At 59.8% G+C, this 57671-nt stretch carries 53 protein-coding genes (2 of these 53 only partly in view); 22 read left to right on the top strand and 31 right to left on the bottom strand.

Translation table 11 applies throughout. The features are described 5' to 3' along the window. The 9 genes from K6U75_00705 to cyoE form a co-directional block, all read right to left on the bottom strand. Positions 1–686, bottom strand: the 5' portion of a protein-coding gene (locus tag K6U75_00705; GenBank protein MCL6473560.1) for a hypothetical protein. 511 nt of this gene lie to the left of the window's left edge; 686 of the gene's 1197 nt are visible here — the first part of the coding sequence; its start codon is at positions 684–686; its stop codon lies beyond the left edge, outside the window. Then, positions 683–1255, bottom strand: a complete 573-nt coding sequence (locus tag K6U75_00710) for a cytochrome c (protein ID MCL6473561.1) — start codon at positions 1253–1255, stop codon at positions 683–685. The genes K6U75_00705 and K6U75_00710 overlap by 4 nt, the downstream gene beginning before the upstream one ends. Before the next feature lie 66 nt (positions 1256–1321). After that, positions 1322–1855 (bottom strand): DUF3341 domain-containing protein, encoded by a 534-nt coding sequence (locus K6U75_00715; GenBank protein MCL6473562.1) that lies wholly within the window; start codon positions 1853–1855, stop codon positions 1322–1324. Next, the gene (gene nrfD, locus K6U75_00720) at positions 1852–3267 is read right to left on the bottom strand and encodes a polysulfide reductase NrfD (GenBank protein MCL6473563.1); all 1416 of its coding nucleotides are present in this window, start codon (positions 3265–3267) and stop codon (positions 1852–1854) included. The genes K6U75_00715 and nrfD overlap by 4 nt, the downstream gene beginning before the upstream one ends. Positions 3268–3270: 3 nt before the next feature. Further along, a complete protein-coding gene (locus K6U75_00725; protein MCL6473564.1) occupies positions 3271–6351 on the bottom strand; it encodes a TAT-variant-translocated molybdopterin oxidoreductase in 3081 nt (1026 codons plus the stop codon). 19 nt (positions 6352–6370) lie between these two features. Next, a complete protein-coding gene (locus K6U75_00730; GenBank protein ID MCL6473565.1) occupies positions 6371–7027 on the bottom strand; it encodes a cytochrome c family protein in 657 nt (218 codons plus the stop codon). 207 nt (positions 7028–7234) lie between these two features. Continuing rightward, the gene (locus K6U75_00735; protein MCL6473566.1) at positions 7235–7669 is read right to left on the bottom strand and encodes a DUF420 domain-containing protein; all 435 of its coding nucleotides are present in this window, start codon (positions 7667–7669) and stop codon (positions 7235–7237) included. Beyond that, positions 7666–8307, bottom strand: coding sequence for an SCO family protein (locus tag K6U75_00740; protein ID MCL6473567.1), 642 nt, complete (start codon positions 8305–8307; stop codon positions 7666–7668). The genes K6U75_00735 and K6U75_00740 overlap by 4 nt, the downstream gene beginning before the upstream one ends. Before the next feature lie 13 nt (positions 8308–8320). Further along, positions 8321–9229 (bottom strand): heme o synthase, encoded by a 909-nt coding sequence (cyoE, locus tag K6U75_00745; GenBank protein ID MCL6473568.1) that lies wholly within the window; start codon positions 9227–9229, stop codon positions 8321–8323. Positions 9230–9486: 257 nt separating this feature from the next. Between cyoE and K6U75_00750 the strand changes: the two genes are divergently transcribed. Beyond that, positions 9487–9726 carry a BON domain-containing protein gene (locus K6U75_00750; GenBank protein ID MCL6473569.1) on the top strand — a complete coding sequence of 80 codons (240 nt, stop codon included), beginning with the start codon at positions 9487–9489 and terminating at the stop codon, positions 9724–9726. A gap of 42 nt (positions 9727–9768) precedes the next feature. Here K6U75_00750 and K6U75_00755 read toward each other — a convergent pair whose 3' ends face one another. Further along, positions 9769–10479 (bottom strand): carbohydrate-binding family 9-like protein, encoded by a 711-nt coding sequence (locus K6U75_00755; protein ID MCL6473570.1) that lies wholly within the window; start codon positions 10477–10479, stop codon positions 9769–9771. Between the two features lie 155 nt (positions 10480–10634). On the opposite strand from K6U75_00755, the gene K6U75_00760 reads away from it, so the two are divergent. After that, positions 10635–10856, top strand: coding sequence for a heavy-metal-associated domain-containing protein (locus K6U75_00760; GenBank protein ID MCL6473571.1), 222 nt, complete (start codon positions 10635–10637; stop codon positions 10854–10856). 91 nt (positions 10857–10947) lie between these two features. Here the strand turns inward: K6U75_00760 and K6U75_00765 are convergent, their stop codons facing one another. Genes K6U75_00765 through K6U75_00780 form a run of 4 tightly spaced genes read right to left on the bottom strand, consistent with a single transcriptional unit; the run spans position 10948 to position 18599 of the window. Beyond that, positions 10948–12603: a right-handed parallel beta-helix repeat-containing protein gene (locus tag K6U75_00765; protein MCL6473572.1), complete on the bottom strand. Its 1656-nt coding sequence runs from the start codon at positions 12601–12603 to the stop codon at positions 10948–10950. 27 nt (positions 12604–12630) lie between these two features. Then, a complete protein-coding gene (locus K6U75_00770) occupies positions 12631–13659 on the bottom strand; it encodes a hypothetical protein (protein MCL6473573.1) in 1029 nt (342 codons plus the stop codon). Positions 13660–13683: 24 nt separating this feature from the next. Next, the gene (locus K6U75_00775) at positions 13684–16230 is read right to left on the bottom strand and encodes a discoidin domain-containing protein (protein MCL6473574.1); all 2547 of its coding nucleotides are present in this window, start codon (positions 16228–16230) and stop codon (positions 13684–13686) included. A 2-nt stretch (positions 16231–16232) separates the two neighbouring features. After that, positions 16233–18599 (bottom strand): DUF4838 domain-containing protein, encoded by a 2367-nt coding sequence (locus tag K6U75_00780; GenBank protein ID MCL6473575.1) that lies wholly within the window; start codon positions 18597–18599, stop codon positions 16233–16235. A 320-nt stretch (positions 18600–18919) separates the two neighbouring features. Between K6U75_00780 and K6U75_00785 the strand changes: the two genes are divergently transcribed. Then, the gene (locus tag K6U75_00785) at positions 18920–19744 is read left to right on the top strand and encodes a DUF1559 domain-containing protein (protein MCL6473576.1); all 825 of its coding nucleotides are present in this window, start codon (positions 18920–18922) and stop codon (positions 19742–19744) included. Between the two features lie 79 nt (positions 19745–19823). After that, positions 19824–20078 carry a hypothetical protein gene (locus tag K6U75_00790; protein ID MCL6473577.1) on the top strand — a complete coding sequence of 85 codons (255 nt, stop codon included), beginning with the start codon at positions 19824–19826 and terminating at the stop codon, positions 20076–20078. Positions 20079–20146: 68 nt separating this feature from the next. On the opposite strand, the gene K6U75_00795 is transcribed toward K6U75_00790, so the two are convergent. Further along, complete coding sequence (locus K6U75_00795; protein ID MCL6473578.1) at positions 20147–20659, bottom strand: hypothetical protein; 513 nt, start codon at positions 20657–20659, stop codon at positions 20147–20149. 176 nt (positions 20660–20835) lie between these two features. Between K6U75_00795 and K6U75_00800 the strand changes: the two genes are divergently transcribed. The 3 genes from K6U75_00800 to K6U75_00810 all read left to right on the top strand — a co-directional run bounded on the left by K6U75_00800 (position 20836) and on the right by K6U75_00810 (position 24125). Further along, positions 20836–21735, top strand: a complete 900-nt coding sequence (locus K6U75_00800; protein ID MCL6473579.1) for a DUF2334 domain-containing protein — start codon at positions 20836–20838, stop codon at positions 21733–21735. Positions 21736–21747: 12 nt separating this feature from the next. Further along, positions 21748–22938 carry a DegT/DnrJ/EryC1/StrS family aminotransferase gene (locus K6U75_00805; protein ID MCL6473580.1) on the top strand — a complete coding sequence of 397 codons (1191 nt, stop codon included), beginning with the start codon at positions 21748–21750 and terminating at the stop codon, positions 22936–22938. A gap of 257 nt (positions 22939–23195) precedes the next feature. Then, a complete protein-coding gene (locus K6U75_00810) occupies positions 23196–24125 on the top strand; it encodes a bifunctional enoyl-CoA hydratase/phosphate acetyltransferase (protein MCL6473581.1) in 930 nt (309 codons plus the stop codon). Between the two features lie 39 nt (positions 24126–24164). Here the strand turns inward: K6U75_00810 and K6U75_00815 are convergent, their stop codons facing one another. Then, positions 24165–26408, bottom strand: a complete 2244-nt coding sequence (locus K6U75_00815) for an ABC transporter ATP-binding protein/permease (GenBank protein MCL6473582.1) — start codon at positions 26406–26408, stop codon at positions 24165–24167. 153 nt (positions 26409–26561) lie between these two features. Here K6U75_00815 and K6U75_00820 point away from each other — a divergent pair, with 153 nt between their 5' ends. From K6U75_00820 to nfi, 3 genes are read left to right on the top strand one after another with little or no spacing between them, the layout of a single operon-like run. Beyond that, on the top strand, positions 26562–29102 hold the full coding sequence (locus K6U75_00820) for a hypothetical protein (GenBank protein ID MCL6473583.1): 2541 nt from the start codon (positions 26562–26564) through the stop codon (positions 29100–29102). Further along, the gene (locus tag K6U75_00825) at positions 29060–30469 is read left to right on the top strand and encodes an O-antigen ligase family protein (protein ID MCL6473584.1); all 1410 of its coding nucleotides are present in this window, start codon (positions 29060–29062) and stop codon (positions 30467–30469) included. Before K6U75_00820 ends, K6U75_00825 begins: the two co-directional genes overlap by 43 nt. A gap of 18 nt (positions 30470–30487) precedes the next feature. Next, the gene (nfi, locus tag K6U75_00830) at positions 30488–31153 is read left to right on the top strand and encodes a deoxyribonuclease V (protein ID MCL6473585.1); all 666 of its coding nucleotides are present in this window, start codon (positions 30488–30490) and stop codon (positions 31151–31153) included. Here the strand turns inward: nfi and K6U75_00835 are convergent. Further along, the gene (locus K6U75_00835; protein ID MCL6473586.1) at positions 31125–33086 is read right to left on the bottom strand and encodes a hypothetical protein; all 1962 of its coding nucleotides are present in this window, start codon (positions 33084–33086) and stop codon (positions 31125–31127) included. The two genes, nfi and K6U75_00835, sit on opposite strands and share 29 nt — an antisense overlap. A gap of 250 nt (positions 33087–33336) precedes the next feature. Here K6U75_00835 and K6U75_00840 point away from each other — a divergent pair, with 250 nt between their 5' ends. Further along, positions 33337–33666 carry a hypothetical protein gene (locus K6U75_00840; GenBank protein MCL6473587.1) on the top strand — a complete coding sequence of 110 codons (330 nt, stop codon included), beginning with the start codon at positions 33337–33339 and terminating at the stop codon, positions 33664–33666. A 290-nt stretch (positions 33667–33956) separates the two neighbouring features. Here the strand turns inward: K6U75_00840 and htpX are convergent, their stop codons facing one another. From htpX to panB, 9 genes are all read right to left on the bottom strand, one after another. Continuing rightward, the gene (htpX, locus tag K6U75_00845) at positions 33957–34826 is read right to left on the bottom strand and encodes a zinc metalloprotease HtpX (protein MCL6473588.1); all 870 of its coding nucleotides are present in this window, start codon (positions 34824–34826) and stop codon (positions 33957–33959) included. 107 nt (positions 34827–34933) lie between these two features. Next, on the bottom strand, positions 34934–36799 hold the full coding sequence (locus tag K6U75_00850; protein ID MCL6473589.1) for a hypothetical protein: 1866 nt from the start codon (positions 36797–36799) through the stop codon (positions 34934–34936). Further along, positions 36756–37661, bottom strand: a complete 906-nt coding sequence (locus K6U75_00855) for an alpha/beta hydrolase (protein ID MCL6473590.1) — start codon at positions 37659–37661, stop codon at positions 36756–36758. Before K6U75_00855 ends, K6U75_00850 begins: the two co-directional genes overlap by 44 nt. A 3-nt stretch (positions 37662–37664) precedes the next feature. Further along, the gene (locus tag K6U75_00860) at positions 37665–38177 is read right to left on the bottom strand and encodes a periplasmic heavy metal sensor (GenBank protein MCL6473591.1); all 513 of its coding nucleotides are present in this window, start codon (positions 38175–38177) and stop codon (positions 37665–37667) included. 17 nt (positions 38178–38194) lie between these two features. After that, positions 38195–38551 (bottom strand): hypothetical protein, encoded by a 357-nt coding sequence (locus tag K6U75_00865; protein ID MCL6473592.1) that lies wholly within the window; start codon positions 38549–38551, stop codon positions 38195–38197. Continuing rightward, entirely contained in the window at positions 38544–39251 is a 708-nt protein-coding gene (locus K6U75_00870) for a sigma-70 family RNA polymerase sigma factor (protein ID MCL6473593.1), read from the bottom strand. Before K6U75_00870 ends, K6U75_00865 begins: the two co-directional genes overlap by 8 nt. A gap of 68 nt (positions 39252–39319) precedes the next feature. After that, positions 39320–39871: a manganese efflux pump MntP family protein gene (locus K6U75_00875; protein ID MCL6473594.1), complete on the bottom strand. Its 552-nt coding sequence runs from the start codon at positions 39869–39871 to the stop codon at positions 39320–39322. A 27-nt stretch (positions 39872–39898) separates the two neighbouring features. Next, positions 39899–40750, bottom strand: coding sequence for a pantoate--beta-alanine ligase (gene panC, locus K6U75_00880; GenBank protein ID MCL6473595.1), 852 nt, complete (start codon positions 40748–40750; stop codon positions 39899–39901). Next, a complete protein-coding gene (gene panB, locus K6U75_00885) occupies positions 40750–41556 on the bottom strand; it encodes a 3-methyl-2-oxobutanoate hydroxymethyltransferase (GenBank protein MCL6473596.1) in 807 nt (268 codons plus the stop codon). The genes panC and panB overlap by 1 nt, the downstream gene beginning before the upstream one ends. Positions 41557–41727: 171 nt before the next feature. On the opposite strand from panB, the gene K6U75_00890 reads away from it, so the two are divergent. Genes K6U75_00890 through K6U75_00925 form a run of 8 tightly spaced genes read left to right on the top strand, consistent with a single transcriptional unit; the run spans position 41728 to position 51284 of the window. Next, a complete protein-coding gene (locus K6U75_00890) occupies positions 41728–42561 on the top strand; it encodes a hypothetical protein (GenBank protein MCL6473597.1) in 834 nt (277 codons plus the stop codon). Between the two features lie 28 nt (positions 42562–42589). After that, on the top strand, positions 42590–45367 hold the full coding sequence (locus K6U75_00895) for a PAS domain S-box protein (protein MCL6473598.1): 2778 nt from the start codon (positions 42590–42592) through the stop codon (positions 45365–45367). An 8-nt stretch (positions 45368–45375) separates the two neighbouring features. Next, positions 45376–46080: a CPBP family intramembrane metalloprotease gene (locus K6U75_00900; protein ID MCL6473599.1), complete on the top strand. Its 705-nt coding sequence runs from the start codon at positions 45376–45378 to the stop codon at positions 46078–46080. A gap of 28 nt (positions 46081–46108) precedes the next feature. After that, complete coding sequence (locus K6U75_00905) at positions 46109–47041, top strand: prohibitin family protein (protein ID MCL6473600.1); 933 nt, start codon at positions 46109–46111, stop codon at positions 47039–47041. 2 nt (positions 47042–47043) lie between these two features. After that, the gene (locus K6U75_00910; protein MCL6473601.1) at positions 47044–48081 is read left to right on the top strand and encodes a prohibitin family protein; all 1038 of its coding nucleotides are present in this window, start codon (positions 47044–47046) and stop codon (positions 48079–48081) included. A gap of 13 nt (positions 48082–48094) precedes the next feature. Beyond that, a complete protein-coding gene (locus tag K6U75_00915; GenBank protein ID MCL6473602.1) occupies positions 48095–49600 on the top strand; it encodes a hypothetical protein in 1506 nt (501 codons plus the stop codon). A gap of 2 nt (positions 49601–49602) precedes the next feature. Then, positions 49603–50442 (top strand): NAD(P)-binding domain-containing protein, encoded by an 840-nt coding sequence (locus K6U75_00920; GenBank protein MCL6473603.1) that lies wholly within the window; start codon positions 49603–49605, stop codon positions 50440–50442. Continuing rightward, positions 50439–51284, top strand: a complete 846-nt coding sequence (locus K6U75_00925; GenBank protein ID MCL6473604.1) for a sugar phosphate isomerase/epimerase — start codon at positions 50439–50441, stop codon at positions 51282–51284. The genes K6U75_00920 and K6U75_00925 overlap by 4 nt, the downstream gene beginning before the upstream one ends. 65 nt (positions 51285–51349) lie before the next feature. Here the strand turns inward: K6U75_00925 and cimA are convergent, their stop codons facing one another. After that, a complete protein-coding gene (gene cimA / locus K6U75_00930) occupies positions 51350–52927 on the bottom strand; it encodes a citramalate synthase (protein ID MCL6473605.1) in 1578 nt (525 codons plus the stop codon). Positions 52928–53006: 79 nt separating this feature from the next. Here cimA and K6U75_00935 point away from each other — a divergent pair, with 79 nt between their 5' ends. The 3 genes from K6U75_00935 to K6U75_00945 are packed head-to-tail and all read left to right on the top strand — an operon-like array spanning position 53007 to position 54976. Next, a complete protein-coding gene (locus K6U75_00935) occupies positions 53007–54077 on the top strand; it encodes a hypothetical protein (GenBank protein ID MCL6473606.1) in 1071 nt (356 codons plus the stop codon). Then, a complete protein-coding gene (locus tag K6U75_00940; GenBank protein ID MCL6473607.1) occupies positions 54074–54712 on the top strand; it encodes an AEC family transporter in 639 nt (212 codons plus the stop codon). The genes K6U75_00935 and K6U75_00940 overlap by 4 nt, the downstream gene beginning before the upstream one ends. A 9-nt stretch (positions 54713–54721) precedes the next feature. Further along, positions 54722–54976 (top strand): hypothetical protein, encoded by a 255-nt coding sequence (locus K6U75_00945; protein ID MCL6473608.1) that lies wholly within the window; start codon positions 54722–54724, stop codon positions 54974–54976. Positions 54977–54980: 4 nt separating this feature from the next. Here the strand turns inward: K6U75_00945 and K6U75_00950 are convergent, their stop codons facing one another. From K6U75_00950 to K6U75_00965, 4 genes are all read right to left on the bottom strand, one after another. After that, on the bottom strand, positions 54981–55319 hold the full coding sequence (locus tag K6U75_00950) for a P-II family nitrogen regulator (protein MCL6473609.1): 339 nt from the start codon (positions 55317–55319) through the stop codon (positions 54981–54983). 11 nt (positions 55320–55330) lie between these two features. After that, the gene (gene leuB, locus K6U75_00955; GenBank protein ID MCL6473610.1) at positions 55331–56401 is read right to left on the bottom strand and encodes a 3-isopropylmalate dehydrogenase; all 1071 of its coding nucleotides are present in this window, start codon (positions 56399–56401) and stop codon (positions 55331–55333) included. A gap of 354 nt (positions 56402–56755) precedes the next feature. Then, on the bottom strand, positions 56756–57382 hold the full coding sequence (locus tag K6U75_00960) for an NYN domain-containing protein (protein ID MCL6473611.1): 627 nt from the start codon (positions 57380–57382) through the stop codon (positions 56756–56758). Positions 57383–57405: 23 nt separating this feature from the next. Beyond that, a protein-coding gene (locus K6U75_00965; protein ID MCL6473612.1) for a hypothetical protein crosses the window boundary here: on the bottom strand, positions 57406–57671 show its 3' portion. Its footprint extends 178 nt past the window's final position; 266 of the gene's 444 nt are visible here — the last part of the coding sequence; its start codon lies off the right edge, out of view — the gene reads right to left on this strand; the stop codon is at positions 57406–57408.

Raw genomic sequence — 57671 nt, forward strand, 5'->3', positions numbered from 1 at the left:
CGCGCCGCCAGCAGAAGCACCGTCGTACTAAACGCCAGCGCGCTCAGCCCCTGCCCCACGATGAACCATGCCCCATAGATGCTGGAGTACCACTTCGGCTCCAGCGACATCACCCAGTCTATCATGGCGAAGCTGACGGTTAGCACGAAAAGCACCAGACCGGGCGCGCTGAGATTCATGCGCTTCTGCGCAAGCGCTGGGTCTTCTGTCTCGTCCTGCTTGAGGGACAGTTGCCTGAGTATCCGCGCCAGCAGGATCCATACCGCGAAGTAGACCGCCGTCCGCGCCAGAAAGAACGGTACATTGAGGTAGCCCGATTTGTGCTGGATATATTTATCCGATTGCACCACTTCCGGGTTCGCCCAGGGATAGAGGTCAGGGATGCCCGCCACTATCGGTATGAACAGCAGTAGCATCAGCGGGAGAGCCGCCGTACCTGCCTCGAAGAAGCGCAGCACCGGTAGCCCCCACGAACCTCGCACCGTGTGGTGTAGCAAAGTCAAACCGAAAAGCCCCAGCGTCAGGCACATCCATACCATATACGCGAAGAAATAGGACTGGAAGAACTGCGTTCTACCAGCCAGGGCAAAGCCAGCTGCGCTTGCGAGCAAGGCGATGATGCCCACCATCAGTGCCCTTTGGCGCAATGCAGTGAACCGTGCGATGGTCTCCTGAACAGGGTTCATGGTGACTTCTCCATCCCGTGAGTGCTTTGTTCTTCTTCCTGAAGCCGACGCAGGTCTTCCGGAGTCAGTTCGTTTAGCCGCGTATACTGGCTCTGCTGCAGAACGCGGATGTATGCCGCAATAGCCCAACGGTCTTCCGGGGCGATGCGCGAAGCATAACTGTACATCACCCCATAACCGTTAGTGATCACGTCGTAGAAGTAACCCACCGGCATCCCCCGCAGGCGGTCGGTGTGGTATGAGGCGGGTTGTCGGCGTAGGGCAAGTCCCCGTTGTGCGATCATGCCCTGTCCATCGCCCGACTTGCCGTGGCACGGTGCGCAGAAGACGTTGTACTGCTGCTGCCCACGCTTGAGAAGTTCGGGTGTGACGGGCATCGGCATTTGCGAGACGGGCCGATTGTTCTGCTTGCCGGTGTAGAATACCTCATCCTGCCGCAGGTTGCCCACCGCGACCGTGTTCGCCACCGGTGTACGGTCGGTCTTGCCATCCGGGAAAAAGCGGTTTTCCGATTGTGCCTTCAGCTTGGGCTGGTGCCACATGTCGGTGTGACAGCCTGCCAGCGTCATCAACAGGAAAGCACCAGCGGTTACCGCCGCCATTTGCCGCAGTCTGCAGATAGCCCTGCTCATTGCTTACTCTTCCACCTCCGAAACCATGCGCGCTCCAGTGGCTTCCAGAAAATGGCGCGTGTTTGCGCGGTCAAACAGCGGGTCCGAAGCCTCGATACACAGGAAGAATCTGTCCTGAGAGGCTCGCTCGAAGCGCGGCGCATTGAACACTGGGTGATACGGTTGCGGCAGGCCGTTAAACGCCAGCATCCCAATAAAGGCTCCAAACGCCGCAAACAGCACGGTCGTTTCGAAGGTCACCGGGATAAAGGCGGGCCAGCTCAGGAAGGGTCTTCCCCCCACGTTCAGCGGATAGTCTACTACCGAAATATAGTATTGTAGCGCAAAACCCGCTATCGCGCCGATGAGGCCTGCGAAGAAGGTCGTCCAGGGCACTTTGTGGTCCTCAAAGCCGATGGCTTCGGATAGACCGTGTACCGGGAAGGGCGAGTAGGCGTCCATGCGGGTGTAGCCCGCTTCTCTTGCCCGCTTCGCCGCACGTAGCAGTTCTTCGGGTGTCTCATATTCCGCGATAATGCCGTGCAGGGGAACGCTCATGACCTCACCTCCGTGGTGGCAACGGGTGTCGCCGGAGCACCTGCGGGTGCTTGCCGATGCCTGTCGGTCTGATGCAACAGGTCGCGCATCTCAAAGATAGAAATCATCGGCACGAAACGCACGAACAGGAACATCATGAAGGTAAAGAAGCCGATGGTTCCTGCGAACAGCGCCACATCCCAGATGGTGGGATAGTACATGCCCCACGAGGATGGCAGGAAGTCGCGGTGCAGGCTGGTGACCACGATGACGAACCGCTCCAGCCACATGCCCACGTTGACTATCAGCGAGATGACGAACAGCAAGGCTACGTTCTGTCGCACCTTCGGTGACCATAGCGCCTGCGGTATCAGACCGTTGCACACCAGCAGCGCCCAGAAGTACGGAGCATAGGGACCGAAGAAACGGTTCGCGACGAGGAACGTCTCTGCGCTGTGACCACTGTACAGCGCGGTGAATATCTCCATGATGTAGCCGTAGAAAACAATCAGTCCCGTAGCGAGCATAATCTTCGCCATCCAGTCCAGGTGCTTCATGGTCAGAACGTCCTGCATCTTGTACCAGGCGCGGATGGGTATGACCAGCGTCAGCACCATTGCGAAGCCCGAGTAGATGGCTCCCGCCACGAAGTATGGTGGGAAAATGGTGGTGTGCCAGCCGGGTAGCAGCGACACCGCGAAGTCAAGGCTCACGATGCTGTGCACCGATACCACCAGAGGCGTGGAAAGCCCCGCCAGCAGCAGATACGCCGATTCATACCGATGCCAGTGCTTGGCGGAGTTGCGCCAACCCATCGCCAGCACGCCGTAAATAATCTGGGCGATTCGCTTCTTGGCGCGGTCGCGCAGGGTGGCGAAGTCAGGGATGAGCCCCGTGAACCAGAACAGCAACGAGACCGTGAAGTAGGTGGTCACCGCGAAGACGTCCCAGATGAGCGGGCTGCGGAACTGCGGCCATGCTCCCGTCCAGTTGGGGATGGGCAGCAGCCAGTAAGCCACCCACGGACGTCCGACGTGCAACAGCGGGAACATGCCGGCGCACATGACCGCGAAGATGGTCATCGCTTCCGCAAAGCGGTTGATGGACGTTCGCCACTGCTGGCGCAGGAGCAAGAGAATGGCTGAAATCAGCGTGCCCGCGTGACCGATACCAATCCACCAGACAAAGTTGATGATAGCAAAACCCCACCCGACGGGCTGGTTGATACCCCAGATGCCCACACCGCGCAGCAGCAGCCACGCGATGGAGGTGATGAGCATGAACACGCCTGCCGCCGCGATGGCAGTGACGACGTACCACGCGAGGGGATGCCGATAACCCATCGCCACAGAGGCAATCTTGTGGGTGATGCTCTCGTAAGTATGCTTCCCCTCAATCAGCGCACCGGTCTCTCGCTGTGCCACCTCTTGCATCCTTTAATCTCCTTCCAGCTCTGGATTGGGATTGCGTACGGTCGCCAAATAGGTGGTGCGCGGCCGTACGTTCAGCTCTTCGAGCAGTCCGTAGTGGTGTGGTTGCGCCTTTGCCTGAGCCACCAGACTGCGTTCATCACTCATATCGCCAAAGATGATGGCATGCGTCGGGCAGGCTGCCTGGCAGGCGGTAACCACCTCGCCGTCCTGCACTTCACGCCCGAGCTTCTTCGCTTCGATTCGCGCCGCGTTGATGCGTTGCACGCAATAGGTGCATTTCTCCATCACGCCTCGCCCGCGAACGGTCACGTCGGGATTGTTCAGCAGTTGCAGCACCGGCTCTTTCGGGTCGTTGTACTTCAGGAAGTTGAATCGTCGCACCTTATAAGGACAGTTATTGGAACAGTAGCGCGTGCCGACGCACCGATTGTACACCATCTGGTTCAAACCTTCATGGCTATGCACTGTCGCTCCTACCGGACAGACGGGCTCGCAGGGTGCTTTCTCGCAGTGCATACAGGGCACGGGCTGGTGGTAGGTGCGCGGGTTATCCAGTCCACCCTCGTAATATCGGTCGACGCGCAACCAGTGCATTTCCCGTCCGATAGCCACCTGCTGTTTGCCCACGATGGGGATGTTGTTCTCCGCCTGACAGGCGACCACGCAGGCGTTGCAGCCGATGCACAGGCTGGTGTCGATGACCATTGCCCATTTGTGCCCATCCCACTGGTGCTCGGGGTAGAGAGAGGGCAGCTCGCCTGCGCCGTGCTTGGGAACGAAGTGGTCGGGGTCGCGCAGGAACTGCTGGAGTGTGCCCGCGTGGATCAGGTCGCGCCCCTCCATGCTGTGGTGCTGCTGGGTACTGGCGAGCGAGTAGCGTTCGCCCGTCTTTGCCAGCGTCACCCCTCCGACCGTCCACAGGGAATCCGAGTATCGCAGGGCATAAGCGTTGTATCCTAAGTCTGTGCCCACCTTGCCCGCTCGCTGTCGCCCGTAGCCCAGAAACACCGTGATGCAATCGTCGGGTTGGCCGGGCATAATCCAGATGGGCGCACGCACCTTCGCGCCGCGATAACGTATCTCTACCATGTCCACCATGTTGGCGAGTCCGCCAGTGTCCATGCTGAGACCCAGTCGCTGTGCGGTGGCCGGGCTGATGTATACCGCGTTATCCCACGTGAGCAAGCTCAGCGGTTTCGGCAGCTCCTGCAGCCAGCCGTTATTGGCGAAACGACCGTCCCAGATGTTTGGGTCGGGCAGGATGGTCATCTCCAACCCTTCTGGCACTGGGGATATCTTCTGCACCGCCTCCAGCACCGACGTCAGGCGTGGTTTTACCATCTTGACGGGCAGGGTAGAGCCAGCCACCACGCCGTCATGCAGCCATTTCCGCCATGACTTATCAAAGGTGGTATGGCCCGAACGCCCCTGCCAGTAAGAGCGCACAATGTCGTAGCCAGAGCGCTGTCGCCCCAGCATCGCATCGACGATTTCGTAGCTCGAGCGGGACGGGTAGAGCGGTTCAATCAGCGGCTGGATGATGGACACGGTTCCATCGTACGCCCGGGCATCGCCCCACGTCTCCAGATAATGCGATTCGGGCAGGTGCCATTCGCAAAGGGCGGAAGTCTCGTCCTCGTACATGCTGAGGTGAACCGTGAACGCGCCTCGCTGCGTGGTCTCTTTCAGCAGGCGTGCGAACTCGAGGTCGGCAGGTGCGTTGTAGGCGGGATTGCCACCGAGAATCACCAGCGCTTCCACCGTTCCCGATGCCATCTCCTGCGCCAATCGGCGGATTTCTTCGGTTTGCGACACCGGTTTGACCTCAACAGGCGCGGTGTATACGACCGTCTGCCCAATGTTACCCAGCGCATCGTTCATGGCGTGGACCAGAGCGTGTACTGCGGGAGGTTGGCTCTCCCCAACCAGCACCAGACATCGCCCCCGATGAGCCTGCAGGTCTCGCGCCACCACATCCACCCACCGCTGCACCTCGGCAGGCAGTGAAGGGGCAGAGACAGGCAACCCCACCGCCTTTGCCAGAGCCTGTGCGAACGCCGATACCTGCGACGGACGCAGAGGCAACCGATGGTCGGCAACGGAACCCGTCACGGTTGGGGTGCTTTCCACCACGTAGAGGCGGTTCATACTGCGGGTATCGCGACTTACCCTGCGGCGTGTGGAGTAATCATGCGCATAGCGCACGCTGGCGCCATCGCCGTGCAGGAAGTTCGCATCCAGCGACAGTATCACATCGGCGCGGTCTATGCGGTAGATTGCCTGCATCGGTTCACCGAAGGCAATGCGCGTCCCCTCCAGCGAGTGGTCGCGATTGACGGGTTCGTACTGATACCACCTCGCTTGTGGGTACTTGCGCAGCAGTTCCTCCAGCAGAGCCGCCAGGGTTGGCGAGGTCACCGTTTCCGTGAGGATACGCAAGCCTGCGCCACGCGCCGCCGCCTGCTTCGCCATCGCTGCCGCAAGTGCCGTGTTAAAGTCCTGCCACGACGCGACGCGGTTCTGCTGGACGGGACTTTGCGAGCGGTCAGGGTCATACAGGGTCAGGATGGATGCCTGCGTGAAGGCGTCGGTCGCACCGAGATGCTCTGGCGTTCCGTCGGGGTGAATGCGGGCAGGTTGATTCAGCGGCCGCACGCCCTGTCTGCCTGGGCTGGCGGGGTGTCGGGCATTGCCCTCGATTTTGGTGGGGCGTCCCTCGTGGCTTTCCACCAGTATCCCTCGCGCAAAGCCTCCCAGCGTGAACGCGGAAGCGTAATATAGAGGCTTGCCCAGAATAACCTCTTCGGGCTGCTGAACCTGGGGAACGATTTTTCGCTGTGGCAACGGGCGACAGGAGGTTAACCCTGCCAGTGCCAGCGATGCGCCCATCAGTTTCAGGAACTGACGGCGGTGCAGGAACGCCCCCAGCGGCGAGGACTGCAGAGGAAACTCCTTCTCCAGTATCTGACGGAACTCCTCGCTGTCGGCTACCTCTTCGAGGCTTCGCCAGTAGTTGCGCCCGCGTGCCCCTGCCAGACGCTCCCGTATCTCGTCCAGATTCAGCGATTGATGCTTTCTCTTCATCCTTGCTGTGACCCCATGTTTAGCGGTGGCAGATCGCGCAGTCGGTGAGCTGCTCTTTGCGAATACCGTATTCCTTGACCAGCTTTTCGCCTAACTCCAGCTGGTTCTTGGGCTGTTTGTACTCGTAATTGTAGACCTCTTCCTTCGGGCGGATGTACTTTTCGGGTTGACGATGACAGTCCAGACACCATGCCATGCTTAACGGTTGCGCCTTGTAGGTGATGTTCATCTCATGGACGGGTCCATGGCACGTGTCGCAGCCGATGCCTTTCTGCACGTGGATACTGTGGTTAAAGTACACAAAGTCGGGCAGGTCGTACACCTTGTTCCACTTCACCGGCGTGCCGTTCAGGTAGCTCTGCCGTATCGGTTCCAGCAGGGGACTGTTTGTCCACACCTGGGAATGGCAACTCATGCAGGTGTGCGTGGGAGGCACGCTGGCTACCGCCGACTTTTCCACCGTGCTGTGGCAGTAGCGACAGTCGATGCCTAACTCCTTCACGTGGTGTTTGTGACTGAACGGGACAGGCTGGTCTACCGGCGCACCGACCTGTGTAACGTATGGTGACCTGCTGAGATTAGACCCAATGAGCACCGAAGATACCAGTAACGCTGCGCCGGTCACGATGCTCAATCTTGCCAGTGTGTTACTGCTACGATGAAAGACCTGTGGCATCCTAGCCTCCGTCCTGGTTTGTGCTTTTTATCACAACCTGAAATGCATGTACTACCGCCGAATTGCTTAAAAAGGCTATCTACATAGCAATACTATGTCCACATATCAGTTATCGTCCCTAATTATACATGACGAACATCGGCTTTTTCAATAGAAACAGGCTCGAAATTCGCAAAAAAATCGCGCCCAATTTCAAGATAATCCGCCTCATGCCCGTTGCGCATACTCCGGGAATAACACATAAAGAATGAAATAGATGATGACCCCCGTTGCTGAAACATACATCCACAGGGGCAGAGTCCACCGCGCGATGCGTCTGTGCCTTTCAAATTGTGCCTTCAAGGCGCGCCAGAAGGTCACCAGCACCAGCGGCACAATCACCGCTGCCAGAACGGTGTGAGTGGTCAATATCACCAGGTAGAATGTTCGCAGGGCTGGTGGCGCCGCGAAGCGTGTGGTGCCCGCATATGCATGGTAAACCAGGTAGCTTACCAGAAACAGCACGGATGCCATCAGCGCGGCTATCATACTCGCGCGGTGTTTGGCGACTTCACCCCGTCCGATGTATACCCTGCCTGCGACCAGGCACACGAAGCTGGTGAAATTGAGCACGGCGTTCACGGTGGGAAGCCATTCGATCACTGCAGACCCTCTTCGCGCAGCAAACGGTGTATATCCTCTATCAACCGTTGCACCTGCTCCATATCCAGACCACTGTAATAGCCTCGAATGCGCCCCGCGCTGTCTACCAGCACCAGCTTCTCGCTATGCACGAAGTCGTGTCGTGTGCCCTGAATCTCTTCAGGCACGTCCTCCGCCGCCAGCTTGAAGCCCTGACGTGCCAGCCGATAGATGGCTTTCTTTTCACCTGTCACGAACATCCACTGACCGGGCACGGCTCCCTTCCGTTGCGCGTAAGCGCGAAGCACCTCCGGGGTGTCATGCTCGGGATCCACGGTGAACGACACCAGACGAACATGGGGACTGCCTGCGAAAGCTTTCTGAACTTCGACCATGTTCTCCTGCATGACGGGGCAGATACTTCGGCAGGTGGTGAAGAAGAAGTTGGTTACCCACACTTTGCCATACAGGTCTTCCAGTCGGATGGGCTGACCTGTATGTGCAGTGAGCGAGAAGGCGGGTACCTGTCCGAACCCAGGCAGGGCGCTGGATGCCGTGTTCTGGCGTTTCGAGTGCACGTAAGCCACCGCCAGCAGCAGGATAGATGTGACCAGTAATCCCCAACTGGCAACACGGATAGCCCAGCGAGTAGCGATCACCTCTCGTCCCTCCTCAGTAAGCCAGTATCAACAGCAGTAACCACAGGGGCAGATACCCCAGTGAAGTGAACATCACTTTCATCGCCCGTTTGCCATCAGGTTGGCGCATGAAAGATTGCGCGGAACGAGTGAGCCACGTCCCCAGAAGCAGCGCGCCTGCGGTGTAGAACCCCGAACGCCACCCCGTCAGGAACGGGATCAGACTGACAGCCAGCAACGCGAGCGAGAGAAGCCACATCATCCTGCCCACCACAAAACCCTCGTCGTCGTTGAATGGTACTAAGTGGAAGCCTGCCTCGTGGTATTCGTGCCGGTACTTCCACGCGATCGCCCAGAAGTGCGGAAACTGCCACAGGAACTGTACAGTGAACAGCAGAACCGCCTGCCAGCTAAGGGACCCTGAGGCGGCAGCCCATCCCGCCGCTGGTGGTATAGCGCCCGCTACCGCACCCACGACCGTACACCACGCGCTGACGCGTTTCAGGGGAGTGTAGGCAAGTACGTACACCAGCAAAGCAAAAGCACCCAACAAGGCGGTCAGTGGATTCACTGTCAACCACAACACGACGATGCCCACTGCGCCCCACACCGTACTGACAATGGCCGCCTCTTTGGGGGATATCTTCCCGCTCGGAATAGGGCGGGTAGCCGTGCGGCGCATTCGGGCGTCGTGGCGCCACTCCAGCACCTGATTCCATCCGTTCGCCGACGCTATCACCAGCCACACACCTGCCGCGAAAGCCACAAGCACCGAAAACGGGAACACCGCTTGAGGAAGCCACATCGACGCCAGCGCGGACAGCCACACCAGCAGAGCCAGTCGGGGTTTGCTCAACTGCCAGTAAGCACATAGACGGGCGATGAGCACCGATGAAACGGACGTCGTCCATGAGTTGGGTGTTGCTACAAGTATGGACTTCACCAAAACCGCTCCTTGATGCGAGTTTCTAGTTTGAGAAATATTTATCAATCCTAATTATACTGATGTCATGGAGGCGAGTCAAGACTCACGGGGCTGTTCGAAAAAGATACCAACAGGAAAGTACTGTCCTGCACGCACAGGGTGAAACTTTTGCCCCGACTTTTCCGTCAAACTAAATGGATGAGCAATTATCGTTGATACCGCTCACTATGCTGTGAGCACGTCTTCCCACCCTCAGGGGAAAGGAGGTGAAGGAAATGCCTCTGGAAGACGTCGCCATGCGTCGAGAGCTGATGCACGAGGTCGCCAAGCGCCCGATTGACTACTCGTTGCTGGATATTCACGTGGTGCATGGCGTGGTGTATCTGCGCGGCATCGTACGCAAACTGCGCGGCTATGATGCAGACCCAGCGCAGGAGATAGAGACCCTTTGCCGCATCTTCCGCCAGAAGCCCGGCATCCGCCAGGTGGTCAACGAGGTCACCATCCGGCATTAGATACGCCCTGCGCAGGTCGCCGCTACCGCCCGAGAGTGGAACCTACTCGCGGGAAGGGAGGGGGACTGGTTTGTCTCTGAACACCAGATACCCGAACCGATGCGGGCGATGAAACGATACGTTTTCCCCCAGCACCGGTGACCAGCAGGTGTATTCTGTCTCCTTCCCGCTCATCTCGATGCGGTAGTGATTCACGCGCCATGTGTCTCCATCGGCAGGCGGTAATCTGGGGGCATCGCGGAAGACAGAGAAGGGGATCGATACCTCGCACTGCCAGCCGGGCACCTCGATGCCGTCGATGACCGTTTTGCCTGTTTTCACCGCCCACTTCATGCCTTTGGCATCCCACTCGATGAACATGTGGAACTTGCCCTCATCCAGCCACACCGCCACGAGGTCCACACACGCCCCCAGCGCGTTCCACTCAAACTCACAATAGTCCCGCAGGTCCTGACCGCCATCCGCAAAAAACTCCACCACCTCTTCCAGCCACAGTGGGTCATCCCGCTTACGCATCCTGCTGCGGAAGCTGTCATCCTCTACCCAGTAAGCGAGGTACAGGTTCTTCGTATCCCATGCCATCTTCACGCGCGTTTCGCGTTCTGGTGCCGAGCCGTCTTTCCACACCGTCAACCGCATGGCAGGCGCGTGTTTCCACGTGCGCTCGTCCAGAGCACCGTCCACGCGAATGCGGTCCGTCGTGCGAAAACATTCGTAAGTCGGTAAGGGCATCTGTTCCGATGTATGTTGCATGGCCGTCTCCCAGTCAACCAGTTTAAGCAGGTTCATCTTACATGAGGAGACCGGGGGAGTCAAGAGACAGGGGGCGAATTTCTCTGCCACGTCACGGTATAATGGGGTAACGTGAGACGCTTTCGGTCAAACCTTTTCTGGCAGGAGAAAGGAACATGCACGTACGCCTGAATGCGCCCGACATCGCTTGCAAAAGCTGCGTCAACGCCATCACGAACGCCCTGATGAAGGTGGACGGAGTACAACAGGTGAGTGTGGACATCGCCACCAAAACGGTGGAAGTGCAGTTTGAGGAGAACCGGGTTACGATGGATGCCATCCTGCACCGGCTGGATGCGGCGGGCTTTCCGGCGCAGGTCATCGGCTCCGCAAATTAGGGCAGCACCGTTTTCGCATTTGAACGGGAAGTCAAGCAAGCACCACCGCCGTATGGCGGTGGTGAGTATCATCTATTCATACGGGACGATGCTAATCGTGAGCGGGAAGTATCTCGATATCGTCCAGAGAGAACACGGCGCTTTCGGTAGCATCGCTCACAAAGCCGACCCAGGTGAGTACCCCGAAGCCATCATCGGAGGGCAGGTCATCCCACTGGTGTTGCGTGCCGTCGGGGAGACGCACCTTCATTCCCCAGCGTGCGCCAGTGGGTTTGCCCATTTGCGCCCATACCTCGAACTGCACCCACTGACCAAGGGGCAGGCTCACGCGCTCGCCGCCACGAACCTGTAGCGAGCCGTCTGCCACGCGGAAGGTGGGTCCCACGCGGTAGGGGGTCTGCCTCCAGTCGCGCCATTCGTGATACATCACCGTCTCCGCCTCTATCCGCAGGGCGAAGCGAGCGCGGCTGACACCCTGCCGATGATTCGGCTGGTAGGCGAAGTGCGGATTGAACGCATGTTGCAATCCGGGGGCGTCTACCACCTTCAGGCAGCGACCCCTACTGAAAGCCGTCTCGTCTGTCACCGAGATGCTGTCGCCCTTGCCTTCGGTAATGACCTGTGCCATCATCGGCGGAGAACCGACGGGTGTCTTTTCGAAACCGTCTTCCACGCGCATCGGCGGCGGTTCAGGAGCGAACTGCACCGGCGGATACCGTCGGGAGCGGGCGAGCGACACCCATCGCGAGTCGCCGTAGACACCTGCTCTGGTGTAGTCAAAGGGTTTGAAGCCGATTCGCAAGGCTGGCGAGCCCGGACGGAGGCGAAAATCGTGACGCTCTGGGTTGACAAACAGCGGGTCGGCGATGAGGCTTCCCTCGTCTTTCCCCAGTGCGCGCCATTGCTCCCACGAAAGGTCTTCGAAGGTAACCGGTTGTCCACCCGCTTTGAAGTACAGGTTTTGCCGCAGCACCACGTTGGCATCTTTCCACGAGCCGGTGAACAGGGGACCCTCCTTCCAGTACACGATGTTGCGCTCGAAGGTGAAGGAGAGGTGCGGCTCCACACGCGACCGCTGCAGCTGCCCGTCCATGCTGAAGGCGAGGATGTTGTTCCGGATGATGTTCTCCCTGCCGTAGTGCTGGTGGTAGGTGCCCGTTTTCACGTTATACACGAGGTTGTTTTCCATCACGATGTGCGTGCTGCCCTCATCGTTGTACAGCCCCCAGCCGCCGCGTCCGTAGCGGTCATACGAATAGACGTCGTGTATCACGTTGTTGCTGACGGTGGTGCCATCGGAGATACCCAGCGTGTACACGCCGCCCATATCGCTCAGCACGCCCCAGCCGAGATGGTGGATGCGGTTGAACTCGGTCCTGTTGCGCTGGGCACGGCTTTCCCCATAGCCCCACGTCCAGCCAACGGAGACGCCCGTATAGAAAAAGTCGCCGATGTCGTTGTGCGTGATTTCATTGTCTCCGCTCTGTCCTATCCAGATGCCTACCGCACCCATGTGGATGCGTCCGCCTCCCTGAATGATGCAGTTATGCACGGTAATGCGTGCGGTCTCCTGACCGGCAGAGGGGATGCTTCCCTCTCCGATGCGCACGCCGCCTGCTCCCATGTCATGCAGGTGGCAACGCTCCACGCGACAATCGGTGCACGCGCGGCGGAACCACACCGCGTAGGTGCCGATGTGCCCAATTTCACAGTCCTGCAGGGTTACATGCCGCGCCCCGTCCGCCATCACAACGGCAGGAATGTTGAACGCCGCCTACCAGTCGCCGTGCCCTTGCGGAGGCAGCACATACTGCGCATGGCGGAAAGTCAGTCCTTTGAAGGCGATATGCTCCACCCACTTGCCTTCCTCCGGCTTACCTTCGATGCGAATGAAGGAGTCAGTCACCGGAGCGTACACCTGCGCACGCCCCATGTCCTCTCCGGGCAGCGGCTTGTAGTACAGGGTACCATCGCGGCTCAAGAACCACTCGCCCGGCTCGTCTAGCGCGGCGAGGAGGCTCTCCAGATGGTAGCGCTGGTTCGGCGCCCATTCCAGAAACCGCCAGGTGTGTCCACCGGTGGTAATTACTGCGCCCGTTTCGGCGTCGACAGAGGCAACACGGTGGCGCGAAATCTCCCACGAGTGGTACACCACCACCGTCACATCGCGCAGCTGCTCCGGTGAGAGCGAAAGCAGAGGCGCAATGTCCTCCTTTCGGGCGATGAACGCGCGGTTGCTGAGATACGCTTTTTGTCCCGTCAACGGATCGATACCTTCGTCGATGCGGGAAAGCATGTAATAGTAAAAGCGATTGGGCGAGCGGGCGCGGATGGCACGCCTGCCGTTTACCCACAGCTGCTCGAAGTACCACTTGCCTGCCCGCACTTCGGGGATGACAGTTGTCCAGATGCCGTTTGCGCCTTTGCGGAAGCCGGTCATGCGTTTGCCGCCATCAAACACGGGTCTGGCGTTGGGCATCGCTTCGTAAATAATGGGCGCGTCTGCGGTGCCGCTGTCCTCTGGGGTAAAGACGACCGGCTCGGTTATCCGGTAGGTTCCACCGGCAAACAGTACATGAACGGGCACACGCAATCTCTGCGTTACCTTCAGCCGGCGCACTGCATTTCGTGCTCCCTGCAGCGTGGCGAGCGGTCCGTCCGTACGCGAGGCGTTGGGACGCGGAAGCCTGCCCGACCAGCGGTCGTTGCCATTGGGCGCGACGTAAAGACGTATTGGCGGCTGTGCGGAAACGGCAACCGCCAGCATCAAAACGGCCAGCAATATTCCGACGCCTTCTCTCATGTGTGTCTACACCTCTCCCGGTATTCAGCGGTATACCTCCAGCTCCGCGATGCTCATCTGCACGCCCAGCTGGTTGGGTCCGTCTGGTTTGACGGCTTGCACGCGCACATAGCGGGCAGGAGTGGCTGGGAAACGATGCTCCCGCGCTCCACCCACGCCGTCGGTGACATGGGCAACTTCGCACCAGTTGATGCCGTCCTCCGAAATCCACAGGCGGTACTCGGTGGCGTATCCCGGTCCAAAGCGGATGACCACCCGACCTACCGGGTAAGTTTTCTGCAGGTCCACCTGATAGCTCCACGCCCACTCATTGCCTGCCTGCGCAAAGGTAACAGGGTCGCCATCCACTCCACGCGACGCAAACGGCTCCCAGCCGCTGGGAGGGAGGGGACGCTTGCCATCTGCGCTGAGCAACCACGCGGGTTTGTTGAGAGCCAGATTCGCACTGCGTTTCACCGGAGGTCTGGGGGGTACGAACGGGGGGTACGGCGGCTTCAGCGGCTTTGCCAGCTCCACTTTCAGGATGGTATCCACCGGGTCGCTCGCTATCGTGCGGGCGTCGATGTGTACGGTGTCGTTCTGCTGGCGGAAGGGCACCACTCTGTTCTGGTTCATCCACACCACCCGCTGTACCGGCTGGCGCACGGGGGAGAGCACAATGTTGCCATCGGGCGGCATGCCCGTTTTTCCGCGTGGGGTCTGCAGGATATGCAGGTACAGCGCGCTGCCGTCCGCTTTCACCAGACTGTAGCCCCAGGAAGCGGGCGGCAGGGGGGCGGGGTATACCTGTGTGAAGCTCTCCACCAACGAGGGTATCCCCGTGGGGTTGAACCAGTCTGCCATCTCGCGGTGGCATTGCAGCACCGGCGAGTCGGACAGCGTACGGATTTGCGTGGCGATGGTGGGACTGTGGTCGATGTTCGCCACGTAGCCTTCGCCGATGAGCGAAATCATCGCCTTCACGTAGTCCTGCCAGCGCGGATGAACCCCTTTCGAGTAGACGAAGTTGGGGTCGGTAACCAGACGCCAGCTTTCCACCACCGGTCGCTTAAACCAGCTGATGGGCACGGGCCATGTTCGCCAGTGCTTTTCTCCCCATGCGCCCCAGCCTTCCATGCAAACCGCATCCCAGTCGCCGTTGAACAGGGTCGGAATGCCGTTCAGGATGATGAGCGTATCGGGGTTGTGAGCGCGGATGACGCTGTACATCGCGTCCAGCGCAAAGCCTCGCCAGCCGGCCCAGTCGAACCAGATAGCAGACGGGTTATAGCGCCGCATCACCTCGTCGATAACGAGGATGGCTCCGTTCTCGCCGCCGTGGTTATCACCGTCGAAGTTACCAATGTACACGCCGAAGCGGATGCCTTCCACCTCCAGAGCCTGTTTGTAGGGCATCAGCACATCGCCCAGCGGGTTGTCTGGATGATAGCGAGACTGCCAGCGGTAGCGGTGGTCGCCGTTGTTATAGCCGATGCACATACCCAGCGCGTAGCCCTGTCGCTTCATCAGGCGGGCGAAGGTACGGTGCTCGCCGGCAGGCATGCTCTCCGGTGCGTGAATCAGCGCATCGAGTCTCGCCTCCTCCAGCCATTTGTTGGGTCGTTCCCGCACGGTCAGGCTGAAGGTCTGCACAGCCACTGCGCCTGCACTATCCCTCACCTGTATGGTGAGCGGGTATTCGCCGGGCTTTGCGCCAGCATCCACTGTTCCCACGATGTGTCCGTCTTCCAGCAGACGCAGTCCCGCCGGCAATCTACCCCGCAACACACGCCACCGGTAGGGTGGGGAACCGCCCTGCGCCATCAGGCGGAACGGGGAGGCTTTTACCGTCAGATGGGGAGCCAGCGCCAGGAAGCCCAGTACGTCGGTGGAGGTGGTGGAGGCAAAGGCGTCCGCCTGCACGTAGGGCCACTCCCGATAGGCTATCGGCAGCGCACCCGCGCCAATGTCGGTCATCCCCTGCGTGCAGATAGCCAGCTTGCCTGCGCCCCCGTTCACCGAGGGGATAACATCGGGCATTGGCTCGCCCTGAGCGTCGGTCAGGCTGGCGTAGAAGCCGAAGCGTCCTTCCTCCGTGTTGGCGATTTTGAGCAGCAGGCGGTTCCAGCCCTGCTGGAGCGTTACCGCCGCACTCACAGCGTCGCGCTGCCAGTTCCCTTCACGCACTTCCAGCACCAGCTCGCCGTTCAGCCACACCTTCGCCAGGTGGTCTGCGCCCAGCTTCAGCTGCGCACTTCGCGCTGTCGGGCAGAAGAGATGGACATGGGCATAGGCAACCTTTGCGGCGATGCTCTCGCCCCGTTTCACGGCGAAATAGCTGAACAGGTCGTTGTAGTCGTCGTAGTTGCGGCTGAAGGTGCGGTCGTCGAAATAGCGCCACTCTTTGCCCGCGCTGACCGTGCCGACGGATGGCTGCACCTCCCTTTCGCCAATCCAGTCCCGCTCGAAGCCGCTGTTGCCTGTGTTATCGAACGTTCCCAGAACCAGCCACGTGTTCAACCCTGAAGGTGCAGCCATCGTCAACACCTCGCCGCAAAGCAGTAGCAGGATGCTCAAACCGACCGAACGCATCGTCAATCTGCGGGCACCAGGTAGACCCGGTCCACCCACACCGCTTTGACGTTCGCCTGTTCTTCGTTCACATGCCTTTGCCCGTCAATGCCAGCGGCGGGAGGCGCCACCCAGATGTACATGTCCGGGTTCATCTCCACGGTGCCGATGAGGAAGGGGCGGTACGCCTTCTCATCGGTGTCGGCGATTTTGCCGCGGATTTCGCCAGCAGATGTCCACTTTGCGCTATCCCACACGCCTGCCCAGAAGGCATCTTTTTGCGGGTCCACACCAGCTTTCTTGTCCACCCGCAGCACCACGTACACCTTCCATCGCCCCGTGTGAGCACGCTTCGGCAGGTCAACCGCACGTATTTGATATGCCCACTCGCGGTGATTACCCAGCAGCTTGACTGCGAGCCCGTCGGACGCCAAGGGGTCGCCGGCATACATGCCCCACGTGCCTTCGTTGATGATGTTCACTACCTCCTCCTGGGCGTCCACACAATGACGGGCGTTTGCCCCCGCGATGCCGGTTGGTGGTGCGACCGCACGGGTTTTGCGAACGCGCTCCGGAACAACTGGGTCTGGCTCGTCCACCGCGAACTGCTCCACGAACTTTTGCGGGGTCAAGCCGCCCTCGTTGACGTGCGTCATGGGCGACCAGCCTTTGGGCCCCGGTCCGGTGACCACTGCCAGCCACTCATCTGCCACTGCTTTGCGCGAAAGAGGCAGCGGCCACTCGGCTCCCAGTACCAGGCACTCACGGCGCAAGCGCACCCAATTGTTCAAGAAGGCGTAACGCACGGGCTGATGCCCCTGCTTCACCCGCCAGAGGATTTCCGGATTGTCCTTCACTGCCTGCTCTGCTCTCTGCCACAGCTTTTCCGCCTCGCTCAGGGTTTTGAAGTTGAAGAACGGGGCGTTGGAGCGGGTGAAGCAGCTCAGGTAGAAGTCTTTCGCCGCGTTGCTCATCAACTGCATGTAGCGCAGGATATAGGGCGCCGCCTTCCCGTAGTAACCCTTGAGGAACTCCTCGATCATCTTGCGGTCATCCTGATAGGGGTCCCACATCAGTTGCGCCAGCACCCACGCGCGTAGTTCCGCGAACTCGGCACCATGCGACTGATAAGCGCCCTGCTCGAACAGCCCGCGCACGCCATGCTGGTGGAAGAAGCGCACGTTCGGTCCCAACGAGAAGTAGTTAGGATGGGGCTGCACGTAGTGGGCGAAGTCGGTGGTATAGTCCCAAACATACAGCCGCTGGCTCATTTTGGACCATCCGCGGATGTCGTCGGCAAACGCCTGATTGCTGGGGTGTTCCAGCGGCCGCGCGAAGTTGCACTCGATAGAACACAGGCGGACAATGACGCTGTCGCGAGGCTTAAGCGTTTTGGTGGGCTTTCGCGTGTAGGTGTAGGCCAGCGTGTCGAAGGCGACGTGCGGGAACTCTTTCTCCAGCCGCTCGGCGATGTAGTTCACCATGTCCAGCACCGAACCGGCTTGCGTTCCCTCGCGCTCATCGATTGCCTTGCAGGTATCGCACTGGCACGCGCCGTACCAGTCGTTTTGAGAGATGGAGACGATGCTTGCTTCGGGAGACTCTTTCAGCCACTGGCGCACGCGCTCCACCAGAAACTCGCGCAGTTCGGGGTTCGTACAGCAAAGCTGGGCGTTCTGGTAGGTGCGTTTACCGTTAATCAGGCTGTACCATTCAGGATGCTTTTCGAAGTAGTGCTCCGGCGGTACCAGCGGGTAGAAGGTATGCACGAAGCCTTTATAGATGATTTTGCCGCCGTGCTTCTCGGTGAGGCGGGCAGCGTGTCCGTTGTAATAGTTTCGCGCAGCCCAGTCGCCGTCAAAGGCGGGGTACCAGAACGGCTCGCGGTATTCAAAAGCGGGTTTCTCCTCGATGGAGAGGGCAGGCACACGCAGCGTGCTTTTCTTCGGGATGTGCGTCGCCCATGGCGCCCACCAGCGCACACCGCACACTTTGCTGAGGAAGCGGTAAACGGCGTACAGCGTGCCGCGTGGGCGTCCACCCGCCAGCAGCAGGTAGTTGCCTTTGGTGCGGATGGTAACCTGCTCGCTGCCGAACTCGCTGAGCTTCACCTCGGGAAACACCGCTTCCGCCAGATGCCCCGGTCCCACGATGATACCGGTTTGGGGCACTTCGCCCGGGTGTATCTCGCGCACTTCGAAGCGCGCGCCGGTTATCTGTTGCAGATGGCTGGCAAGCTCCTCTGCCGCGTAGCGTTCCGTCTGCGTCGCGCCATACTGTATCAGCACAGGCAGGCGGGCTTTACCGCCGGTTGCCACGGTGATCTGCGACTGTGCGCCGGTCGCACACAGTAAGACGATGATCGGACAGATCCCAACGGCGGGTTTCATCACGTATTATCCTCCTTCTTCAGCATGTTGAACTCTTACCTACTAATACTCAGCAGCCGGAGAAGTTCCTGCCCCGTGTGCTTACCTGCCCGTGGCATTACGAGATTTCATGCTGTCGGCGAAAAAAGTCTTAACATCCCCTTGACAAAAGCGAGAAAGAGGGTTACAATGAGAGTGTAACTCTTAAACGATTAAGACACATCGGGTAGGAGTTACAAAGGAGGCAACAGGCACAGGTGTGCCTGATACCGGGCGCTGTAGGACACGAGGTACGGCGCATTATCCCATTCTTATCACACCGTACAAGGAGGGTGCAGTAAATGAACCGAAAAGCGTTTACGCTCATCGAGCTGCTAGTGGTGATAGCGATTATCGCCATTTTAGCGGCAATCCTGTTCCCCGTCTTCTCACAGGCACGTGAGAAGGCCCGCGGAGCCACCTGTTTGAGTAACCTCAAGCAGATTGGTCTCGGCGTGATGATGTATGTGCAGGACTACGACGAGACCTTCCCCATGTCCCAGTACGGTGGCGGAAGCACCGGCGTACCCCAGCAGGCGTGGTACAGCGTCATTTGGCCGTATGTCAAGAGCGGCGACCGCTACCGCGATGAGCAGGGTGTGGAGTACAGCTGGGGAACTCACGGTCTCTACGCCTGCCCGTCTTTCCCGGACCGCAACCAGAGCGGTAAGTACGGCTGCCATTACGACGTGTTTGCCGATTTCTGGAACTGGCCTGTCGGAGGCAACGATGCCCGCCATCGCGTGACGCCCATCTCCGCGCTGGAGACCCCTGCTGAGAAGGTCATGATTACCGAGAAGGGCGTCAACGACGCCTTCTGGGGATGGGTCTACTTCGGCACCTGGGAGTGGGACTGGGTGGACTGGATTGGTCGCCCGCCACAAAGAGATGGTGCTGAGCGTGCTCTGCAGCGTGACTGCGACCTGGTGAACGACGGGGACGGCAACGCGACGTGGGCAGGCTGTGGCATGATGCCGCGCTATCGCCATACCGGAACTGCTAACGTGGTCTTCTTCGACGGTCACGCCAAGGCGATGGGACGCGGACAGATCCTGTGGTACCGCAACATCTACGTGCCGGTCGGCTTGCCTGCGCAGTGGGCATCGGAAGGCTGGTATCCGTACTGAGCCTTCGACCCAGTGAAACCGATAATAGGGGCGGGGCAATGCCAGCCCCGCCCCTTATTGCAGGAGGAGAGAGGGACAGATGGACAGCAAAAAGAAGACGATTATCGCGATTGTGCTCATCATCATCGCCGCGCTGATATTTGCCTTCCAGTATCAGCGCACGAAGGAACCACCACCGAAGAAGGTGACTGCCGAGGATATCAAGGCGGAGATACAGCGGATTCAGAACGATCCGAGAATGCCGCCACAGGCAAAGGCGATTGCCATTAATCAACTGCTGCAGTATCATCCCGAGGTGGCGAAGGAACTACAGCAGCAACAGCCTGGCAGATAAGGTAGCAACAAAGCGGGGCTTGCATCGGCAAGCCCCGTGCTTTTCGCCCATCGCGAGGAGAGTTTCTCTCAAAACGGCTTTCCCCAGCGGTCCCACCACCAGCCTCGTTTCGCCGTTTCGGACCATGCCCGCCACCGGCGCAGCTGCTCTGGGCTCATCGGAACGCCTTTGCCCATCTTCCCCAACCGATACGCCCGCCACATCTGCCAGCGGTGCCACCGCCATGCCCACAGCTTGCGCAGCTTCTCGCGCTGTTCGAGCGTCAGTACCGAGCCGATTTCCTGACGGGTGTTTTGGCGCAACTCCAGCAACTGCTTGCGCTTCTGCTCGCGCGTGAGCGAGGCATCGTCGCGAATTTTCCGCGCCTGCTCGCGGGCGTTGTCCAAAATGCTTTCTATTCTCGCTTTTTGCTCGTCGGTCAGCTGCAGCCACTTCGCCATGGCGTTCCAGCGGTGCAGACGGCGCTGCGCCAGCACATCCGGTCCGGCGCCTTTACCGGTAACCTGTGCCACCGCGGGCTGGATAAACCACATCACCAGAACGCTAATCAGCGTCAACGAGAGGACTGTCATCTTTCTCATCGCCTGTTGTCACCCCCTTATTCTCTGATATCCATCTTCGTAGACGTCGGAAGGACGAAAGAGTTCATTGCCTGTAGCAGCGCCCGGCTCTTTCTGCGTAGCTCTGAAGCCAGCAGTGCAGGAGCCTCCTCGCTGTAGGGAGAAGTTTGTCCTGAGAAGCTTCGGGAGGCGTTGTGGTGGCAACGTGGTACGTGTGGACAATGGACGATGTCGGCGCAGGCGGCAGCGATATGGTGGAAGCCATGCGCCGTGTATGCGCCTTGTTGCAGTCGCGCGGAGTGCGCATGACCCTGTTTGTGGTACCCAAACCGAGTGGACAGCCCATGAGCGAAGAATGGGTAAACGCCCTGCGTGAGGCGCACGCAGCGGGACATGACCTGCAGTTGCACGGGCTCACCCATGAAGATTGCTTTGAATTCGGTCCCCCGAACTGGCCGGCAACGGACATCATGCCTGCTTTCATCGAGGAGTTTGAGCGTCGGCGCGGGGAACTGATGCCACGCTACACCCTGCCGAACCTGCGCGCGCGCATCGAGGAGGGGCTGGCGATTTTTCGGCAAAGGCTGGGTGTGGAACCAACCGTCTTTCGCGCGCCCTGTGGAGCCATCTCCAAACCCATGTTCGAGGCATTGCAACAGGTGGGCATTCGTTACCACTCCTGCATGTATATCAGCGGCACTGGCTATGAGCATCTGCCGCATCGCAGTGGGGTGATTGCCCAGAAATGGGTGAGCGACATCCCCCACACTCCGTTTCGCTGGTATAGCGGTGTGGTGGAGGTGCCCATTCTGAACGAGTACACGTGGCGCGGCGCATGGCAGCGGGAGCAGGAGTTTGTCGCGCTGGCGAAGGAGGACGTCAGCCGTATCGCGCAGGAGAGCAACGTTGCGGTGCTGTTGACGCACACGCACGGAGTGGGCGATAACCTGGACTACGCCTTGCGGCTGATGGATGCGGTGATAGAGCACGTGCTCACCAACGGGCTGGGCGATTTCGCCACACTGGGCGAACTGGCGGCAAACGGGCATCTGGAACAGGCGGTACGGGGGACGGGACCCGATATCCTGAGTGTATGAGGAGGCGAAACCATGTATCGCATTGGCAAAGAGGAAGTAGAGGAAGTACGCAAGGTGCTGTTAAGCGGACATCTATTCCGCGTGGGCGAGGGTGTGGAAGGGCATTTGCATGAAGTAGACCAGTTCGAGCGCGAGTGGGCGCAGACCATTGGCACGGACTACGCCCTGTGCATGGCAGGAGGGGGAACCGCCGCACTCATTTGCGGGCTGGTGGGTATGGGCATCGGTCCGGGTGATGAGGTGATTGTGCCCGGTTACACGTGGATGGCAACCGCCACCAGCGTACTGGCGGTCGGGGCGATACCTGTTATCGCCGAGGTAGACGAAACGCTCGCCCTGGACCCTGAAGATGTGCGCCGCAAAATCACACCCAACACCCGGGCGATGATACCGGTTCATATGGTGGGGCGTCCTGCCAACATGCAGGCGTTTCTGGACATCGCACGCGAGCATGGGCTGATGGTGCTGGAAGACTGTTGCCAGGCGGACGGCGGTAGTTACAGAGGCAAACGTTTGGGTAGCTGGGGCAACGCGGGCGCGTTCAGCTTCAATTACTTCAAAATTATCTCGTGTGGCGAAGGCGGCGCGTTGAACACCAGCGACCGCACCCTGTACGAGCGCGCACTGGTGTTTCACGATGGCGGCGCAGCGTTCCGCCCTTACGCTAAGGACCTGGGCATTCCCATTTTCGTGGGCATCCAGCTGCGGGCAGATGAGGTGATGGGGGCGATATTGCGGGTGCAACTGCGCCGGCTGGATGGCATCCTGAGCGACCTGCGCCGTATCCGCAAACGGTTCGAGCAGGAGCTGGCGGAAACGCCGGGCTTACGCATCGCCCCCAATAACGACCCCGAAGGAGACTGCGGGGTGGTGGTGGCTTTCCAGTTTGACTCCGAGGCGCAGGCGCGCGCGTTTGCAGGCGAGACGGGCGGCTGGCTGCCTATTGACAGCGGCAAGCATGTCTACTCCAACTGGGAGCCTCTGTTGCAAAAGCGCATCATGCACCATCCCGACATGAATCCGTTCCACCATCCGCGCAACCAGGGGCTTCGTACCGATTACACTCCCGACATGTGTCCACGCACGCTGGATGTTCTCAGCCGAACCGTGTTCATCTCGTTACATCCCGACTGGAGCGACGAAGAGGTCTCGCGGCGTATTGAGGCGTGTCGGCAAGGGGCGAAGGAGGCGGTGGCGCTGTGACTCCGGCAACATGGTGGGCGCTGGCGTTCATTGCTGCCTGCGCGGTGTTGATCGTTTGGGTTCGGGTAAAGTATCCCCTGCCCGACCCCTCCCGGTCGGGTCGTCCCGCGCGGCGACGCGCCTCCGCCCGCCGTCGCTCGTCCAAACGCTCCTCCAGTTTACGGAAACGTTAAACAGTAAGCCGAAGAATCACTGGCACAGTCACTTCATCTATGGTATATTGTAGATAGAGTGGCTTAAGCTGTAAGGAGGAACCAATGGGTTATACCAACTTTGACGAGGTTCTTAGCGATGCGGCACGGCTGAAGAACACCCGTCTGGCGGTGGCATGTGCCCATGAGCGTTCGGTCATGGAGGCGCTGTATCTCGCGCAGTGTTCGGGCTTAGCTCAGCCCGTTTTGATAGGTGATGCCGACATCATCGAGGTGATAGCGGGCGACATCGGCTACACTCTCGAACCACACATGGTCGTCGATGAGCCGGACGACGTCACGGCAGCTCGCAAAGCGGTTCAGATGGTACGCGAGGGAACGTGCCAGGTGCTGATGAAAGGGCAGATTCATACCGCGGACCTGCTGCGAGCCATCCTGGACCGTGAAGCGGGTTTGCGCACCGGGCGGCTCATCAGCCATGTGTTCATTCTGGAGATGGAAGACCGGTTGCTGATAGTCACCGATGCCGCCATGAACATCAAGCCGGACCTGTTACAGAAAGCGCAGCTTATCTGCAACGCCGTGTACGTGGCGCGCGGATTGGGCATTGAACTGCCGAAGGTGGCGGTGTTGACCGCAGTGGAGACCATTAATCCCGATGTGCCTTCCACTATTGATGCCGCCATTCTCTCCAAAATGGCAGAACGCAACCAGATTAAGGACTGCATCGTGGATGGTCCCCTCCAGATGGACAATATCATCTCGGAAGAAGCGGCACGCCTCAAGAAGTTGAGCAGTCCTGTGGCGGGAAAGGCGGACATCGTGTTGTGTCCCGATATCGAGACGGGCAACGCGCTGGTGAAGATATTTGCGCATTCCACAGGCAGGCGCGTCGCGGGCTTGCTGGTAGGGGCAGCTGCCCCGGTGGTGCTGACCAGTCGCGCCGATACTGCGGAGTCCAAGATGCTGTCCATCGCCGTTGCCACCATTCTGGCGAACAAGACGCACATCCAGCCGGGCACGGTATCGCTGTAAGGGAAAAACGGGGGCACGCTATGTCGTGCCCCAGTATGGTTACACCGCGCGTATCCTGTTAATCTCGCTCTGCAGAGTGACGAGCCGGTGATACACACCCTCTTTTGCCATCAGCTCGTCGTGGGTACCGATTTCCACCATCTGCCCCTGCTCCAGCACCACCAGCCGTTGCGCGTTGCGCAGGGTCGACAGGCGGTGGGCGATTGCCACTGTCGTGCGGTTCTGCACCAGCCGGGCGATGGCTTCCTGAATCTGACGTTCGGTCTCGGTATCCACCTGCGAGGTGGCTTCGTCCAGGATGAGGATACGGGGATCGTGCAGGATAGCGCGAGCAATGGAGATGCGCTGTCTCTCACCACCCGATAGCCGCTGTCCGCGTTCGCCAACCTGCGTATCGTAGCCGTCGGGGAAGCGAAGGATGAAGTCATGGGCGTTTGCTGCCTTCGCCGCGGCGATGATTTCCTCCTGAGTGGCGCCCGGTTTCGCGTAGGCGATATTATCGCGGATGGAGCCGGGGAACAGGAACGGCTCTTGCAGCACCACGCCCACGTGCTTGCGCAGGTCTTCCATGCGAATCTGGCGCACGTCCACGCCATCTATCAGGATTTGTCCTTCGTCGGGGTCATAGAAGCGCAGCAGTAGGTTAATCATGGTGGATTTGCCCGCGCCGCTGTGACCGACCAATCCCACCATCTCGCCCGCCTCAATCTTGAGGTTGATATTCTTGAGCACGGGCTTGTGTTTATCGTAGCCGAAGGTGACGTTGCGGAACTCTACCTCGCCACGCACTTCGGGCATAGGGATGGCGTCTTCGGCATCTTTCACGTCGGGTTCGGTGTCCAGAATCTCGAACACGCGCTCGGCAGCGGTAAAGGTGCGGGTCAACCACTGGCTCACGCGGGTCAGAATCTGCAGGGGGCCATAGAACATGCCCAGATAGCCGAGGAACGCTATCAGCGTGCCCAGCTGCACTTCACCCTTGATGACTCCATAACCACCAAACGCCCACACCAGGAAGAAGCCGATGTTCGTGAGCAGGTTGAGCATGGGGAAGAAGGTCGCCCACATCATCTCCGCCTGCAACCCCGAGCTCATCAGGTCGCGGTTGCGTCGCTGGAAGCGTTCGATCTCATCGCTCTCTTTGGCAAAGGCTTTCACCACGCGGATGCCGGAGAGCGTGCTGTTCAGCGTAGCCGAAAGACGCGACCATCGGTGCCAGAACTGGTGAAACACACGGCGCACGGTCTTCCAGAACCACATGGTGACCAGCACCACCAGCGGTGTGGGCAACAGGATGAGCGCCGCCAGCTGCCAGTTCATCCAGAACAGCATGCCAGTGATACCGATGAGCAACAACACGTTCACCAGAAGGGAGCTGACGCCATCCACCAGAAAGTCATGCAGTGCGCCGGTGTCCTGCGTGATGCGCGACATAATCGCGCCGGTGTGGCGCTTGTCGTAGAAGGAGAGGGAGAGCCACTGCAGGTGCTGGAACAGCTTCGCCCTGACTTCGAACACCAGCCTTGCACCCAGCCATGCCGACAGCCTTCCACGCCATATCGATAGTCCCACTCCTGCCAGGCGTGTCAAAGCCAGTACTGCCAGAATAACCACCAGCAGATGCACATTCTGGCGCGGCACCAGAACGGAGTCGACCAGTATTTTTGTCAGATACGGTGGAGCCAGATCGAGGGCGGTGCCGACCAGCATCAGTATTCCCGAAAGCACAATCTGCCATTTGTAGGGCTTGGCGAATGCCAGCAGCCGCCATACCACCCGACCCTTGCGCGAGCAACGTGGGCAGACCTGTGTGTCGCCGGGCAGGCGGAATCCACACACGGGGCAATGCGTGGGTTTTTGTTCAATAGGTTCAGGAGGTGGCTCCTGTTTCGCCACCGCTGAAAGATACCGTGCCACCTCCGCGAAGATAGCGGCTCGGGCGTTCGAGAAACGCACCAGCTCCAGCACCTTGCCGTCTCGGGTAACCACAAGCGCCCCGCAACCCACCAGCATCTCGGTAGTGGCATCCGACATGCAGCTCAGAGGCAGGTCGATGTCGCATTGCACATCGGGCGGCTCCACCGCAAAGTCCAGCCCGTTCCCCATCACCGGGGGTGTCCAGCCGGGCGGGGGAGAATAGACCTGCACGCAATCGTCCGTGACGACAAGCCAGCGGATGCCGAAGGTTCCGTCTGCACCGATATCGGTGTATGCGCTCAAACGTATCTTTTCTTTTCCAACCTTCTCCTGCAAAACCGCGGGAACTGGCTCACATAAAGGCATACGGCAGCACCTACCTCCTCACGGATATGAGTATACCACTGCACTTTCGTGCTGTCAAAGTTTCGGGATAGCCCCCCGTTTCATGACGCAGGTAAGCACCGGGCGGTTCGCGAAACGGTATGTGAATCCAACTTGAGCGACGAGGGAATCCTGATGCGGTTTCATCTGGATGGCAATGACTGGTTACTTGCCCCGCTGTTGCCCCATGAGTTCTGGTGGCGACAGGCATGGAAAGAAGAATGGTCTCCAAGAGGTTGCCCACCGTGGGGCGAGTGGATACGCGCCTGTGTGCCCGGTGATGTGATTGCCGACACGCTGGACGCGGGGCGGATACCTCATCCCTACCGGGACCTAAACAGCCTTGCCTGTGAATGGCTTTCCGAGCGCGACTGGGTGTATCGTAAAGACTTTACTGTGCCCGATGACTGGCAGGGAAAGCATGTGCGTTTGCGCTTTGATGGGGTGGATTACGCCTGCGAGGTGTATCTCAACGGACAGCTGCTGGGCAGGCACGAGGGTATGTTCACACCGTTTGAATTCGATGTCACGCACATCCTGCGTTTCGGGGAACCGAACTGCCTGACCGTGCTGGTAGAACACAAACCGCCGGTCGATGTGGTGCAGGGACAAATCGGCTGGACGAACCGCGCAAGGGTGTGGAAGTCGCGCTTTGCCTATGACTGGGACTGGTGTACGCGGCTCGTTCCTCTGGGCATCTGGCAGAGTGTGAGCCTGCTGGCGACGGATGGCGCGTGGATAGAGGATGTGTGGGTTCGCCCCCGTGTGGAAGGAGGAGTGGCGCGTGTCGAGGTGCGGTCGCGCCTGCGAAGCCTGCCCGGTGCGTCTGGGGAGTGGACTCTATCCTGGCGTGTAGAGGACCCTGAAGGTTGTCTCGTGGTTCAGGGGAGTGAAGCCGTGGCAGCAGGCGAGACGCAGCCGGTAGAGCAGGTGACGCCGCTGGAGATACCCAATCCCCGCCTGTGGTATCCCAACGGCATGGGTGAACAGCCGCTGTACCGGCTGTATGTGCAGCTGGGGCGGGGCTTTCAAAACTCCGATGAACGCGAGGTAACCTTCGGTATCCGCACCCTGCGCGCCATTCCCAACGAGGGCGCGCCCCCCGATGCCCTGCCCTACACGCTGGAGGTCAACGGGCGGCGTGTGTTCGTGAAGGGCTGGAACTGGGCACCCCACGAGCAGATGTACGGTCGCGTGCAACCCGAACGCTATGAGCGTCTGTTGACGCTGGCGAAGCACGCCCACTGCAACCTGTTGCGCGTGTGGGGTGGGGGATTGCTGGAGCGGGAAGAGTTCTACAGTCTCTGCGACCGGGTCGGCATCATGGTATGGCAGGAGTTTCCGCATTCGTCGTCGGGCATCCAGAACGCCCCGCCGGAGGATGAAGCCTATTTGCGGTATATCGAAGAGCAGGCGCGGCAGATGATACCCCTGCGACGCAACCACCCCTCGCTGGTTATCTGGTGCGGCGGCAACGAGCTCATGGACGAACGCTATGTGCCGCTCACCGATGCTCATCCTGCGCTGGCGAAGCTGAAATCGCTGGTGCAGGAGCTGGACCCCGACCGAATCTGGCTGCCTACCTCTGCCTCGGGACCGGTGGAAGGCGCGTCGGCGGAACTGGCAGGCACGGGAAAGATGCACGATGTGCATGGTCCCTGGGTGTATCTGGGCGCAGAGGAGCATTACCGCTTCTACAACGTCATTGACCCGCTGTACCATTCGGAGTTTGGAGTGGAAGGAGCGGCAAACCCGCAGATTTTCGAGCGTTTTATCTCGCCGGAGTGTCGCTTTCCACCCGACGCGACGAACCCGGTATGGTTGCATCACGGCAGCTGGTGGATTCATCGCGAGAAGCTGGAGGCTTTATTCGGACGCATCGAGGACCTGCCGACCTTTATCCGTGCCAGCCAGTGGATGCAGGCAGAGGGATTGCGCTATGCGATTGAGGCAAACCGCCGCCGCAAGTGGCGTTGCAGTGGGGTTTCGCCCTGGCAGTTCAACGAGCCCTTCCCAAACACGGCATGTACCAACGTGCTGGATTATCTGGGGCAACCCAAACCCGCCTACTGGTGGGCGCGACGAGCCTATGAGCCGGTGCATATCAGCCTGCAATACGAGAAACTGACGTGGCGACCGGGCGAGAAGTGGCAGGCTGAGGTATGGTTGCATCACTCTGGGGTGCAGCCCATCCGTGCGCACTGGTCGGTGTGCCTGTTAGCACTGGATGGCAGGGAATGCGCCCGCTTTGGAGGCGCGGTGAAGGTTGCGCCGGAAGGGGCAGTACGTGCTGGACATGCAGAGTGGATTCTCCCCGCAGAGGTGGGGGTGTGGATGGCGCTGGCATGTCTGCACGACGAACGCGGCGGGATACTTTCCTGCAATGAATACCTGTTCAGCACCGCTCAGCCGCCCATGCAGCCGTTGCTTGAAGCTCCTCGCACGACACTGCGAGTATGGCACCGTCATCAGCAGGTGGGCATCAAAAACACGGGCGAGGCAATAGCCCTTTTCGTGCGCCTGATACCTCAGGATGGGCAGTGGCTTCTCTGCGAGGATGACTACTTCTGCCTGATACCGGGCCAAACGCGCGTGCTGAGCGTTGCGGGAAAGGGCACGATTGCGGTGGAGGCATGGAACAGCGACTTGCATCACGTGCATCTAAAGCCTCTGTAGCCACGGGCTTTCGCCCGCGCCTGTTCATATTTTTCAGCCTGCTGGCGTGCGTTGCAGCGGGGGCAGCGTTTGCATGGTCGCCCCCTGCGGTGCTGGCGGTGCTGGGGGTAGGGGGATGGTTACTGCTTTCTCTGGTGCATCCTGCGGCTGGTGTGCTTGCGCTGCTTGCCTACACCAGCCTGCATCCCGTGCTGGTCAAAGTGGTGTATGAGGAACACCCTGTCGCGAAGGTATGGAAGGATGGGGCGGTGTTATGGCTGGCGCTGGTATGGGTTGTGTATCGCTGGGCAAACAGAGAACGACCGCTACGCTGGGGGGCTACCGAAAGTGTGTTGACGGCGTTCGCTTTGTTGACGGTGGTGCACCTGTTCAATCCCAACATCTACTCGTTTTCCGCCGCGCTGGCAGACTTACGCTGGCTGACGATGCCCCTCCTGTTCTACTTTTTCGGGAAAACGCTCTTTGGGGGCGACCGGTTGTGCATCCTGCTGATATTCATCGGCGTGCTGGCAGGGGTACACGCGGTGTACGGGCTTGCCCAGCAGTTCATTCCCTACCACTGGCTGATGGAGCTGGGTGCCACACGCCCCAGCGCGCCATCCGGTACGATGGTGGGGGGGTATACCCGCTCGTTTTCGACGATGGACCCTTATCTGTTCGGTGCGCTGATGAGTTTCGGAGCGTCGGTTTCGCTGGGCATGGCTTCTCTGCGAGGAGAACGGAACGCGCTGAACTGGCTGCTGGTCGCGTTGCTGACCTCGGCGGGGGCGGTGTTCTCGCTCGCGCGTTATGCGTGGGTGATGTTGTGGGTGGGATATGTCTGTATTGCCGCGTGGACGCGCCATCGTCTGGCGATAGCGCTGGCGGTTGCTGCGCTGATAGCGATTCAGTTGCCGGTGGAAGGACTCTGGCGGGAGCGGGCGCAGGATGTGCTGGCTCCGTTCGCCCCCACCTCCACCGTCAGCGCCCGCATGACCTTCTGGAAGAAGGTGATTCGGGAAGTCTGGCAACACCCCTTCGGCATGGGACTGGGGACGTTAGGTATCGGCAAGTGGAGCGAGGATAGCCCACGCCTATTCGGATATACTACCGGTGCCGACAATAACTACCTCTACATTCTGGTGGAAACAGGTTGGGTGGGGCTTCTGCTGTATGTCTATGCACTGGGGAGCATTCTGGTGATGGGCTGGCGTATGATAAGAGGGATGGCTGATGGTGTGCAGCGTGTCTGTGCGGTCATCGCGTGGACGATGATTCTGCAGAGTGCAGTGGGCAACCTGGTGAACTTCTCCACCTTTCTGCCTCCGGTCTCCTGGAGTCTGTGGCTGTGTGCGGGTGCGCTGATGGCGCAGCAATCAGAGGGGTGATGTTCGTTGAGCGGAGGAATAGAGTTTACTTTCCCGAGAACTGTCGCCGAAGCGGTGGATGTGCAAATTCGCCTGCGCGAGCAGGTGAGGGAAGAACCGCTGGATATCGATTCGATACATCTGGTGGCTGGAACGGACATCTCGTTTGAGCGATTTGGTTCACGAGCCTGGGCGGGCATTGTGGTGTTGCGTATGGAGGATATGGAGATGGTCGATGAGGTGGTTGTGAGCACGTCGGTTGGCTTCCCGTATGTGCCCGGTTTGCTCTCCTTCCGCGAGACACCACCCTTACTGGAAGCGTGGGCGAGGCTGCGCACCATGCCGGACGTGGTTTTGTGCGATGCGCACGGCAGGGCGCATCCGCGACGGTTTGGCATGGCATGTCATTTCGGGCTGCTGGTGGACACACCCACCATCGGCTGCGCCAAGAGCCTGCTTTGTGGTCAGGTGGAAACCATGTCGCCCATTGGCGACTGGCTTCCGATAAATGACGGCGAAGACCTCATCGGCGCGGCACTGTACACTCAACCTCACGCGCGACCAGTGTACGTCTCTGTGGGACACCGGGTGGACCTGCCGTCCGCCATAGTGGTGGTGCGCCGGTGCGTACGCAGATACCGCATCCCGGAACCGCTGCGCCTGGCGCACGAGCTGGTCACTCGGGCGAGGAAGCAAGCTGTCTGAAAACCTGTACGATTTGCTGGCGTGCCTGTCCGTCGGAGGCGACCACCGCTAGTGCGACGTGTTCTTCCAGAGTGCGCCACGTGAGGCGCACGTGTCCCTTTTCCAGATGCCAGGTGACCGGTTTTACGCCATCAGGCGTCACGGCAAACACATCGATCGCCTTGAGCCAGTTCGGCAAACGCGCCACCACGGTCACGTTCTTCTGTTCGCGGAAACGGTAGCCCTTCGGGTGCATTTCGTACGCGTAGTTGGTGACGAAAACCAGAGCCGCACGCTCGCCCAGCAACGACATCACGTCTAATTTATCTGGCTCCGTTGCCATGCGTACCTGTCCCCGATAGCCCACGTCGGACCGCAACAGGAACGGACGGATAGCCTGAAGTACGCGGTTCAGGCGTGTCATCTCGTCCAGCGTTTCGCGGAACTGCTGCACCACCTGTTCTACCAGCTCATCCACCTTTGCCTGTTCCAGAGACGGCATGGCTTTTTGCGCCAGCTCCGTGTAGTAACGGCGTACTTCATCCTCGGGCAAAGTGCGGAACCACATCACGCCCTTCGCGCCCCGGCTGAGCTGGAGCCACAGCTGCACCCGTGCCTCTTCAGGGGTAGGAACCGCCCTGCCTAGTTCGTTGTTCACCCACACACGCTCGTCCCATGTATGCACTCCCTGCGCCCATACCCAGAAAGGTTTGGGCAGGCTGTTGAGGCGCAGGTCGGAGGTATAATCTGCTGCCAGCTCCAGACGGTTGCCCCACACGTGCGGCGATTCGTCCGGCATGGGTGCGCCCACGCGATAGGCATCGTAGGAGGGGATGTCTGCCAGCGGCGCGAACTCACCAAAGCGCCGACTGCGTGCCAGATTGATGTAAATGGGTTGTGGTACTACGTGCTGCCTCCAGAGCTTCATCTTCTTCAAGCAGAAAAGCGGCACAGCGGGCTGGTCTATCCAGTCTGGCTCATCTTTCAGCATATAGGCGAGGATGTGCGGATTGGTCTTATTGCGCTTTAGAAATCCCTCTTTCACCTGCTCGAAGCCGGCATATACCAGCGCTTTCAATCCGGTCTGCGGGCAAACCTGCTCGAACGCCTGTTTTTCCTCCGCAGAAGGCTCGTCGTCGCCTCCTGCCCCGAAGACCGCCGTGTCGAAACCCCGCTTGAGCATCTGCGCTCGATACTCCGCATCGCGCCATATCGCGTCGTCCCACGTGCCGATGGGGAAGTGCATGGGCGTGACGCGCAGCAACCCGCCGGTAGAGATGCGCTTGCCGGCGCGGTCGGTCGCGATGACGCGGATGGGAACAGTCGTGCCGACCGGCGGCGTTCGCTCCAGAATGACCTTTGCCATCACCGTCTCACCCGGTCCCACCGTGCGCTGCAGGTACTGCACCGAGACCTTTTCCGACCCGATCAGCACATTGTCGAGCCGGAAGACGGCGTTCTCATCCCGATTGTGGATGAACACCGCGCCACTGGCGCCATCGATGTAGGCGTAGGTGATGCGCAGCGCCTGCACCAGCGGCCGCAGCACGATGCGAAGAGCAGGTCCCTCCTCCGTATATAGCCAGGCGCGGCAAGTGCGTTCTCCTTCCACGAGACGATGCGTGCCGTTGATGGTGAGAACCGCTACCCCATCGGGCGGCAGTTCCCCGGGAACGATATCCCACCAGTGCAAGAGTTCTCCGCCCGCCAACTTGTCTGCATCTTCATCATCGATCACCAGGCGTGAGAAGTGCAGGGTTTGTTCAGAACGGTTATGCACCAGCACTAGGTACAATCCACCGAGCGTTTCGCGTGAGGGGGAAGGCTCCCGGATCTGGTCGCTAGAGACGTGCGGTCGGTACACCACCGTGTCCACGGTGAGCGCAGGCTGTTGCGGCGGCGCTTCATGCGTCCAGGCCATGACGATACCCCCGATGAGTGTTGTGGTTATCACCAGTTCTATACTCACAGGGGCTTTTTCGCGAAAAGGATGGACGATTCCTGCGAGAGTAAATCCCAATTGCCCGGAGGAGGCGATTCTACCACCTGCTAGTAATGCTATCCACAATTTTTACACAGGCGGGGTCCGGAGGAGACACCTTCTGCGCACGAGTACATTGACGACTTTGTAAAGGATTCTTATAATAGGCACCAGTATACGCTTTCTCGCTGCCCCCCTGACGGGGGCGATGGGAGCACCGACCATGCCCAATAGAACTAGCTGGCATATCGTCTTGCGCGACTACTTTACACACCACGCGCTCCAGCGGGAGCAAACCGAAGAGTGCGTGACACAGGTGTTCCTGCGTTACAGCACCAAAGCGGGTGCGCCCCCTTGGGACGGGGATACGCCTTCACCCCTGTTGTGGCGATTGGCGCGTGATGTGCTGTGCGAGCACTTCCGCCAGCAAGGGAGGCAGAAACAACGGGCAGAGAAACTGCAGGGCACGCTGGCAGGTACTTTGCCGATATGCCCCGATGTGCTGGCAGCAGACAGGTCTGTTTCAGGAACGGTGCGGAGCAAGGAAAGATGAGGCATCCCTGGTCCCTGTATACCGACATTCGCCCTATCCCCAAAGAGGTGCTGGACACTGACCCCGGCTTACGCGGAGCGGAGGTCCGGCCATGTGAGTAGCGACTCATAAGGTGCTGCGCTTGTACAGGCTGTTATCATGCAGGAGAACGCTTCGGCACTTCGTGCCTCCCAACGACACGAGGCGACTGTCATCATGCTGAGCGTGAGCGAAGCCTCTCAGAGCAGCGATAGAACGAGGTTCTTCGCTCCGCTCAGAACGGCACAGTATGAGCATGACAGGAACAACGACTACCCACCCAGATACCACTCGCTGCCGCGCATTCGCTCCAGCCGGCGGATGCGCTCTTCGATAGGCGGATGGGTCATGAACAGGCTCATCAGCGCGCCGCCCATGCCGCGCAGCGGGTTGACAATAAACAGGTGTGCGGTCGACGGCGAAGCCTCCATCGGGATCATACGGGAAGCCTGTTCCAGCTTGCGCAACGCGTTCGCCAGCCCGTCCGGACTGCCCGCCAGTCGCGCGCCGGTGGCGTCTGCCTCGTATTCACGCGCCCGCGAAATCGCCAGCTGGATGAGCATCGCCGCGATGGGCGCGACAATCATCACCAGCAGGAACACCAGTGGGTTGCCTCCCTCGCGGTCGTCACTGCGTGCGCCGCCGAAAATCATCGCCCAGCGCGCCATGTCCGCCAGCAGCATCACCGCGCCCGCGATTGTCGCCACGACCGTCATGGTCAAGGTGTCGCGGTGCTTGATGTGAGCTATCTCATGGGCAATGACTCCCTCTACCTCGTCGCGGTTGAGCAGGCTGAGCAGCCCTTCGGTGACCGCCACCGCCGCATGAGCGGGATTGCGCCCCGTGGCGAAAGCGTTGGGCTGAGGACCCGGTACCACGTACAGGCGCGGCATCGGGATACCCGCGCGCTCCGCCAGGCGCTCGGTCATGCGATACAGCTCCGGTGCATCGGCAGGCGACAGAGCCCGTGCACCATACATGCTCAGCACAATCTTGTCGCTGAACCAGTAGCTGACCAGGTTCATCACCAGCGCCAGCGCGAAGGCAATCATCGCCCCGCTTCTACCGCCAATCGCATCGCCGACGAAGATGAACAGCGCCGTCAGCGCAACCAGTAGCACGCCGACCTTCAGGGTGTTCATGTTCCTCCCTCACCTCCTGAGCCGAAAGCCTTACCATCATATTAGATACGCTAGAAGCGCGACGCGATGTTGCTGCGCCTTCCAACTGCATTATACCCTGTTTTCTGTCAGACCAGGAGCTCTAAGCAGTCACAGGGGATGATGCCCTGTGCAGGGCGAAGCACCACGCTATGAAAGCCACTGGCGAGACGCTGTTCTACCACCACCGAGGAAGGTTCCTCCGTGCGGCTGTGCAGGTCGATGCTCAGGCAGTCTCTGCCATCAACCAGTACTTCGCACTTGCCGTACTGGGGCGCACGAGGAGCATACAGACGGAAACCACGTCCCCGGAAGTTCCATTTCGCCCGTGCCTCCGGTGTTGCACTCACGAAGCCGGTGCCAAAGCGGAAGTGCTCGTGCTGTAGCGGCTTCCATTCCTCCGGCGCGGACGCTGCCCCAGCCAGCGCTTCGGTGGCAAGCCAGTACTCGGTGGACGGCTGAAAGTCTCCGCCGACTTCGAAGCGTGTGACCTCAAGCACTGTGCCCGGCTCCCCGAGCAGCTCCAGTCTGCCGGGTTCGGCGGACAGATTGCCTGCCCATACTCGCTGGTTGTTGATGGTCAGCTCTGCACCCGACTGTTCCTGTCGCACCTGCAGGCTGATCTCTTGACCCGGCGCAGGCCGCACCGCGCCGCGGGCGACCTCGGTACTGTCTCCAGCGGAGCCGATGCGTACCAGCTGCCACTCGCTGTCCTTGATCCGCCACTCGAGGCGTGAACGCCTCATCAGTGGATGCAGGGTGCTACCGGCTAAGTGGTGGTTGGAGCCGAGGGGGTTCGCGCACTGCCAGCAGAATGCCCAGGCGCCATTACTGCGCACAGAAATAGATAAGTGAAAGGTGCGGTACTGCCTGCGAAGCACCGCTACCGAGGCGCCACACGGTGCCGACAGCGCGAAACCTTCCTTAAAGGGCTGGTCCCACTTGCGGCGGGCTAAGCTGATGGTGCCGACGTCGCGTTCCGTCTTGCTGGGGAAGAGCACACGTAGTGTACCGCCAGGAGCGACCTGCCCCGCAAAGGTCTGTCCCCATATTCCCTGAGCCTCCCACGGGTACGCCTCCGCGTGCCATAGCGAGCCGTATTGTGCGATTTGCCATGCCTCCGGCAGATGTGCTTTCTCGACAGGTGCACGAAACAGCACCTGAAACGTCCTGTTCAGTGCTACAGAGGTCGCCGGCGCGTACACAGTGCCCCGGTGCACGAACGCCGGGAAGAACTCCACCAGCGGCGGATGAAACACATCGCTCTGCGGATAGATCAGGAGCTGAGGCGGCGTGTAGTCTCTGTCAGGATGTCTGGATGTCATACACGCCAGAGCCCATGTTCCGCCCGCGTTGTGTGGTGTGCTCATCATGTGAAGAATCAGCCAGTCGTTGCGCCTTCGGATGAGCGTGGCGGCATAGACGCGCACATAACGACCCAGCAGTGGTTTCTGGTAGGTATCCTCGTGGATAGGGTTGGGGGCGCGGTGGAAGGGTCCCTCCGGGCGTTCAGCCCAGGCGTAGGCAATGCCTCCCCGTTCGTTGGCGGGGTCTGCCCAGCCATAGACCATGTGATACCTGCCCGATTCGTAGACGATGGAGACATCCACCGTGCCGCCTGAACGTTTGCCGTCGCCGTCAAAGCTTTGGGCATCGCCCTGCAGGATAATGCCCACCTCTTCCCAGCCCCCATTGGCGCGCTCGCGCAGGCAAAGGGTTCCGCCGGGGGGCCAGTAGCCGCGCGGATAGAGGCTGATGTAAGCGTACCACCTGCCAGAGGGTGGGTCACGGAACAGGAAACCGTTGACGGGCCACAGATAAGGCTCTTTGCCGATGTACACGGGGTTACCCGGCTCGCGCTGGAAACTGTCCCAGGAGGGGTCTCCCAGAATAGGGTGATGCAACCACTGGTCACGGTGGCGTGATTTCGCCAGGTCCGATGTGGAGCGATTCATGGGCAGGTCGTGCCTCCAGCCATTGGTCGATAAACTTGCTTATCTGCCCATAGTAGTTCTCCGGCTGGTCTATCCGTGCCTGCACATGTCCGCTGCCGCTGGCAATCCACAGGGTACGGGGTTCGCCTGCTGCCTGATACAGGGCGTAGGCGTGTTCGACAGGTACCAGATGGTCGCGGTCACCGTGAATGAGCAGTATCGGACGCGGGGCAATCTTGCCGATTTCGCGCACCGGCTCGGCTTGCGCAAGGGAGGTTCGGGTAAGGAGCATTGCCAGGTATTTCACCGGTCGGCACAGCTTGCCCAGCACCCTGCCGAACCCCGCTTCCCACCATTTGTTGGCAGCGTCGGACAGCTTCGCGTACGCGCTATCGGTGACGACCGCACCCGCCCGTTCATCGCGGGCAGCAGCCATAATTGCCACTGCACCACCCATCGACGAGCCGAACAACAGGATGGGCAGGTCGAAGCGCGCCACAAAATCCAATGCGCCCAGAGCGTCCTGCACCTCCCGAATGCCGATGGTGGTGGTGCGTCCTCCGCTTTCGCCGTGTGCACGAAAGTCGAACAGCAGACAGCTGAACCCCATCTGGTGCAGTTCTATTGCCACACCCAGCACCTCACAGCGGTTTGCCACGTAGCCGTGACAGAGCACAGCGACCCCACGGGGATGCGATTGCGGCATCCACCAGCCCGACAGGGGTGTGCCGTCGCGCGAGGGAAAGAGTACCGGATCGAAGGGAACCTGCACGTCGAAGGGGGTCAGGAACAACGGTGCGCGTGGTGGGTGCGTTGTCGCGATGGCAAGGAGCACCCACCAGAATACGAGTAGCGCAGCTGCTGTGATGGCTACCCAGAGCATTTCCTATCCCGGCTTGCGATCACGCCCTCGCCGCCCCCAGTCGCCTTTGGGAGGCGGGAAGGACATACGCTCTTTCCACCACTGAGTCCACCGCTCGAACTGCTCTTTGTCCAGAATGCGTCGCAACTGCTTCTGATGGTCGTGGTGCATCTTGAGCAGTTCCGCCTGGGTCTGGTTAATGGTCTGGATGATGCGCTGAGCGGCGCGTTCGTCGAACTGATACTGTCCATATAGCTTGAGCAGCTGCATGCGCTGTTCGTGCAGCCGGGACAATAGTTGCCGCATCTTCTCTTCGAACTCGTTCATCAGGGCGGTGAGACGGGTGCGCTGCTGGGCGGTGAGGTTCAGGTAATTGAACATCGCTTCCCGATCAAAGGTCGGCGCGGGCGGTGGCTGCCCCCACATCCCTCGGGGAGGAGGCGGTGGAGGAGGTGCCCCCTGCGCCAACACACCCGCCGCTATCGTATCCGATAGCAGCCAGAACAAGGTCAAAACCCATACTCGCCACAGTGCCATATCTGTCCCTCCGATGCTTAGCGTGCCCACCCGCTGAGGATAATCTGAGTATTTTCATTCAGTGGGTCGTCCACCACTGACGATTGCGCGTAGGACACAGCCTGGGCGTAACCCGAGAGGGTTTCCTCCTCCTGCGATGGCGCCTGCAGGTTGGTCGGCATCCACGCCCACATGGCTAGAATAACCAGTGCGGCGGCAGCTGCCCAGCGTGTTTGGGCGAGCCATCGGCGGTTCCACCACAGCCACAGGCTGATACGCTCGGCAGCGCGTGTCGGTTCGTGCAGGCGGGCTTGCACGCGCTCCCACGCCCATGCAGGCAGCTGGGCTGGTTCATCGTGCAGCAGCTGGAGTAGAGCGCGTTCTTCCTCAAGCACGCTCCGGCATTCCGTGCACCGGCTGAGGTGTTGCTCGATCGCTTTTGTCAGACGAGGTGCACATTTGCCCCGAAGATACTCCGTTAGATTGACCTGAACCTTGTGACATCTCATGATAGGGCGCCTCAAAACCTTCTGAGATCAGGATATCTCGCAGCTTCCGCCGAGCGCGGAAAAGCCTCGATTTAGCCACGCTGCGTGGGATACCGGTGATGCGCTCGATCTCCTCCAGCGAGTGCTCTTGAAAATGGTAGAGCTCCACCAGCATCCGGTCGGTGGGGTGGAGCTGGGCGATGCTCTTTCGTAGCATCTCGCGCCGCTCGCGCCCCAGCGTTTCGCGCAGGGGGTCCACACCCGCGGGGTCTGCCTCTTGCCCCAGCGCGTCCAACGACTCGGCAGCAATGGGCTCCCGCACTTTGCGTCGGCGCAGGGCGTCGCGTGCCAGGTTCGCCGCGATGGTGTATATCCAGTTGCGCACCAGTCCTTTGTGCCCGAAATGTGCGGCGTGTTGCCACACCTTCAGGAACACTTCGGTCAGGAGCTCTTCAGCCTCACTGCGATTGCCCACTATGCGCTCGATGAAGCGCAATACGCCTCCACCGTGCCTCTCCATCAGCAACCGCAGAAAATCCGGTTCGCCTCTGGCACAGCCCTGCAGCCAGACCTCATCTTCCACATCTCGCTCGGAGAGATTTGCCACCGGTGTTCTCCCTCAGGTTTTCCCAATAATGAAAGACGCAATTCCAGCGTCATGGTTGCATGTGCTGGCTACAGAAGGTGCTCCACCAGGATTTTGACCCCGATGGCGATAAGCACCAGACCTCCGAACATCTCTGCCCTGTTTTCGCAATAACGACCGATGCGGTCGCCCGCAAACACGCCCAGAAACGACAGCGTGAACGTGATTGCGCCGATGAGTATCGCCGCGTGCAAAATGGGCACTCTCAGGAACGACAGTCCCAATCCCACTGCCAGCGCATCCACGCTGGTTGCGATCGCGAGTAATAGCAGGCGAGGCGGGTGTAGCGGGTCCATGCACCTCTCCACCTTTTCCTGATGCCGGGCTTCCCACAGCATACGTCCACCCACGATCGTCAGCAAGCCGAAAGCCACCCAGTGATCGAAGTGTGCGATGGCGTCGCCCATACCATAGCCTGCAGACCAGCCAACGATGGGCATGACCGCCTGCGCCAGTCCAAAAGCAGTTGCGATGCGCAGCGCGCAAGATATTGTCAATCCTTTGAGGTTCAACCCGCTGGAGATAGAGACGGCAACCGCATCCATCGCCAGCCCAACCGCAATGAAAAGAGTTGTCAGCATTTTCCGTTCATCCAGTGGTCAGCACGATCAGTCTGGAACGGTCACCGTGATGTTGTCTATCAGTCGCGCTACTCCCACGCGCGCCGCCAGAGAGATGACAACCTCGCCGCGCAGGTCGGTCAGAGGTTCCAGTGTTTCCGCATCCGCCACATCCACGTACTCGGTTGTGACCAGAGGTTCGGTGGCGATGACATGCTCCACCAGCGTCTGCACCTTCTTTGCATCACGTTCTCCGGCGAGGATAGCGTCGCGTCCTGCGCACAGGGCGCGGTACAGCACGGTTGCCGCCTCGCGCTCGTCGGGCTTCAGGTAGACGTTGCGTGAAGACATTGCCAGTCCATCGGGTTCGCGCACGGTCTCGCAGGGCACAATCTCTATGGGGATATTCAGGTCTTTGACCATGCGCTGGATTACCTTCAGCTGCTGGTAGTCCTTCTTGCCAAAGTAGGCGCGGTCTGCCTGCACGATGTGGAACAGCTTCGTGCATACTGTTGCCACTCCGCGGAAATGCCCGGGGCGTGCTGCGCCTTCCAGACGACGGGTGACCTGCGTGACTTCCACGTAAGTCTGGTAGCCTTCGGGATACATTTCCTCCACTTCGGGGGCGAAAAGGAGGTCAACGCCCACGCTTTCCGCCATTGCCGCGTCACGGGCAAAGTCACGCGGATAGCGCTGAAAGTCTTCCGAGGGACCAAACTGTGTGGGGTTGACGAACAGGCTCACCACGCACAGGTCGCACTCTGCCTTCGCGCGGCGCATCAGGCTCAAATGCCCCTCATGAAAGTAACCCATGGTGGGGACGAAACCGATAGTTTTTTCCTCCGCGCGAGCGAGTTTCGTCCACGCGCGCACTTCACGAACCGTCTTCGCTACCTGCATCAGAACGCGTGCTCCTCCGTTGGAAATTGTCCCGACCGTACCTCCTCTGCGTACTGCCGAAGTGCCCGGGTGATGTCCTCACCGACGTGGGCGTAACGCTTCGTATGCTTGAGCGGCTCGCCCGGAACCAGCCCAATGAGGTCGTGGAGTACCTGTATCTGCCCATCGCAATCTGGTCCAGCTCCAATGCCGATGGTAGGTATGTGCAGCTGTTCGGTAATCTCCTTTGCCAGAGCCGCCGGAATCAGTTCGAGGACGACAGCAAATGCGCCAGCCTGCTCCACAATGTGGGCGTCTTCGATGAGGCGTTTCGCGGCCTCATCGGTGCGCCCCTGCACGCGGTGTCCACCAAAGGCGTGCACCGATTGGGGCGTCATGCCGAGGTGTGCCAGCACCGGTATACCGATACTCACCAGACGGTGAATGGTCTCGGCTACCGGATCGCCGCCCTCCAGTTTAACTGCCTCTGCGCCACCCTCTTGAATGAATCGCCCTGCATTGCGTACCGCGTCTTCCACCGTTACCTGATAGCTCAGGTAGGGCATATCCGCTACCAGCAGGGCGCGTGGCTTCGCGCGGGCACACGCCTTCGTGTGATGCAGCATCTCTTCCATAGTCACCGGCAGCGTGGTGGGGTAGCCCAGCAGCACCATCCCCAACGAGTCGCCAACCAGAATCAGGTCTACGCCTGCTGCATCGGCGTAGAGGGTGGTGGGATAGTCGTAGGCGGTAACCGCTACAATTTTCTCTCCACCCTTCCTCTGCCGAATGGCGGGTGCGGTTATTTTCCTCTCCTTCCCCGGCATTATCACCACTCCTTTTCCTGATGAGATTGTACACTCAAAAAGGCGATAGCGCAAACCGCGCCGGGGGATGAAGGCAATCCAGTAGCATTCGGCGAATAAAACAACAAGTCAGCATCACGCTCGACCAACTACCTGGGCGTTCGATACCAACGTGTGGGGGTGTACAGGGTTATGTCTCGGAGTGTTCTCGTACCTGCCCATTACTACCAGCAGTTCGATGCGGACTACACACTGGATGTACCCGCCGAGGGCTACGGTGGCTGGAAAACAGCGGAGATAGAGATAGACCTCGCGCGCACCGCCGTGGTGGTGATGCACGCCTGGCATCCCCGCACTTATGACGAGTTTCCCGGCTGGTATCGTGCAGTGGAGTATCTGCCTCGTTCCGCGCAGATTTGTCGGGAGGTGTTTCCGCGATTGCTGGAAGGCGTTCGGGAAGCGCGAATGAAAGTGTTTCACGTCGTTGGCGGCGGTAACTACTATCAGCACCTGCCCGGATACCTGCGGGCTCGCGATCTGGCAGGGGATTCGCCACCGCCGCCAGAGAGAATACAGCCCGACCCCACCACCGAGGAGCTCTGGCGGTTTCGGGAAAAGCACGTCTTTGTCGGGGAACACAATCAAGAGGATTCGCGACGCGCCTTCGAGGTGTTGGACTTCGCGCCCGAAGCAGTGCCCCACGAGGGTGAAGAGATTGCCGAAGACGGGCATCAACTCTTCGCTGTATGCAAGCACTACGGGATTAGCCACTTAATTTACATGGGCTTCGCGATTAACTGGTGCTTGCTTCTGTCACCGGGGGGCATGGCGGACATGTCGCAGCGAGGTCTAATGTGTTCCGCGTTTCGGCAAGCGGTGACAGCGGTGGAGAATAAAGAGACCGCCCGACAGGAACTGTGCAAGCACATAGCCTTGTGGCGGGTCGCGCTGGCTTTCGGCTTTGTGTTCGATGTAGATGAGTTCCTGATATGTCTACGCGGTCAATCAACCGCAACGGGAAAATGAATAACCATTCGTTGTGGGGGAGTGAGCCATGTCGGATGACGAAGTCCTGCCCTGGGTTCAGTACGGTGAGCTGCTGGACCACCTGACAACAGCATTGGTGGTACTGGATAACAACGTGGTTGTCTACGCCAACGCGGCGGCAGCTCGTATCACCGGGCGGAAGTCAGCCACCGACCTGGTGGGGCTTGAACTGTCTGCTGTTTTGGCTCCGGACGTCTATGTGCCCATTCAAAAAGCGTGCGAGACGCTGTGTCAACGAGACCTTCCGGCAGTTCACCTGACGGGCGTCGCAGGTTCGGATGGTCAAAAGAGGAGGTTTCTCGACATACACGTCGCCCGTCTGCAGGTCGGTGCCCGCTGCACGATAGTACTGCTTCTCTACGATCAAACTCCGCTGACCTGTGCGTTATACCGTTCGCGGGAGGCGGAGAAACGGCTTGCCGACCTGATTGGCACCCTTCCGGGTGTGGTGTGGGAATATGACCGCCGCCGGAGGGCGTTCACCTTCATCAGCGATTATGCCCGGGTGTTGACGGGCTGTCAGACGGAGCTTTTTCTGAAGGACAGCTCGGTCTTTTTCCAGCAAGTTCATCCCGATGACCTCGAACGGTTTCAGGAGATATGGCAGCAGTTCAAGCAGACCCAACAACCCAGCAGCTGGCGTTTTCGCTTGCGCGTTGGGGAACCCAGCGGCGAGTGGCGCTGGCTTGAGGCGAAAATTGTACCTGTCTTTGATGATGATGGAAACCTCGTGGCGGCGCGTGGCGTGTCCTACGACATTCACCGTGAAGTGGAAACGCAGCACCTTCTGGAGCAACGCACGCAGCAGCTCGAGGCGCTCATTCAGTTTAGCAGTCGCTTTGTCGAGGTGCAGACGGAAGAAGAGGTCATTCTGGCACTGTGCGACCTGCTCAACTGCACTCTGGATTTCGAATACGTCGCCATCTACCTCCGTCGGCAGAACGGATTGGTGGAAAAGGCTGTCGTCAGGCACCGCACCGTAGGTTGGGAGGAGGTAGAGCTCAATCTGGAGGAAGGTGATTCTCGCCTGCGCGACGTGCTGGCAGGCAGGATACCCTATTTTCTGTCGCAGGACACCCTCCGGGATGTGAGCGAGCGTGAGCGTGAGGCGTGGACGCGGATACTGGGCGACCACCTCAGGGCTTTCAGCAACGCGGTGGTGCCCATCCGGGGGCGCACCCAGGTGCTGGGCGCGCTGGCAGTTGACCGCAGGGATACGGGCGAACCGATTACCGAAAGCGAACTTTCCATGTTGTTGACCATCGGGCGGTATGTTGGACTGGCGCTGGATAATGTACGCCTCATGCACGAGCGACAGGTGGCGGAGGAACGGCTTCGCCATCTGGTGCAGAATCTGCCGGTTACCGTGTGGGAGCTGAACCTGGCAACACGCCAGCTGGACTTCGTCAGCGAGTACGTGGAGCGGTGGCTGGGATATACTCCCGAGGAGTGGCAGGCGAACCCGGCTATGTACCGGTACGTGGTACATCCCGAGGATGTAGAGACCTTCGAGCGGGTCATCAACCCCGATGTTTCCAGCCCTCCTCAGCCGGTGGAGTTGCGTCTGCGCGACAAGCAGGGCAGATGGCACTGGTGCCGCATTCTCTGGTCGTTAGAACACGAACATGGTCGTGACCCGCTGGTGCGGGGTGTGACAACGGACATCACGGAACAGAAACAAGCAGAGCAACAGCAACTGCACCTGATGCGCTTGCGTTCACTGGGCGAGATTGCCAGTGGCGTAGCGCACAATTTCAACAATCTGCTGATGGGCATTTCAGGCAATGCGGAGCTGCTACAGGCCTCGCTGCAACATGACCGGGAGCTGCAGCGGCGGGCAGAAGTCATCGCGCAGCTGGCGCACGATGCCTCGGCGATCGTGAAGCGCATGCAGGGGTTCTACAAGCTGCAGCCACCCACGCGTCGGGAAAGGGTGCGGCTGCGTGCCCTGCTGGAGGACGTGATAGAATCGACCAGGCCTGTGTGGCATGACCTGGCAGCGCGCCGCGGCGCGAATATCGTGGTGCGTCTCATCGCGGAGGGCGACCCGGTGGTCAAAGCCAACCGGAGCGAGCTTCACGAAGTGTTTACCAACATGGTTATCAATGCCTGCGATGCCATGCCCGCCGGAGGTGCCATCACGCTGCGGCTCGGCGAACGCGAAGGGAAGGCGGTGGTGGAAGTCGCGGATACAGGTATCGGCATGTCTCCCGAAGTGAAGGAGCACTGTTTTGATGCCTTCTTCACCACCAAAGGTGAACACGGAAGCGGATTGGGGCTGAGCGTGTCGTATCAAATCATCACCCGGCATTCAGGACAAATTACGGTGGAGAGCGAGGTCGGCAAAGGGACGGTTTTTACGGTGTATCTACCAATCGCTGCGGAGAGCGAAACTATGGTCGGCGACCCTCATCAAACGGTGTCCTCCTCGAACCTGCGCATTCTCACTGTGGACGACGACGAAGCAGTGAGAACCGCAATCATGCACCTGCTGCAAGCGGACGGACACCATGTCACCGCGGTGTCAGATGCAGCTAGTGCGCTGGCTCAATTCGAGCCGGGGCTTTATGATGTGGTCATTCTCGATCTGGGGATGCCCCACTTGGACGGACTGAGTTTGGCACGCCAGTTGAAGGAGATATCTCCATCTGTACCGATTATCCTGCTCACCGGTTGGGGAGACCAGCTGCGCGAGGACAAGCCGCCAGAGGTGGATATGGTGCTGGCAAAACCGGTACGCCGGGCGACACTGCGTGCGGCGTTGTTACAGCTCGCGAAGCGATAAGGGCATCCATGGGCAACTTCTGGCGAGCAGAGGTGTCTGAATCCATCGGGGTGGCTGAAAAACGATGGGATGCCGGACTGCTTGCCCTGTGTATGGGCGTCATCGCGATGCTGTATGCTTACAACCACCAGCCTTTTGTTTTTATGGGCTGGATAGACCCCTCAGTGTCCCGAGTCTACCGGTCTCACGAGGAGTATCTGCTGGTCAACTGTCTGGCTCTCCTGTTGCCAGTGATGATTCTCGTGTCGGCAGGGGGGAAGCTGAGCCTGTACCACATGGGTGCGGGCAACCGGTGGGGATGGGCGGCGGCCGGGGTGTGCTACCTGGTGATGTTGCCCTTGCTGTGGTGGGCATCGGCGCAACCCGATTTCCAGCAGACCTATCCGCTGTATCGTCCCGCGCGTTCTGCGCTGTCCGCTCTGCTTTACCACGAGATGACCTACACGTTCTACCTGTGGTGCTGGGAACTGTTCTTTCGCGGTGTACTGACCAGCATCGGCTGGCGGTGGTTGGGGTGGTGGGGGATTGCCCTGCAGTCGCTGGCGTTTGCGGTGTTACACATCGGCAAGCCATTGCCAGAGGTTGCGGGCTCGTTTGTCGCGGGCGTGGTGCTGGGGGCCATTGCGGTGCGGACACGCTCGTTCGTGCCGGGCTTTGTCTGCCATGCACTGGTATCGGCAACGATGGATATCTTCGTGCTGATGCGTGGGTAACCTGCTTTCAAATGACGGAGGTGTCTCTATGTTAGGCGTCATTATCGGGGTTCTGGTAGCGGTGCTGTTTCTGCTGTTAAGTCTCAAAGTGGATACCAGCGCAGAACGTCCCCGCACCGTGTTGCGTAACCCTGGGCTGTTGATACTGGGTATCGGGGTGACCGTTTTTGCCGCCGCGTTTGCCAATCGCTGTTTCCTGACCGTGCCCGCTGCCTACGTGGCGACGGTGTACGACCCGCTGCGCGGAGGCGTTCAGCCGACCGAATTGCCGGAGGGGTTTCACTTCGTGTTGCCCTGGTGGAAGACGGAGTTGTGGCGGGTGCAAACGCAGGAGTACACCATGAGCGCGATACGTTCCGAAGGGGCGGTCATCGGCGACGACTCCATCCACTGCCAGACGAACGAGGGTCTGGGGTTGAATCTGGACGTGACCGTGCTTTTCCACATCGACCCGAAAGATGCACACGCCCTGTGGCAGAAGGTGGGCGAGGATTACCAGCGCGTGCTGGTGCGTCCCTATGCCCGTAACGTCATCCGCATGGTGGTGGCGAAATACTCGGTGGTGGACGTGTATGGGGCGAAGCGCCAGCAGATAGAGCAGGAGATTACCGAAGCGATGCGCCAGGCGTTTGCCGAGAAAGGCATTGCGCTGGAGAGCGTGCTGTTGCGCAACGTCGAGTTCGCCAATCCGGAGTTCGCGCAGGCAATCACTGAAAAACAGGTAGCAGAACAGCAGATTCGTACCGAGGAGCAGAACCTGCGCAGGGCGCAGATCGAGAAGCAAACCATGGTAGCACAGGCGAAAGGCGAGGCGGAAGCCATCCAGAGGCGGGGCGAAACGCTGCGACAAAACCCCGAAGTGGTGCAGTATGAGCTGGTGCAGAAGATTGCCCCGAACGTGCGCGCGCTGTACCTGCCGCCAAACTACCTGCCCGTATCTCCCCGACCAGGAGGACGATAACCATGCGAGAGACGATACTCTTCCTGCTATTGTGCGTGATAACCGCGCTGGTAGTCGGCTTCCGCATGGAGAAGTACCGACCTTCGCGGCTGGTTATAGGTTTTGCTGTGGGTTTGCTGGTCATCCTGCTGCTCAGCAAGATGTGGGTGGAAGTGCCGCCCGGACACGTGGGCGTGAAGTTTGACCCGTTTGGAGGCGGTATTCAGGAGCGGGAGCTGGGCGAGGGCTGGAGCCTGGTGCTGCCCTGGCAGACGGTGCAGCTGTTCAATGTACGCACCCAGCAATACACCATGAGCAGCGTGCGCGACGAGGCAACCGGCACCGATGACGCGATGACCTGCCAGACCAGAGAAGGGCTGAGAGTCAAGGTCGACGTGACGGTGTTGTTCCGCATCAGCGGTGAAGGGGCAGACCGCCTGTGGCGCACCGTGGGACCGAACTACGTGAACACCATCGTGCGTCCGGCGACCCGCAACGTGGTAAGGCTGGTGGTGGCGCGCTACGGCATCATGGAGGTTTACAGCAACGCACCAGAAACCCTCACCGCCGCCAGCCAGCAGGGTATCGTGCCCTACGTGGGCAAACGCCAGCAGGTAGAGAACGAGATGTACGCGGAATTGAAGCCCAAGCTGGAAGAGAAAGGCATCACACTGGAGCGCGTGTTACTGCGCAACGTCGCCTACGAGTCGCCGGACTTCGAGCGGGCAATCGTCGCCAAGCAGGTGGCACAGCAGGCGGTCATCACCCAGCAGTACAAATTGCGCATCGCGGAGATTCAGGCGCAGGCACAGGTGGAGCGTGCCAAGGGAACGGCGGAAGCCATCCGCCTGCGTGGGCAGGCGTTGCGCCAGAACAGCGCAGTGGTGGGGCTGGAGTTTGTGCAGAAACTGCCGCAGGATGTGGAAGTGCGCATTCTGCCGGGCGGCACAGTGATGATCATGCCAGCGCCCGCGGGAGCACTGCCTTCTAGTACAGGTGCGGAGCTTCCCCAGCAGGAAGAGCGCGAGCGCACGCCGAGAAGGAGGGAAAGCGGACAGTAGGGAGGAGGGTTCGATGAGATACATCCACTGCGCATACGGTGCATGGTCTTTTCTGGTGGAAGAAGAAACGGGTTTCGTGCGTGAGGTGCGATACGGTAGCGAACGGCTTGCGGTCGCCATCTACAGCGCGGTGCGCGCACCAGACTGGGGCACGTACCCTGTTGCAATCTCCGACCTGCGATGGGGCGAGGCATGGTGTTCGTGGGCGTCTCAAGCAGAGGGCGCGCCGTTCCGCTGGAAGACGGAAGTGGAGGTCGGCGGCGATGGCTTCCGCATAAGCATCGATGGCACGCCGTCCGAAACCTTCCACACCTGCCGCACCGGACTGTGCCTGCTGCATCCGCTGTCGGTGTGTGGAACCGAAGTGGTGGTACGGCATGTGGACGGCAGCGAGGAGCGTTCCGCTTTTCCCGCACTGGTTGCCCCACATCAGCCTTTTATGGAGATGGCGGGACTGCGATACGCCGCTCCTTCCGGCGTGACAGTGGACATCGCGCTGGAGGGAGAGGTGTTCGAAACGGAAGACCAGCGCAACTGGTCGGATGCGTCGTTCAAAACCTACTGTCACCGTTTGGGTGACGGCAAACCCTACACGCTCCAGGCAGGTCAGCGGGTGAGGCAGGAGGTACGCATCCGCTGTGAAGGCGAGCCGCCGCTAACGGCTGCTGCGGGCGAAGTGGAGGCGACCATGCCAGCGCTGTCGGTCTGGCTGGACACCCCCACCATGGATGCCCTGCTCGCTCTCAGAGAAGCGGAGGTCTCCAGAGTAGCGACCGACGCCCCGGATGTGCTGTCACTGGCTGCAGAGGTGGGCGTGGCTGTTGACCTGCGCCTCCCGCTCGATACGTTAGCCCGTTTGAAACCGCTTGCTCCGCCTGCTGTGGGCTCTACCCTGTGGCTGGTCTCAGACAGGTGGAGGGCGGACGCGCAAGGGGCGTTTCAACGACTGCGGCAGGAATGGCAACCGCTGGGCTGGGAGCTGGGCTATGGCTCATCAGCGAACTTTGCAGAGTTGAACCGCTCGCGACCACCGGCGAACGCGTTCCGATGGCTGTCTGCTGCCGCCAGCCCGCAGGTGCACACCTTTGACGCCTGGTCTATCCTGCAGAATGCGGAAAGCTTTGCCGACATCGGTGCGACGATGCGCTCGTTTGCGGGCGAAGCGGGGCTTTGCCTCGGTCCGCTCAGCTTCGAATCGCGCTTTACGGGGAAGGACGCTCGTGCCGACAGTCCTCTGGCGGCGGCATATCTGCTGCTCGCTATCGCGTCCATCGCCAGTGGGGGCTTTCATCGTGTTATCGCGGGCAGGGCGTCGCAAGTGCTGAAAGAGGGTTCGCCGGTGGGCGCGTTGCTGCGCGACTGGTTGCGGGTTTCACCACAGACAGTGCGTTACGCCGTTGAAGGCGACCTGCGTGTGGTGCAGTTTATCGGGGCAAGGGGAAATCGGGTGTATGTGGTGAACCCCTCTCCGCAGGAGGTGGAGGGGATACCACCGTTTGCCTTTCGAGAGGAGGCTTGACAATGGCACAGATTGCGCTGTTTGGTGCGGGCGGCAAGATGGGCTGCCGCATCACCGATAACCTTCGCAAGACCGAGCATACCGTGTACTACGTCGAAACCGGCGAACGTGGGTTGGCAAACCTGCGACAGCGAGGTATCCAGCCGACCCCGGCGGACGACGCGCTGGCGCACGCGGAAGTGGTGGTTCTGGCGATCCCCGATATGCTGCTGGAGAGCGTTTCGGCGGAGCTGGTACCGAGGATGCGTGCGGGCACACTGATGATAGTTCTGGACCCTGCAGCCGCATACGCCGGTGTGTTGACCACCCGCCCCGATGTGCCGTTGTTCGTGACGCATCCCTGCCATCCGCCGCTGTGGAACGATGACCCTGACCCCGAAGCGCGGCGCGACTTCTTCGGTGGTATCAAAGCGAAGCAACCCATCGTGTGTGCGCTGTCTCATGGTACGGAGCAGGACTACCAGCTGGGGGAGCAGATTGCCCGTGCGATGTTCGCTCCGGTTTCACGGGCACACCGCATCACCGTTGAGCAAATGGCGATTCTGGAGCCTGCGATGGCGGAAACGGTAACTGCCTGTTGCTGCACGATTATCCGCGAGGCGCTGGACGAAGCCATCCGGCGCGGGGTACCCGAAGAGGCCGCGCGCGATTTCATGATGGGGCATGTGAATATCCCTCTGGCTATCGTGTTCGGCATGGTGGATGCACAGTTCAGTGACGGAGCAAAGCGCATCATCGAATACGGACGCCAGCGACTGATTCACTCCGACTGGAAACGGCTTTTTGACCCCGATAGCGTGATGGAACAGGTATTGTATATCGTGCGAGGGCAGGAGAGATGAAAGTCGGTATCGGCAGCTACGCTGTTCCCTGGCACATCGGCATTGGGGAGTGGACGCCAGAACAGCCCTTACAGCACGAAGGTCTGCTGGTGCTGGCGCACGAGCTGGGCGTAGAGGTCGTGCAGTACTGCGACAACCTGCCTCTGGACATATTGCACGAGGCGAGGCTACAGAGGCTGCACGCACAGGCGCAAGAGTGGGAGATTACTCTGGAAATCGGCACGCGCGGGCTGGAGGGGGAACGACTGCAACGTTGTGCGCAGCTGGCGGTTCGGTTCGGCAGCCCTTTCGTGCGGGTGGTGGTCGATACCCCCCACTACCAGCCGTCGCCAGAGCAGCTGGTGGATGACCTGCGCCAGCTGAAGCCCTTGTTTGCTGACGCGGGGATTAAGATAGCGATAGAAAACCACGACCGCTTTCCCGTGCAGGTGTTGAGGAAAGTTATCGAGGAGGCAGGCACTGATTGGGCAGGCATCTGCTTCGACACGGCTAACTCTTTGGGCACGCTGCAGGGACCAAACGAGGCAATGGACGCGCTGTGCCCTTACGTGCTGAATCTACATGTTAAAGACGTGCGCGCGCGTCGGCAAAGCCACATGCTTGGCTTCCGTGTGGAGGGCACGCCTGTCGGCGAGGGGAGTGTGGACGTGCGTGAGGTTATCCGTCGTGTGTGTGAGGCAAATCCTGAGGCGAACGCCATCATCGAGCTGTGGACTCCCCCTCAAGAAAGTCTGCAGGCAACGATCGCTCTGGAGCGCCGCTGGCTTGAACAGAGCGTGCGTTATCTGCGCAGCTTATTTGAATCAAACCACCAAGACACCAAGACACTAGGTATGCCTTAGTGCCCTTTGTGTCCTGCGTGTCTTGGTGGTTCGTTCCAAGCAAACCATCCGGCGTGGAAGCCGTCTTACTCGTTGCGAAGCATCAGCAGACCATATTCGATGCTGTCCACCAGCGCGTGCCACGAGGCTTCGATGATGTTGGTAGAAACGCCAGTCGTACTCCACGTCTGCCCACCATCCTCTGATTCCACAATGACGCGCACTTTGGCGGCGGTGCCCTCACGCACGTTCACCACACGCACCTTGTAGTCGGTGAGGCGAATGTGCGCCAGCTCGGGGTAGAACTCCAGCAACGCCTTGCGCAGCGCACCGTCCAGCGCGTGGACGGGTCCGTTACCCTCGGCAACGGTGAGCATCTCCCGTCCATCTACCGCCACTTTGACGGTCGCTTCGGTAACGACTTCGCCTCTATCTCCTCGCTTCTCGACGATGACTCGAAAGCCTTTCAACTCGAACAGCTTCCGGTACCTGCCCGTCTGCTGCAACAGCATCAGCTCAAAGGAAGCCTCTGCTGCCTCGAACGAGTAGCCCTCGTTCTCCATCTGCGCGACTTTCTGCAGCACCCTGCGCACCTCAGGCGTGCTTTTGTCCAGTTGCAAGCCCAGCCGCTGTGCGTGGTGGGCAACCGTTGCCCCTCCCGCCAGCTCCGAGACCAGAATGCGTCGTTCGTTACCGACAGCTGCTGGCGGGATGTGTTCGTACGTGCGCTCGTGCTTCAGCACCGCATCGACGTGTACACCCCCCTTGTGGGCAAACGCACTGCGTCCCACGTAAGGCATTCGATGGTTGTGCGGCATGTTCGCCACTTCATCAATGTATCCTGATAGCGCCGTGAGGTGACGCAGAGAATCGGGTTTCAGGCACTCGTAGCCCATCTTCAGCACCAGCGCAGGGATGATCGAGCACAGGTTGGCGTTGCCAGTGCGCTCGCCATAGCCGTTAATAGTGCCCTGCACGTGCACCGCGCCGTGCAGCACCGCCATCAGGCTGTTCGCGACACCGCATTCGCTGTCGTTGTGCGCATGGATGCCCAGCGGCGCGTGCACATGTGGTTTCACCTCATCCATGATTTGCGCGACTTCGTGCGGCAGGGTTCCGCCGTTGGTGTCGCACAGCACCAGCATATCGGCTCCTGCCTCTTGTGCCGCCTGAAGCGTTTTGATGGCGTACTCGGGGTTGTGTTTGTAGCCGTCGAAAAAGTGCTCCGCGTCGTAGATGACCTGCGGAACACGCTCCTTCAGGAACTTCACCGAGTCGTAAATCATCTCCAGATTCGCCTGCAAAGACACCTTCAGCGCGTGAGTCACGTGCATATCCCAGCTCTTGCCGAAAATGGTGACGACAGGCGTCTCACAGGCGACAAGCGCCTGCAGGTTCTCGTCCTCTTCCGCTTTGAGTTTGGCGCGGCGGGTGCTGCCGAACGCTGCCAGCTTCGCATGTGAGAACTTTAACTTCCGCGCTCGCTGGAAAAACTCGGTGTCTTTCGGGTTGGAGGCGGGCCAGCCTCCCTCGATATAGTCCATGCCGAACTCGTCCAGCCTTTGCGCGATTTTGAGTTTGTCCTCCACAGTGAAGTTGACCCCTTCGCCCTGCGAGCCATCGCGCAGGGTGGTGTCGTAGATTTCAATGCGCTGTTTTTCCATGAATCAGACCTCCTGATAAGAAATGCCGGTTGCAGGTGATAGGATAACCTGTAGCGAAGCTTGTCACGGTGAGTGCAAGATGAACACGGAAATCACTATCGACGGTAACCGCTTCCTGATTAACGGACGCCCCACCTATGCAGGCAGATCCTACAAAGGAATGCCTGTCGAAGGCTTGCTGTTCAACTCGCGCATGGTTCAGGCGATTTTCGACGACGAGTGCGAACAGACACGCAAGCTGTGGGCATATCCCGATACCGGCGTGTGGGACCCTGACCGCAATACCGACGAGTTTTGCAAGATGCTGCCGGCTTACCGTTCGTATGGACTGCTGGCGGTCACCGTTGGGCTGCAAGGAGGGGGTTCGGTGTACACTCCGGAGGTGTACGACCGCTACATCAACTCCGCTTTCACGCCGGAGGGCAAGTTCAAACAGCCTTACTTCGATCGCCTGCTTCGCGTTTTGAAGGCTGCCGACGAGGCGGGTATGGTGGTCATTGTCAACTACTTCTATGTCAAGCACGCCCGCCGTTTCGTTTCCGAGAAAGTCGTATATGACGTGGTGGTGCGCACGACCGAGTGGCTCCTCTCCACCGGCTACCGCAACATTCTGGTGGACGTTGCCAACGAGTCCGCCGAGTGGTGGAACTTCCCCGTTCTGGAGCCGGGCAATATCCACCGGGTGATCGAGATGGTCAAAGGCGTGACCTATCGGGGCAGGAGGTTGCTGGTGGGAAACAGCACCGGTGGAGGTGACCAGATACCCACCGAAGCATGGCTGGAGGCGGAGGACATCACCCTGCCGCACGGCAACGGCTGTATGCCCGACGAACTGCGCCGCAAAATCCAGCGTATCCGCCAGTCCACCGCCTACCGCAAACGTCCGCGCCCCATTGTGGTCAACGAAGACAGCGTTCACCTCGATAACCTCGAAGCCGCGCTGAGTGAATACGCCTCGTGGGGCTTCTACCATCAGGGCTACGGTAGTATGTACAGAGACCGCCGTATGGACTGGACGGTGAAACCCCGCGAACGAGACTTCGCCCAGCTCAGCGGTTTCCAGACCGTTCCGGTGAATTGGTCTATTAACGACGAACATAAGCGTGCCTTTTTCCAGAAGCTCAAAGAGATAACCGGAGGCAGCTCGTGAACGCCTTCGGCATCTTCTGGCAGGTCATCTTTCCTATCTTTTTCATTATCCTTGTGGGCGCGCTGTTAGAACGCGCCCTCACACTGGATATCTCGACTCTGACGCGCATCAACTTCTATGCCTTCGTGCCTGCGCTTGTCTTCGTCAAGATGCTACAGGCAGACCTCAGTCTGCTGACGATGGGAGACATCGCGCTGTTTGTTCTGATGCACAGTGCACTGATGTTCCTCATCGCTCTGCTGCTCTACCGGCACAGCGTGTTTCAGCCCTATCGCAAGGTGCTGTTGCTGGCCTCCATGCTAACCAACGCCGGCAACTATGGTATTCCTTTTGTGTTGCTCGCCTTTGGCGACCGCTACATGAGCGTCGCCACGGTGGTGCTGCTTGTGCAAAACCTGATGACTTTTACCTTCGGCGTGCTGCTGATGGAAAGCGGGCAGCCGCACAGAGTGCACATCCTCCGCGCTGTCGCCCGTTTGCCGGTCATCTACGCGCTGGCTGCCGCTCTGCTGTTCAACGCCTTTTCCATCCAGCTGCCGAAGCCTCTGGCGATACCGCTCGACTACATGGCAGACGCTCTGGTTCCCGTCGCCCTGCTCACACTGGGCACGCAGCTGGGCAGGGGCATCGGGTGACCGTCTGTCGTGCTTGTTTCGCTGCCGGTTGCACTGCGTCTGGTGATTGCGCCCCTGCTCGCGCTGGCGATGCTACCTCTCTTCACCTTTTCCCGGGATGTCGGCGCGGTACTGGTCGCCACTGCCGGGTTACCGATAGCGGTAAACGTCTTTATCCTCAGCGCACAGTATCGCACTCAGGAGGCTTTTGCCTCGCAAATCGTTACCGGGTCCACCTTACTCAGCGCGGTGAGTCAATCGGTATGGCTTACCCTCTTGCGCTGACTGCTCACAGCGCGGATTCGCCTCGTTCGCCTGTGCGGATGCGGATGACCTCCTCCACCTCCGAGACAAAAATCTTGCCATCGCCGATTTCTCCTGTGCGTGCGGCTTCGGCAATCACCTGCACGACCTCCTCCGCGCGGTCATCCGGCACGACCACCTCCAGCTTCAGCTTGGGCAGAAAGTTAATGGTATAGGTATTGCCCCGATACTTTTCCGTGCGACCTCGCTGGCGTCCATAGCCGCGCACGTCGGTCACCGTCAGTCCGGTGATGCCGATTTCCTCTAAAGCCTCTTTGACTTCGTCGATCTTGATGGGTCGGATGATGCACTCCACTTTTTTCATCGCCCGTCGCCTCACAGGTGTTGTAGCACCGCATCGGTCATCTCCATTGTACCCACTTTGCGACACCCCTCCTGCCAGATGTCGGGGGTGCGATAGCCTTCGCGCAGGGCAGCGTCCACTGCCTTTTCAATATCGGTCGCTGCTGCCTCCATACCGAAGCTGTATCTCAGCATCATCGCTGTGGAAAGGATGGTCGCCAGCGGGTTGGCAATGCCCTGTCCGGCAATGTCCGGGGCGGAGCCGTGTACCGGCTCGTACAGCCCAAATGTGCCCTCGCCGAGGCTGGCGGAGGGTAACATTCCTAGACTGCCAGTGAGCATCGCCGCCTCGTCGCTCAGGATATCGCCAAACATGTTCTCGGTAAGTATCACGTCGAACTGGCGCGGGTTGCGTATCAGCTGCATGGCGGCGTTGTCCACCAGCACGTGTTGCAGTTCCACATCGGGATACTGCCCGGCAACGCGCGTGACCACCTCGCGCCACAGGCGCGAAGTCTCCAGCACGTTCGCCTTGTCCACCGACGCCACTTTTTTGCATCGCCCCTGTGCCGCGCGGAAGGCAACATGCGCAATGCGTTCCACCTCCGCTTCGGTGTAGATACAGGTGTCTACGGCGGTGCGCCCCCTATCGCGCCGCTCCTTCGGTTGACCAAAGTAGATGCCTCCGGTCAGTTCGCGTACCACCAGAATATCCAGCCCTTCGCCCAGTACTTCCGGCTTGAGCGGGGACGCACCGGCGAGCGGGGAAAACAGCAGGGCAGGGCGCAGATTCGCAAACAACCCGAGCTCTTTGCGCAACGGGAGCAACGCGCCTGCTTCCGGGCGCAGGGCAGGGGGCAGGTTATCCCACTTGGGTCCGCCCACTGCACCGAACAGTACCGCGTCGGATTGCCTGCACAGCTCCAATGTCTCCGCAGGCAGGGGATGTCCGGTGGCGTCGTAGGCTGCGCCTCCCACGAGGGCTTGGTAGTATTCCAGATGCATGTTGTAACGCTCGGCGATGCGGTCAAGCACGCGTATGGCCTGCGAGATGATTTCGGGACCGATGCCGTCGCCGGGCAGTACCGCTATCTTCTTGCGCACTGGGCAAACCTCCTGACGTTCTTATGTTGCGGAAGTGGTGTGGAAAGAGATAGATTCGGTCGGCGTTCTGCCTCATGGTGACGCGAAAACAGCGCGGCAGAAACCTCGCCCTCCAGCGGGCTGTCATCGCGAATCACGGAATTGGTGAGCGTTCTCTTACGCAGGGGTGGAATTATGGATGGATACATCTCCTGCCAGCGGCACGGGGTATCCAATATCAACCTCCGTGTCGGCTTCCTCGGCGGAGAGCCAGTTGCAGGGCAGAAGGAGACGCGGTCGCGTGCGCGGTATTCTCACCGGCACGAAACCGCATCTCAGACTCTGGTTTGTTTGTTTTGGCATGTCCATCTGTAATTACTGCGTTTCCTCCGGCATGTATTCGCGCGCTATTGCGACCTCATCGTATTCCGGCATCCTGTCGGTGCGTGCGATATGCGAAGCCATCTCGCGCAGGTCGAAGTAGTTGCGCCCGACCACGTTGCGCAGTTCGCGCGCGGTCATATCGGGATGAGCAACCACCGCTATCCGCTTGCCCTTACAGCGCAACAGTTCCAGTGCGCGCTCGAAGTCGCCGTCTCCGCTCATCAGCACGCACATGTCAAACAGGTTGACGGTGTTGAACATGTCGATAACCAGCTCGACGTCCAGATTAGCCTTCTCTACAATCTCACCGGTTGCGTCGTCAATCACCTGTTTAATGTTCTTGGTGCGCACAATGTAGCCGGAATACATCAGATACTCATGGAACCGAATATCCCGAGCCAGGGTCGCGCTGTCCGCGCCAGTATAATAGTATGCCTCACTAATCACGTTGTTTTGTGCTGGACCGAAGAAGTGCAGCACCTTCCGAAAATCGATGAACCAGCCCAACCGTTTCTGGGCGTAATACATATTCGCCCCATCCACAAAGATGCTCACGCGAAGGGGCGGCTGACGTATCAGAATGCCCCGTTCGTACCTCCACGTGTCGCGTGAGTACATAGCGCCTCCTTTCAATGTGCGTTTTAGATTGTTTTTCCTTTATACATCGCCTCCACGTGTTCCTGCATGAACGGGCGAACTCCGGGAAAGGAGGTTCTTTTTTCGTTTTGCGGTTGCTCCAGGCTTTGCTGGATGGACTCGCGCGCGCGTTGCAGGCGTTCACGGGTGCGTCTGCGTTGTTCCTCGCGCTCAGGAAACGCCAACCCCCTCGCCATCCCGATAGTCAGCGACAACAGGGCGTAGACAAGCCAGAGATTCCCGTAGAACAGGGAACCCTCCACCCACAACG

The sequence above is a fragment of the Bacillota bacterium genome, from assembly GCA_023511455.1.
Taxonomy (GTDB): domain Bacteria; phylum Armatimonadota; class HRBIN16; order HRBIN16; family HRBIN16; genus HRBIN16.

Excerpts from the sequence above, each read along its gene's own strand:
- K6U75_00875 (MCL6473594.1), bottom strand. The coding sequence starts at position 39,871 with ATGCTGACAACTCTTTTCATTGCGGTTGGGCTGGCGATGGATGCGGTT.
- K6U75_00815 (MCL6473582.1), bottom strand. The coding sequence starts at position 26,408 with ATGCCTTTATGTGAGCCAGTTCCCGCGGTTTTGCAGGAGAAGGTTGGA.
- K6U75_00770 (MCL6473573.1), bottom strand. The coding sequence starts at position 13,659 with ATGAGAGAAGGCGTCGGAATATTGCTGGCCGTTTTGATGCTGGCGGTT.
- K6U75_00925 (MCL6473604.1), top strand. The coding sequence starts at position 50,439 with ATGAAAGTCGGTATCGGCAGCTACGCTGTTCCCTGGCACATCGGCATT.
- K6U75_00895 (MCL6473598.1), top strand. The coding sequence starts at position 42,590 with ATGTCGGATGACGAAGTCCTGCCCTGGGTTCAGTACGGTGAGCTGCTG.
- panB (MCL6473596.1), bottom strand. The coding sequence starts at position 41,556 with ATGCCGGGGAAGGAGAGGAAAATAACCGCACCCGCCATTCGGCAGAGG.
- K6U75_00890 (MCL6473597.1), top strand. The coding sequence starts at position 41,728 with ATGTCTCGGAGTGTTCTCGTACCTGCCCATTACTACCAGCAGTTCGAT.
- panC (MCL6473595.1), bottom strand. The coding sequence starts at position 40,750 with ATGCAGGTAGCGAAGACGGTTCGTGAAGTGCGCGCGTGGACGAAACTC.
- K6U75_00780 (MCL6473575.1), bottom strand. The coding sequence starts at position 18,599 with ATGAAACCCGCCGTTGGGATCTGTCCGATCATCGTCTTACTGTGTGCG.
- K6U75_00805 (MCL6473580.1), top strand. The coding sequence starts at position 21,748 with ATGTATCGCATTGGCAAAGAGGAAGTAGAGGAAGTACGCAAGGTGCTG.
- K6U75_00825 (MCL6473584.1), top strand. The coding sequence starts at position 29,060 with ATGGAACAGCGACTTGCATCACGTGCATCTAAAGCCTCTGTAGCCACG.
- K6U75_00905 (MCL6473600.1), top strand. The coding sequence starts at position 46,109 with ATGTTAGGCGTCATTATCGGGGTTCTGGTAGCGGTGCTGTTTCTGCTG.
- K6U75_00775 (MCL6473574.1), bottom strand. The coding sequence starts at position 16,230 with ATGCGTTCGGTCGGTTTGAGCATCCTGCTACTGCTTTGCGGCGAGGTG.
- K6U75_00765 (MCL6473572.1), bottom strand. The coding sequence starts at position 12,603 with ATGGCGGACGGGGCGCGGCATGTAACCCTGCAGGACTGTGAAATTGGG.
- K6U75_00860 (MCL6473591.1), bottom strand. The coding sequence starts at position 38,177 with ATGGCACTGTGGCGAGTATGGGTTTTGACCTTGTTCTGGCTGCTATCG.
- K6U75_00730 (MCL6473565.1), bottom strand. The coding sequence starts at position 7,027 with ATGCCACAGGTCTTTCATCGTAGCAGTAACACACTGGCAAGATTGAGC.
- K6U75_00750 (MCL6473569.1), top strand. The coding sequence starts at position 9,487 with ATGCCTCTGGAAGACGTCGCCATGCGTCGAGAGCTGATGCACGAGGTC.
- K6U75_00950 (MCL6473609.1), bottom strand. The coding sequence starts at position 55,319 with ATGAAAAAAGTGGAGTGCATCATCCGACCCATCAAGATCGACGAAGTC.
- K6U75_00790 (MCL6473577.1), top strand. The coding sequence starts at position 19,824 with ATGGACAGCAAAAAGAAGACGATTATCGCGATTGTGCTCATCATCATC.
- K6U75_00785 (MCL6473576.1), top strand. The coding sequence starts at position 18,920 with ATGAACCGAAAAGCGTTTACGCTCATCGAGCTGCTAGTGGTGATAGCG.
- K6U75_00910 (MCL6473601.1), top strand. The coding sequence starts at position 47,044 with ATGCGAGAGACGATACTCTTCCTGCTATTGTGCGTGATAACCGCGCTG.
- K6U75_00755 (MCL6473570.1), bottom strand. The coding sequence starts at position 10,479 with ATGCAACATACATCGGAACAGATGCCCTTACCGACTTACGAATGTTTT.
- K6U75_00960 (MCL6473611.1), bottom strand. The coding sequence starts at position 57,382 with ATGTACTCACGCGACACGTGGAGGTACGAACGGGGCATTCTGATACGT.
- K6U75_00855 (MCL6473590.1), bottom strand. The coding sequence starts at position 37,661 with ATGCTCTGGGTAGCCATCACAGCAGCTGCGCTACTCGTATTCTGGTGG.
- nrfD (MCL6473563.1), bottom strand. The coding sequence starts at position 3,267 with ATGCAAGAGGTGGCACAGCGAGAGACCGGTGCGCTGATTGAGGGGAAG.
- K6U75_00920 (MCL6473603.1), top strand. The coding sequence starts at position 49,603 with ATGGCACAGATTGCGCTGTTTGGTGCGGGCGGCAAGATGGGCTGCCGC.
- K6U75_00725 (MCL6473564.1), bottom strand. The coding sequence starts at position 6,351 with ATGAAGAGAAAGCATCAATCGCTGAATCTGGACGAGATACGGGAGCGT.
- K6U75_00795 (MCL6473578.1), bottom strand. The coding sequence starts at position 20,659 with ATGAGAAAGATGACAGTCCTCTCGTTGACGCTGATTAGCGTTCTGGTG.
- K6U75_00710 (MCL6473561.1), bottom strand. The coding sequence starts at position 1,255 with ATGACGCTGGCAGGCTGTCACACCGACATGTGGCACCAGCCCAAGCTG.
- K6U75_00850 (MCL6473589.1), bottom strand. The coding sequence starts at position 36,799 with ATGAATCGCTCCACATCGGACCTGGCGAAATCACGCCACCGTGACCAG.
- K6U75_00915 (MCL6473602.1), top strand. The coding sequence starts at position 48,095 with ATGAGATACATCCACTGCGCATACGGTGCATGGTCTTTTCTGGTGGAA.
- K6U75_00900 (MCL6473599.1), top strand. The coding sequence starts at position 45,376 with ATGGGCAACTTCTGGCGAGCAGAGGTGTCTGAATCCATCGGGGTGGCT.
- K6U75_00810 (MCL6473581.1), top strand. The coding sequence starts at position 23,196 with ATGGGTTATACCAACTTTGACGAGGTTCTTAGCGATGCGGCACGGCTG.
- K6U75_00840 (MCL6473587.1), top strand. The coding sequence starts at position 33,337 with ATGCCCAATAGAACTAGCTGGCATATCGTCTTGCGCGACTACTTTACA.
- cimA (MCL6473605.1), bottom strand. The coding sequence starts at position 52,927 with ATGGAAAAACAGCGCATTGAAATCTACGACACCACCCTGCGCGATGGC.
- K6U75_00715 (MCL6473562.1), bottom strand. The coding sequence starts at position 1,855 with ATGAGCGTTCCCCTGCACGGCATTATCGCGGAATATGAGACACCCGAA.
- htpX (MCL6473588.1), bottom strand. The coding sequence starts at position 34,826 with ATGAACACCCTGAAGGTCGGCGTGCTACTGGTTGCGCTGACGGCGCTG.
- K6U75_00760 (MCL6473571.1), top strand. The coding sequence starts at position 10,635 with ATGCACGTACGCCTGAATGCGCCCGACATCGCTTGCAAAAGCTGCGTC.
- K6U75_00935 (MCL6473606.1), top strand. The coding sequence starts at position 53,007 with ATGAACACGGAAATCACTATCGACGGTAACCGCTTCCTGATTAACGGA.
- K6U75_00820 (MCL6473583.1), top strand. The coding sequence starts at position 26,562 with ATGCGGTTTCATCTGGATGGCAATGACTGGTTACTTGCCCCGCTGTTG.